Below are 55788 nucleotides of genomic sequence, written 5' to 3' on the forward strand. Positions count from 1 at the left end.
CTCCGATCGCTGCGGAGCGTACTCACCGAGCACGGCATCAACGCACGGATCGGCTTCCTCACCTCGGTGCTGCGTACCGAGGAGGCGTTCGAGGATCACGTCGTCGAGGGACTCCGGTGGCAGTCCGCTGCGGCGCACGGCCTCGCGGACGACGACGGTGGCGAGGTCGAGGGCGCCGGTGTCCCGCAGGGTTCCCTTGCGGGCGGTTCCGATCGCGGTGCGGCATGCGGCGAGCAGGACGGCTTCAGTCATGAATTGATGATACTTAACTTGCCTCAAACCCGGGAGACTGCTCCTCAGATCTCGACCAGACCCATAAAAGAGGATACCTTCTTCGGGTGAACTTCGAGCTCAGTGACGAGCAGGCGATGGTCCGCGCGGCTTCCCGCGATCTCCTGGCGGACCACACCCCCGTCGACCGGCTGCGGGCCGGGTTCGACACCGACACCGACACCGAACTGTGGTCCGCCGCTGCGGAGTTGGGCTGGGCCGGGCTCGCACTGCCCGAGGAGTACGGCGGCACGGGACTGGGCCTGGTCGAGCTGGCGCTCGTCGCCGAGGAGACCGGGCGGGCGCTGGGACGCGTGCCCCTGCTGCCCACGGCGGTCGTGGGGAGGGCGCTCGCGGCCACCGCACCGGCGACGCTCGCGGATGAGGTGCTGCCCGCGCTCGCCGCCGGATCCGCCTGGGCGGCCTGGGCCTTCGCGGAGCCCCGGGCGCCGTGGAGCCTCGACGGGGTGCACGCCACCGCCCGGGACTCGGCCGACGGCACCGGTTATGTGCTGGACGGCGTCAAGACCGCCGTCCAGGATGCCGGCGGCGCCCGGTGGCTCCTGGTCACCGCACGGCACGACGGCGTCCCCGCCTCCTTCCTCGTCGACCGCACCGCCCCCGGCGTGACCGTACGACGGCAACAGGTCCTCGATCTGACCCGCGCCTTCTACGAGGTCCGTCTGGACGGCGTCCAAGTGATCGCCGACCGCCGTCTCCACGCCGGGCCCGCCGAGATCCAGCGGCTGCTCGACGAGGCCGCCGTGCTGCACTGCGCCGACGCGCTCGGCGTGATGGAGCGCATGCTGGAGCTGACCGTCGAACACACCTCGGCCCGCGTGCAGTTCGGGCGTCCGATCGGCACGTTCCAGGCCGTCAAGCACGCCTGCGCCGACATGGCGCTGCTCGTGCACGGCACCCGGGCCGCCACCTCCTACGCGGCGATGGCCGCCGACACGGACAGCCCCGACGCCGACCGCGCGGCCTGCGCCGCCGCCTCCCACGCTTCGGCCTCGGCCGGTGAAGTCGCCGCCCGAGCCCTCCAGTTGCACGGCGGGATCGGCTTCACCTGGGAGCACGATCTGCACCTCTACCTGCGCCGGGCCAGGGCGGACAGCGTGCTGTACGGCGACGCGGGCGTCCACCGCGAACGGCTGTTGACCTTGCTGCGGCGGTCGCCCGCGTCCATATGACCGCACCCGCCCGCCAGTTGAAAGGGGTTCGATGGAGATCAAGGGCAAGAAGGCCGTCGTGTTCGGCGGCGCCTCCGGTATGGGCAGGGCGAGCGCCGAGCTGCTCGCGGCCCGCGGCGCCGACGTCGCCGTACTGGACCGTCCCGGGTCGGCCGGGGCGGAGGTGGCCGCCGCGCTCGGCGGGAGCTTCCACCCCGTGGACGTCACGGACTTCGCGGCGACGGAGGCCGCGCTGGCCGCCGCCGTGGAGGGGCTCGGCGCACTGCACGTCTCGGTCACCACGGCCGGCGGCGGGACCGTCCAGCGCACGCTGGGCCGGAACGGCCCGCACGACCTGGACGCCTTCCGCCGGGTCCTCGATCTCAACGTGGTCGGCACGTTCAACATCAGCCGGCTCGCCGCCGTACACATGAGCCGCAACGAGCCGGAGGATCCCGAGGGGACCGGTGAGCGCGGGGTCATCGTGAACACCTCGTCGATCGCCGCCTTCGAGGGGCAGGTCGGCCAGGTCGCCTACTCCGCCGCGAAGGCCGCCATCGCCGGGATGACCCTGACCATGGCCCGGGACCTCGGCTCGCTCGGCATCCGCGTCCTCGCCATCGCGCCCAGCCTGTTCGCCACCGGGGCGACCGAGAAGATCCCCGAGGAGGCGCGGGCCGCGCTGGTCAAGGACGCCGCCTTCCCCCGCCGCCTCGGCCGGCCCGAGGAGTACGCCAAGCTCGCGCTCGCGATCATCGACAACCCCATGCTGAACGGCCAGTGCCTGCGTCTCGACGCCGGCCAGCGGTTCGCCCCGAGGTGACGGAGTCCCTATGACCGACACAGAACACACAGGCAACGAGCACGCGGGCCGGGTCGCCTTCGTCACCGGCGGCGGCCGTGGCTTCGGCAAGGCCTTCGGGGCCGCGCTGACCCGGCGCGGGGCCCATGTCGTGCTGGCCGACATCGACGGCGACGTCGCCGTGGCGGCGGCCAAGGAGCTGACCGCGCTGGGCGGCAGCGCCACCGGAGTGGCGTGCGACGTGGCCGACGAGGCCGCCGTGGACGCGGCGATCGCCGAAGTCGCCGACCGGCACGGCGGTCTGGACATCCTCGTCAACAACGCGGGGCTGCACGCCGCCTTCAACAAGCCGTTCGCGGAGCTCGGACTCCCCTCCGTACGGCGGGTGTTCGACGTCAACGTCATGGGGGTCGTCATCTGCTCGCTCGCGGCACGCGAGGCCATGCGCGGCCGCCCGGGCGCGAGCATCGTCAACATCTCGTCGTCGGCCGCCTACGCCAACCGGACGGTGTACGGCGTCTCCAAGCTCGCCGTGCGCGGGCTGACCGTGGCGTTCGCGCGGGAGTTCGCCGCCGACGGCATCCGCGTCAACGCGATCGCGCCGGGCCTCATCTTCACGGACGCCGTCCGGGAGCAGCTCCCCCCGGCCGAGGCGGAACGCGTCCTGGGCGAGCAGATCCTGCACCGCGAGGGCACCGAACAGGACATCGTGGACGCCCTGTTGTACCTGGTCTCTCCCCGCTCGGCCTTCGTCACCGGGGAGACCCTGCGGGTGACGGGCGGCTTCGCGCTCTCCGTCTAGTGGTGAAACCGAGGTGCCTGGACGGGCACCGGGCGGGTAGCGTGCAGGCCATGTCGAGTCCTGAGTCGGACAAGGTGGGGGCTTTCGGTCACGCCGTCAGCCCCCTGCGTCACTGACCAAGTAGCCCTGCCGTCGCGTCGCGTTCTGCGCAGGGACGAAGTGTGCCTCCGGGGCTGGCCGCGGTGACGAGACGACCCTCTCGTGCCTCTCCTCACCTCGGAGCCACTCGATGCCTTACCCCTTGTATCTGCTTGCCCTGGCCGTCTTCGCCATGGGCACCTCGGAGTTCATGCTCGCCGGCCTCCTGCCGGACATCGCCTCGGATCTCGGCATCACCGTCGGGACCGCGGGCATGCTCACCCCGGCCTTCGCGATCGGCATGATCGTCGGCGCTCCCCTCGTGGCCGCGCTTGCCCGCGACTGGCCGGGGCGCTCAAGCCTTCTGGGGTTCGTTCTCGCGTTCGCGGCAGCTCACGCCGTGGGCGCCCTCACCCTTAGCTTCCCCGTCCTCTTCGCCTCCCGGGTCGTCGCCGCGCTCGCGAACGCGGGGTTCCTCGCCGTCGCCCTGACGACTGCCGCCACGCTGGTCCCGCCCGACAGGAAGGGACGCGCGCTGGCCGTGCTGCTGTCGGGTACGACGGTGGCCACGATCGCCGGTGTCCCCGGTGGGTCGGTGCTCGGCACGTTGCTCGGCTGGCGGGCCACGTTCTGGGCCGTCGCCGCGCTCTGCCTGCCTGCGGCGCTCGGCATTCTGAAGGGCATCCCGGCGGGACGCGCAAGGGAAGAGGCGGCCGGCGGGCCGACCCTCCGAGCGGAACTCGCCCAGCTCAAGGGCGCCCGGTTGAGGCTGGTCATGCTGCTCGGTGCGCTGGTGAACTCGGCGACCTTCGCGAGCTTCACCTTCCTCGCCCCCGTGGTGACCGACACCGCCGGGCTGAGCGATCTGTGGATCCCGGTCGCTCTGGTGCTCTTCGGTGCCGGTTCCCTCGTCGGCGTCACCGTCGCCGGACGGCTGTCCGACCGGCGCCCTGACCTGGTCCTCGCGGTCGCCGGTCCGCTGCTGCTCGTCGGGTGGCCAGCCCTGGCCCTTCTGGCCGACGATCCGGTCCTGCTGCTCGGCCTCGTGTTCGTCCAGGGCGCGCTGTCGTTCGCGTTGGGCGGCACGCTGATCACACGGGTCCTCTACGAGGCGGCGGGCGCCCCCACCATGGCCGGCTCGTACGCGACGGCGGCACTCAACGTGGGCGCCGCCGTCGGACCCCTCGTCGCCGCGACCACCCTCGGCACCACGGTCGGGCACCTGGGGCCACTGTGGGCGAGCGCGCTCCTGGTCGCCGTCGCGCTGCTCATCGCGTTCCCCGTCCGCGATGTGATCACCACCGGTCGACGCGCCGAGCGGATCCGGTGACGCCTGCGCACGGCGCGCGTCGGTGGCCGGGACACCCTCGGGTCCCGGCCGCCGGCGCTGTTCAACTCCTCCTAGGTGGCGGCCAGTTCGGCCTCCGGGGACTTCTCGGCGAGTTCCGCCTCCTCCTGCTTGACCGCCTTCAGCAGCACGATCGGTGTGGCGATCTTCCAGACGAAGTACACGGCCGTGGGGATGACGTTGGCCAGCAGACCGTCCCAGGCGAGCGGCCCGGTCTTGTTGACGAAGACGAACGCCCCCGGGATCAGGAGCACACCCAGCACCATGCTGAGCCAGCCGTACCAGCGGGGGAAGATCGGCTTGGCCCGGTGGTCGACGAAGGAGGCGTACCCGATCGACCACACCTGGAGGACGAAGATGCACGCGTTGCCGACCAGCATGAGCCAGTAGGTGTCGGACATCGCGGACAGCACGTCGGGCGAGTGGATCTCCGGCCGGTAGGCCGCGGCGGCGAGGATCGCGAGCGGGAAGAAGAAGCCGAGCGGGGCGACGACCCCCGTGGTGAGCTGGATCATGGACAACAGTCCCCAGCCGCCCTCGACGCGGCGCATCTGGAGGCTCGTCACGACGACGTAGGGATACTCGAACGGGACGGTGAGCACCATGATGACGACACAGGTGAGGATGCCCGTCCGGTGGTCGGTCAGGAAGTCGACGATGCCCTCGGGGCTCTCCGTCGGGCTCATCGGGGTGATGAGATGCCCCACGCTGTAGGCCGCGATGAACCCGATCAGCAGGATGAATCCGCACCAGGCCGAGAAGCGCTCCAGTCTGAGGTACAAATCTTGCCGCATGAACGATCTCCTTTGATCGCGTAAGCCCGCATTACCAGCCGACCAGCCTGTCCAGCACGAGATGCGTGGTGGAGAGGTAGTCGCCGTATCCACCGCGGAAGAACAGCAGCGGACTGCGCCGGGATTCGACGCGCAGATGCCGTGCGCGGCCGACGACCAGGAAGTGGTCACCGATCTCGACGACGTTCTCCACCGAGCAGTCGACCCACGCGACGATCCCTTCCAGCACGGGATTTCCGAGCGGGGACGCCTTCCAGGTCACGCCCTTGAAGCGGTCCCCCGCCCCGCCCGCCAGCTGCCGGGACAGCCGTTCCTGGTTGCCCGCCAGGGAGTTGGCGCAGAAACGGCCGGTGGCGCGGATGGTGCGCAGGGTCGTGGAGGAGCTGTCCACCAGGAAGGAGACGAGGGGCGGGTCCAGGGAGACCGACATGAAGGTGCCGACGATCAGTCCGTGGGGCCTCTCCTCGTCGTCCGCGGTGGTGATGGCGACCACGCTCGTCGGGAAGTGGCCGAGGACGCCGCGGAAGTAGCGGCCGTTGACGGTGTCCATGCCCGGCCTCAGAGCATGACGCGCATGGACTCGGGCAGTTCGAGGCCCATCCGCACCAGGGCGTTGGCGTGGTAGGCGCTGCCGGGTACGTGGATCATGTGCTGGAGTCCCACGTGGGCGTCGCGCCAGTACCGCTGGAGCGGGTTGTCGTGCCGGATCGCGTTGCCGCCGGAGCGCGCGAAGATCCCGTCCAGCGCGGAGACCGCGCGCCAGGCGCAGCGCACCTGGTTGCGGCGGACGTCGGCCCGGTCCTCCAGGGTGATGGGGAGGCCGGCCTCGGCCTTGTCGTAGAGGCGGCTGATGCCCTCGATCAGCTGCACCCGCGAGGCGGCGATCTCCGCGGCGGCCTCTCCGGCGGAGTAGAGGACGTAGGGATCGTCGCGCACCTGGACGCCGGTGACGGCGACCCGCTCGCGCTGCTGGGCGAGATGGAGGGCGAGGCCCCCTTCGCAGATGCCGATGACGGCGGCGGTGATGCCGAGCGGGAACATCGAGGCGAAGGGCAGCTTGTAGAGGGTCTCGGTCAGTCCGACCGCCTCGGCGGCGGCGCCCTCGGTGACCAACTCCTGGCGGATGGTGCGGTATTCGGGGACGAACGCCTTGTCGACGACGACGTCCTTGCTGCCCGTGCCGGCCAGCCCGATCACGTTCCAGGTGTCGTCGAGGATCTGGTAGTCGGAGCGCGGCAGCACCACGTGCAGCACGCTGATCGGCCCGGCCGGCTTGCCCTTGCCGTCGCCGACGAGCGCGCCGAGGAAGTCCCAGGAGCAGTGGTCGCTCCCCGAGGAGAACGGCCAGCGCCCGCTGAGGACATAGCCGCCCTCGACCGGCTCGGCGATGCCGTTCGGCATGTAGGGGGAGGCGATCCAGGTGTCCGGGTCGTCGTCCCACACCTCGTGGGCGAGCCGGGGATCCAGCTGCGCCAGCTCCCAGGGGTGCACGCCGACGACCCCGCACACCCAGCCCGCGGCCCCGTCGTGCCGGGCGACCGCCATCACGGCTTCGGCGAAGTCCCGGGGGTGTGCGGCGTGTCCGCCGAATTCCTTGGGCTGGAGAAGCCTGATGACTCCCGCCGAGCGGAGCAACGCGACGGTTTTGTCGCTGAGTTTGCCGAGTTTCTCGTTCTCCTCGGCGAGTGCGGCCAGTTCGGGCCCGATCTCCTCGATACGACCGACGACTTCGTGCGCCACGCCGCACACCTCCTGCGAACCGGTGAAACACGTGCATCACGTGTGCCGCGCCTCGGCGGCGGAATGGCCTCATTGTGATTTCGCGGGAGGGACACCCGCTGAGGCCTTTCCGCTGACCGGGACAGCGCCGGATACCGCGGGATCAGCACCGGGTCAGTCGGTGGGGCGTGCCGGGCTCACCGCCTCGAAGCAGCGCGCCACCGCCCGCAGGGCCTGCGAGAGGGACTCGGCGAGCGGCGCCCCCTCGGGTGACGTCGCCCAGTCCTCCACCGCGATCCGCAGGGCGGCGTTGAGCATGCCCGCCTCCATGCGTACGGCCAGGTCGTGTGCCGTGCGGCCGGTGCCCTCCGCGATGACCTGGGCGAAGACGGCCTCGGCGTCGAAGTGGGTCTCCAGCCACACGGCCCGCAGCCCCGGTTCGTCACGGCTGAGCCGTACCAGGTCCCGCAGGGCGCCCAGGGGTTCCAGGAAGGCCTCGGGGTCGTCGACGCCGGCGAGCGCCCGGGCGAGCGAGCCCTCGCCCTGCCAGTACGCGCGCAGCCGCTCGGTCGCGATCTCCATGCCGGACGCGAGCAGGGGTCGTACGCACTCCTCCTTCGAGCGGAAGTAGCGCCACAGGGTACGGGTGGAGATGCCGGCGGCCGCGGCGATGTCCTCCGCCGTGGTGGCCGCGACGCCCCGGTCGGCGAAGAGCCGCAGCGCCTCCTCGGCGATCTCCCGGCGGGTCGCCTCACGGCGCCGCTCCGTCAGCGGCGGCCGTCCGCCGCGGCCTGCGGCTCGCGCGCTCATACGCCTCCCTCCACGTCTGTGCGGACGACTTTACCGGGGCTTCAACAACGGCCTCACGCAAGGGAATTGGCAGTTTCTGACACGTCGCGACTTTATGGCGCACCGTGACATCCGGTGCTACGGTGACGCGGCATCGCCGAAGCATGGACGCGTCAAGAACGCCAGTCGCTTCGCGCGCGGATGAGATCAGTCCCCCACAGTCCATCCCGAAGTCCCTCTCGACGGGAGTCCCCCATGTCCCGGACCGCTCCTTCCCCTGTCTCCCCCTCAGGTATCAGCCGCCGCCGTCTGCTCGGCGCGGGCGCCGCCGTCGGTGCCGTGCTCGGCGGTGCCGGTACGACGGCCCGGGCGGCGACGCCCACCACGACCGTCTCCTCCGCCGACGTCACCGAGCTGCGGGCCCGCGCCGTCGTCGTCGGCACCGGCTTCGGCGGCGGGGTGACCGCGCTCCGGCTCGCCCAGGCCGGTGTGCGCACCCTGGTCCTGGAGCGCGGCCGGCGCTGGGTCACCGGCCCGAACGCGACGACGTTCTGCCGCTTCGCGAACATGGACAACCGCTCCGCCTGGCTCACCGACCACCCGGTCGTCGGGGGCGTGGACAAGACCTGGACGCCCTACACCGGGGTCATCGAACCCGTGGTGGGGAACGGCATGACCGCCAACGTCGGCGCGGCGGTCGGCGGCGGCTCGATCATGTACCACGGGATGACCCTCCAGCCCACGAAGGAGAACTTCACCCGCTCGATCCCGCTCGCCTCGGACTTCTACGGCGACCTGGACCGGATCTGGTACCCCACGGTCTCCCGCATGCTGGGCATCACCACCATCCCGGACGACCTGCTCGCCGCCGACCCGTACACGTCCTCCCGGCTCTTCCGGGACGTGCTGCCGAAGGCGGGCATGACCCCGTTCAAGGTGCCGCTGCCCATCGACTGGCGTTACGCGCGAGGCGAGTTGACCGGCCAGTACGCGCCGACGTACACCACCAGCGACATCGCGTTCGGCGTCAACAACGGCGGCAAGCACTCGATCGACGTCACCTATCTCGCGCAGGCGGAGACGACCGGGCTGGTCGAGGTGGCACCCCTGCACGTCGTACGGGATCTGTCGATGGACGCGTCGAAGAAGTGGGTGCTGGCCGTCGACCGTATCGACACCTCCGGCGCGGTCCAGGAGAGGATCCGGGTCACCGCGGACGCGGTGTTCCTCAACGCCGGTTCACCCGGCACCACCCGGTTGCTGGTCAAGTCGCGGGCGAAGGGCCTGGTGCCGGAGCTGCCGGACGCGATCGGCACCAAGTGGGGCAACAACGGCGACCGGATCTGGGCGTGGATCAACCCGAACGGCGACGCGGGCACCCAGCAGGGCGGGCCCGCCTGCATCGGCGCGACCGACTCCAACGGCGTCGCCTCCTACACGGTCGTGCACGCGGGCTCGCCCATCCAGCAGGCCGGTGTCACCGCCCTGACCGTGGTCGGGTACGGCATCGTCGACGGCGTCGGCACCTGGGCCTACGACGCCGACCAGGACGACGCGGTGCTGACCTGGCCGAGCACCGGGGACGCGGCGCTCCAGGTGCTGATCACCGCGCGCATGCAGGCGATCGCCGCGGCGGGCGGCGGCCTGATGATCGACACCAACGCCTCGGCGCCGTCCACCTGGCACGCCCTCGGCGGGGTCCCGATGGGCGACGCGGTCGACCTGTACGGCCGGGTCCTCGGCCACAAGGGGCTCTACGTCCTGGACGGCGCCCGCATCCCGGGCTCGACCGGCGCCTGCAACCCGTCGTACACGATCGCGGCGCTCGCCGAACACAGCATGGCGACGATCGTCCGCCAGGACCTCGGCCGCGTGTTCTAGGGAGTGAAGAGGCGGCCTAGGCCGCCGCAGCGTGGTTCGCCGCCACATAGCCGAACACGGCCGAGGCGGCGATGCTGGCTCCGGCTCCCAGGTACTTGCGGCCCATCACGGACGCGGTGCAGTTGCCGGTGGCGTAGAGGCCCTGGATCGGGGTGCCGTCGGTGCCGAGGACCCGGGCGGACTCGTCGCACAGGAGGCCGCCGCTGGTGCCGATGTCCCCCGGGTACAGGGCGACCGCGTAGAAGGGCGGCTTGGCGACCGGGCCCAGGCAGGGGTTGGGTGTGTGGGTGATGTCGCCGTAGTACTTCTCGTGGTCGCCCTCGCCCCGGTGGAAGTCCTCGTCGACGCCCGTCGCGGCGAAGCCGTTGAAGCGCTCGACGGTCTTGAGGAGCCCGCCGGGGTCGATCCCACACTGGTCGGCGAGGTCCTCCAGGGTGTCCGCCCGCTTCATCGCACCGCTGCCGATCCACTCCTTGGGCGTGCGGCCGGGCGGGGACATCCCGAACGGGTAGTGGCCGCGGTGCCGTGAGTCCACGACGAGCCAGGACGGCAGGGCGCCGCCGAACTCCCGCTCGTGCGCGTACATCCGCTGTCCGGCCTCCTGGTAGGCGACCGCCTCGTTGAAGTACCGCCGTCCCTCCGCGTCGACGATGATCGCGCCCGGCTTGCCGCGTTCGGACAGGCACATGCTGGGGCTGCCGTCGGGCAGGAGCCACGAGGGCATCCACCAGGCCTCGTCGAGCAGGTCGGTCGCCGCGCCGAGCGCCATGGCGATCCGGATCGTCTCCCCGGTGTCGCCCGGATTCGCCGAGGTCCAGCGGTCGCTGACGGGCCGTCCGCCCGAGTGCTCGGCGCGCATCTCCTTGTCCCGTGCGAAGCCGCCGGCGGCGAGCAGTACGCCGTCGCGCGCACGGATCCGCAGGTCACGGCCGTCCTTGCGGACGACGGCCCCGACGACCCGGCCGTCCTCGACGACGAGGTCGGTCAGCGCCGACTCCAGCCATACGGCGACGCCTTGGCGCAGCAGGATCTGGAGCAGGCGAGCGGTCAGGGCCGCGCCATTGGAGACGAGCCGCTGCCCGCGGATCCGGCCGAGCGCCGTGCGGCCGATCACGCGCGCGAGGACGGCGAGCCCGATCCTGGTGCGCATCAGCATCATCGGTCCGGCCTCGCCCGTGTAGACGGTGAGCCCGTTGGAGAACCCGAGCCGGATGCGGTCGCGCCAGGGTCCGAGCCGGTTCTTGTCGAAGGCCTTCGCCTCGATCGAGCGGCCGCGCGCGGACCCGCCCTCGCAGCCCCGGACGCCGGAGTAGTAGTCGCTATAGCCCTCGCAGCGCCGGAACTCCAGCCCCTCGGACTCCAGGAAACCCACCATCTCCGCACCGGAGTTGACGTACGCGAGCCTGCGCTCGGGAGACGAGGCGGGACCCGCGTCCCCTACGACGGTCTCGAAGTACCGCAGGGCCGCCTCGACCGAGTCGGGGACGCCCTCCCGCCGCATGAGCGGGTTGTGCGGCAGCCACATCACCCCGCCCGACATACAGGTGGAGCCGCCGAACAGGTCGGACTTCTCCACGACGAGCACGTCCTTGCCGAGCGCGCGGGCCCGGACGGCCCCGACGACCCCGGCACCGCTCCCCACCACGAGGAAGTCGGTCGAGTGATCCCAAGCGGTCATCGGCCCGCCCCTCCGCTCTCGGGTGCCGACAGGTCCGACACACCGTAGGTTCGGCGGACCGGCACCGCGCCGGGTCTCCCGCTCAGTGGAACGCGGCCGGTGCGGTGCTGTCCGGTGCGCAGGGTGGTCCCGCCTTCTCGACGGCGTCCTGTTCCGCGACTTACTCGATGCGGGTCAGCCCGCGGGCGTCACCGGTGCCCGCCACAGCGCGACGATCGCGTCCACGAGGCCGGTGGCGGCGTCGTGCCAGGTCGCCGAGGGGGTTCGGGTGCCGGCGGCCAGGGCGCGCTCCCGGTCGACGGACATCTGCACGATCAAGTGCCGTGTCATGTCGGCGCGTTCGGCGCGCGCCGGGTCCGGCAGCTCCGGGACACAGCGCGTCAGGCCCGCCTCCAGGTCGTACAGCGACGGGGAGGTGGCGTAGAACTCCTCCTCGGCGATCGGGTAGAGCGCGGGGTCGGCGGTGACCTGGGCGATGAAGCGGGCGTACCAGCTGGGGCGGCCCAGGTCGGCCAGGTGTCCGGTGATGGGGCGGACCGCGCAGTCCACCCAGTCGCGCAGGTCGGTGGAGTCGCCGATCCCCTCCAGCATGCGGACGCGCAGCGCCTCGATCGGCTCGGCGTGCCGGCGGATCAGCGCCCTGACCAGGTCGGCCTTGGTCCCGAAGTGGTAGACGACGGCGGTGTTGTTGCCCTGGCCCGCGGCCTCGCTGATCTGCCGGTTGCCGACGGCGTACACGCCGTGCTCGGCGAACAGCCGCTCGGCCGCGGTGAGCAGGGCCTCCCTGGTGGCCCTGACCTGTTCGTCGCGTCTCGTCCCGCCCGCCATCCCCACCCGCTTCCGCCCCGCCCGTCCGCTGCCGCGAACCGCCCCAGAACGTAAATCACCTGATTGTTTTCCGTCCAGAGGGCGGCCGGGAACATCATCACCGGGCGGGACCGTCCCCGCAGGGCGTCCCGGTAATGTGATGAGCATGTCGGGGAGGAAGGTCCGGGCCGAGCAGGTCCGTGCGACCCGGGAGCTGATCCGGAGCACCGCGGAGCGGCTGTTCGCCGAGCGCGGGGTGTTCGCCGTGTCCAACCGCCAGATCAGCGAGGCCGCCGGGCAGGGCAACACGGCGGTGGTCGGCTACCACTTCGGCACCAAGGCGGACCTGGTGCGCGCGATCGCCCACCACCACACCGAGCAACTGACCGACGTGACCGAGCGGTTGCTCGCGGAGACGGCCGACTCGGCCGAACTACGGGACTGGGTGGGCTGTCTGGTGCGGCCGACCCCCGAGTACCTCGACCGCCTCGGCAGCCCCACCTGGTTCGCGCGGTTCTCCGCGCAGGTGATGGCCGACCCCGCGCTGCACGAGATCCTGGTCGAGGAGACCCTGGACGCCCCGGTCTGGCGGCGGATCCTGGACGGCCTGCACCGCTGCCTGCCCGAGCTGCCCGCCGACGTACGGGCGCAACGCACGGCGATGACCCGGCACATCATCCTGCAGATGTGTGCCGAGCGGGAGCGCGCTCTCGCCCTCGACATCCCCACACCGAGGGCGAGTTGGCAGGACGCCGCCACCGGGATGGTCGACGCGATCCTCGGCCTGTGGACGGCACCCGTCTCCTCCTGACGCCCCGCCGACGTCCTCACGGAAGCTCCACGGGACCGCGCGAGAGATTTTGAATCAACCGATTGACTTAGCAACGGCGCAGGAGTTCACTCAGAGGCGCGGTCGACGGAGCCGGACGGGTTCCCGCCGCTCAACTCCCTTTCTTCCCACGGTCGTTCAGAAGGCTCCGCTGTGCCCACGGCGACTAGGAGCAGCCCCGTGAAAGTAACCGTCGAGCAGGACAAGTGTGTTGCGGCCGGCCAGTGCGTGGCCGCCGCGCCGGAGGTGTTCGACCAGCGCGACGAGGACGGTGTCGTCGTCCTGCTGGATACCGCGCCACCGCCCGGGCTCACCGACGACGTCCGGTACGCGGCCGCCGTCTGTCCGGCGCTGGCGATCCACATCACCGAGTGACACCCCGAACGATCTCCCGAGGATGGACATGTCCGACGCCCCCACCGCCACAGCCCAGGCCCCCACATGGCCCATGCCCCGCGCCGACGGCTGCCCCTTCGACCCACCCCCGGCACTTCGCGCACTCACCGCCGAGAAACCCCTGGCCAAGGTACGGATCTGGGACGGCAGCACGCCCTGGATCGTCACCGGGCACGCGGCCCAGCGGCAGCTGCTCGCGGACCCCCGGGTCAGCGTCGACGAGCGGCTGCCCGGGTTCCCGCACTGGCACGAGGGCATGGCGGCCGCCGTGCGGTACCGTCCGCGGTCCGTCTTCAACTCGGACGTGCCCGAGCACACCCACTACCGCCGGGTCATGACACCGCCCTTCACCTACCGGCGGGTCGAGGCCCTGCGCCCGGCCATCCAGAAGATCACCGACGATCTCCTCGACAAGATGCTCGCCGGACCCCAACCGGCCGACCTCGTCGAGGCGTTGGCGCTCCCCCTGCCCACGCTGATGATCAGCGAGCTGCTGGGCGTGCCGTACGAGGACCACGACTTCTTCCAGGAGAACGCGGCCCGCGGGATCGCCCACGACGTCTCCGCGGAGGAGACGATGCAGACGTTCGGCGCGCTCAACGCGTACCTGGTGCGGCTCGTCGAGAAGAAGGCCGCCGACCCGGCCGACGACGCGCTGTCCGACATCGCGGCCCGGGTCACCGCCGGTGACATCACCGTCGCCGAGGCCGCCATGATGGGCCTCGGCCTGCTCATCGCGGGACACGAGACCAGCGCCAACATGATCGGCCTTGCCGTCCCCGCCCTGCTGGAGAACCCCGAGCAGCTGGCCCTCCTGCGCGACACGGACGACCCGAAGGTGGTCGCGGGCGCGGTCGAGGAGCTGCTGCGCTACCTGGGGATCATCCACGGCGGCCAGCGGCGGATCGCCAAGGAGGACATCGAGATCGCCGGTGAGGTGATCCGGGCCGGCGAGGGCATCATCGTCGAGCTGTTCAGCGCCAACCGGGACGCCGACGTCTTCCCCGACCCGGACCGGCTGGACCTGGGCCGTCCCAACGCCCGTCACCACAACGCGTTCGGCTTCGGCATCCACCAGTGCATCGGCCAGCAACTGGCCCGGGTGGAGCTCCAGGTCGTCTACCCGACCCTCTTCCGCCGCGTCCCGACCCTGGCCCTCGCGACCCCGCTCGCCGGCATCGAGTTCAAGCACGACCGGCTCGCCTACGGCGTCTACACACTCCCGGTCACGTGGTGAGCGAGGGCAAGGTCGCCGTGGTGAGCGAGGGCAACGTCGCCGTGGTCACCGGCGGCGCGGGAGGCCTCGGGCGCGCGACCGTCGAGCGGCTCCTGGAGGAAGGGGCGCGGGTCGTCGTCGGTGACCTCGACCAGGACGCCGGAGAGTCGCTCGTCAAGGATCTCGGCGTCCGCTTCCGGCGGACCGACGTGGCCGTCACGGAGCAGGTAGAGGACCTCGTCGCCTACGCGGTGGGGGAGTTCGGCGGACTGCATCTCATGGTGAACAACGCCGGGATCTCCGGAGCCATGCACGCCCGCCTCCTCGACGAGGACTTCGCGGACTTCCAGCGGATCATCGCGGTCAACCTGCTCGGCGTGATGACCGGCACCAGGGCCGCGGCCCGGCACATGGCGGCGCACGGCGGCGGGGCGATCGTCAACGTCAGCTCCATCGGCGGGATCCAGGCCGGGCCGGGCGTGCTGTCGTACCGCGCCTCCAAGGCGGCGGTGATCCACTTCACCAAGTGCGCGGCGACGGACCTCGCCGAGTTCGGCATCCGCGTCAACTGCCTTGCCCCCGGCGGCATTCCGACCGGCCTGCTGGCCTCGGCGACCGAGGACGACGAGACGACCCGGCGCATCCGCGCCCACATGGCGGCCACCCAGCCGCTCCCCCGCCCCGGCACCGCCCGGGACGTCGCCGAGGCGGTCGCCTATCTGGGCGGTGAGCGCTCCGCGCACGTCACCGGGACCGTGCTGACGGTCGACGGCGGCACCACGGCCGGTGTGAAGCCGCTCCGGCCCGCAGCGACCCCGTAACACCCGTATGGATGGAGGACGACGATGTCCAGCCAGACCGACACGCTGTACCCGCCCGAAGGACTCGGCGCGCCGAAGGACCGGCACGGCCGCACGGGCAGCACCTTGAACCTCCCGCAGGGCACGGAGATCTTCTCCGCCGACAACCACATCTCGCTGGCGGAGGACATCTTCGTCGACCGGTTCCCCGAGCGGCTCAAGGACCAGGCGCCGCGCATCTGGTACGAGGACGGCGCCTACGAGTTGGGGATGGGCGGACAGTCGTTCCTGCCCAAGGAGTTCAGCAGCGTCCTCATGCAGTACGACCCGCTCACGGGATCCGGCTCCGACAACCTCGAAGGCCGGCTGGCGGAGCTCTCCTCGGACGGCATCGACAAGGAACTCGCCTTTCCCAACGCCCTGTTGGCGATGTTCTTCTACCCGGACCCGGAGGTGCGCGAGCTGACCTTCCGGATCTACAACGAGTACATCGCGGACCTCCAGGAGCGCTCCGGCGGCCGCTTCTACGGCGTCGGGCTCATCAACTGGTGGGACGGCAAGGGCGCCCGCCGGACCCTGGAGGAGCTGAAGGGCCTCGGGATCAGGACGTTCCTGATGCCGCTGTCGGCGGGCAACGACCTGGAAGGGCAGCCCATCGACTACGCGAGCATCAGGATGGCGCCCGTCTGGGAGGCCATCGAGGAGTCGGGGCTGCCGGTCTCGCACCACATCGGCGAGTCCACCCTGAAGGCGCCCTGCGAGACCAACGCGATCGCCGTCGGGATGATCGTCAACGTCTCGCCGTTCCGCGAGGTGTGGGCGAAGTACGTCTTCAGCGGCATCCTCGACCGCCATCCCGGCCTGCGCGTCGGCTGGTTCGAGGGCGGTGCCAACTGGGTGCCCTCCGCGCTCCAGGACGCCGAGCACATCCTCGCCTCCTACCGGCACATGCTGGACCGGCCGTTGGACCACGACATACGGCACTACTGGAACACCCACATGTACGCGTCCTTCATGGTCGACCCGCTCGGGCTCGAACTCCTCGGCCGCATCGGCGCGGACCGGGTCATGTGGTCCGCCGACTACCCGCACAACGAGAGCACCTTCGGCTACTCCGAGAAGTCGGTCGCGCTGGTCGCGGACGCCGTCGGGCCCGAGCAGGCGGCCCGGATCGTCAGCGGCAACATCAAGGAATACCTCGGCCTCTAGATGACCGACAGGGAGGCGGGTATGCCCGTCATCGACATCCCGGCCGAGCCCGACCTGGCACGGATGAGCCGTGAACGCGGCGCACGGTTGCGGGCGGCTATGACCGAGCAGGGCGTGGACGCCCTGGTCCTCCTCGGCAACAGCGCGGTGAGCTACTCGACCGGGGTGACCTGGCCGCTGGGCGACTCGGGGCTCGCCCATGTGGACCGCCCGGTCGCCGTGGTGATGGCGAACGACCCGAGGCCCCATCTGTTCATGCCGTTCCGCGAGGGCGCGTCCGAGCAGCGGCTCATACCCCCCGATCATCTGCATCCGCCGGTCTATCTCGAATTCGACGAAGGAGTACAGAAGTTCGCGGCCGTACTCGGCGAACTCACCTCCGCAGAAACCCGCGTGGCCGTCGACGAGCTGACCGGTGCCATGCGCCGCGCGGGCAAGTCCCTCTTCCCCGGCGGCACTCCGGCCGACGCCTCGATGGTCCTGGCCGCCGCCAAGCTGACCAAGACCCCGGACGAACTGGCCTGTATCCGCGCCGCGTTGCGGATCACCGAGCGGGCCATGGCCGGCATCGAGGGCTCGCTGGCGCCGGGCATGCGCCAGATCGACCTGTCGGCCGGCTTCGTACGGCAGGCCTACGAGCACGGCGCGGAGGCCAACGTCCTCGACCCGATCTGGCAGGTGATGCCCGCCTCCCGGGAGGCGGGCGTATGGACCACGCACGGCGACCTCGCCCTCCCGCTGCTGACGACCGAGCGGGAGCTGGCCAAGGGCGACGTGCTGTGGACCGACGTGAGCATCAGCTACGCCGGGTACTGCTCGGACTTCGGCCGGACCTGGATCGTCGGACAGGACCCGACCCCGCGCCAGCGGGCGCAGTTCCGCAGATGGCGGGAGATCCACTCCGCGGTGAAGGACGTCCTGCGGGCCGGTGCCACCGCCTCCGATCTCACCAGGGCCGCGATCGCCGCGAACGGCGGCGGCAAGCCCTGGCTCCCCCACTTCTACCTGGGCCACGGCATGGGCGTCGACCCGGCCGAGATGCCCTTCGTCGGCACCGATCTGGGCGAGGAGTTCGACGAGCGGCAGGTCCTTCGGGCCGGCATGGTGCTCGTCCTCGAACCCGTCGTCTGGGAGGACGGCACCGGCGGCTACCGCAGCGAGGAGGTCCTCGTGATCGAGGAAGAGGGCTGGACAGCCCTGACCGACTACCCCTACTCCCCCTATGACGACTGACGTCCTGCCGGACGACCGAGCTCTCCGCGTAGGGCGGCGGGAGCGCGCGCTGGCACACATGGAAGCCCACGACCTCGACGTCCTCGTGCTCGGGCGCGAGGCCAACGTCCGCTATGTCACCGGCACCCGGAGCCTGTGGACGGCGGGCACCCGCCCGTTCGCCCCGGCGGCCGTGGTGGTCCGCGCCACCGGCGCCATCCACGCCCTGATGACCTGGGACGAGGGCCTGCCCGACGACATCCCCCACGAGCACCTCTACGGCCTGACGTGGAACCCGATGAACTGGGTGACCGCGCTCCAGGGCATCGAGGGCACGGCCACGGCCCGCCGTGTGGGCACGGACACCATCTCCCCGCTGTTCGCCCGACTCCTGCCGATGGCCTGCCCGCAGGCGGACCTGGTCGACGGCGAACCGGCCATGCGGGCGGCCCGCCGGGTCAAGACACCCGAGGAGGTGACGGCCCTGCGCACCTCCCTCGCCGTGGCCGAGGCGAGTCTGGCCGCAGCGGTGGCGGAGTTGCGGCCGGGCGTCACCGAACAACACCTGGCGGGCGTCCTGTTGGAGGCCGCGGCGGCGGGTGGCGTGAGCACTCCGGCCACCCAGGAGGTCGCCTGGGTGACCTCCAAGGAGCACCCGTGGCGCAAGGTCGAGCGCGACGGCCGGGTCGAACCGGGCGACCTCGTCGCCCTCACCTCGGGCGTCGTCGCGGGCGGCTACATCGGCGAGGTCGCCCGCACCTGGCCGGCCGGCGGCGACACGGACGCCGCACGTTGGCTCTACGGGCGGTGGGAGCGGCTCTGGTCGCTGCTGTACGACGCCTGCCGCCCGGGTGCGCCGGCAAGTGACCTGCTCGCCGCGTACGCCACGGCCGGTGAACCGCTGCCCCCGATGCCGGTGGCCCGCGGTCTGGGCCTGGGCTTCGACCCGCCCGTGGTCTCCACGGGGCTGCCGGGCACCGCGGCCGAGGAGCGCCTCGAACCCGGGATGGCGCTGGCCGTCACCGGCTACGTCTGGCAGGAGGGCGTGGGAGCCGTCCTGGGCCGGGAGGCCGTACTGATCACCTCCGACGGGGCCGAACTGCTCACGTCGAGCCCTTTCTGGCAACCGTAAGGATCCCTCATGGCCGACAGCGCACGTCCTCCGGCGGAGGAGATCATCCGCTACGAGAAGGACCCGAAGACCCGCATCGCCACCCTCACCCTGGACCGGCCCGACGCCCTCAACGCCCCTACGGCGGCGGCCCGTTCGCGGTTCGCGGCGCTGCTGCACCGCGTCAACGTGGACGACGAGGTGAAGGTCCTGGTCATCCGGGGCGTCGGCGACGACCTCGGCTCGGGCGCGGACATCGCCGAGACGATGGAGATGCACGCGGCGCCGACCGCCGGACCGCTCCTCGCCGAGCAGGGCATCGGCGAGGACGAGGGCGTCCGGTATCCGCCCAGGGGCTCCTACCGGTACGGCGGGGTGCCCTCGCAGTGGTACGCGCGCCCGGAGGGCGGCTGCCGCAGCCTCCAGGACTTCAAGAAGATCTCCATCCTGGAGGTCAAGGGCTACTGCTACGGCTGGCACTTCTACCAGGCGGCCGACGCCGACCTGGTGATCTCCTCCGACGACGCCCTCTTCGGCCACCCCTCCTTCCGCTACATCGGCTGGGCCCCGCGCATGTGGACGTGGGCGCAGACGATGGGCCTCAGGAAGTTCCAGGAGATGGTCTTCACCGGACGGCCGTTCACCGCGCAGGAGATGTTCGCCTGCAACTTCCTCAACAGCGTCGTCCCCCGGGGCGAGTTGGAGGCGGAGGTCGAGAAGTACGCGCTGGCCTGCGCGCGCACCCGCCCCACCGACACGGTGTTCCTGCAGAAGGTCTTCTTCGAGATCTTCAAGCAGCACCAGGGCGAGTACATGGGCTCCCTGCTCACCGGTCTCTTCGAGTCGATCGGCGGTATCGCGCGCCCCGACGGCGACGACCTGATGCTCGACGAGGAGACGGTCGACGGCGGTATCGCCAACGCGGTCCGGGGCAACGACGACCGGTTCCCGCCGGAGTTCCGGCTGAGCAAGAAGGGACGGGAGTCATGACCCGGGCCCCGCTGGACGGCTGGGTCGTCGTGGACCTGTCCACGGGAATTCCGGGCGCGTACTGCACGAAGCTGCTGGCCGACGGTGGTGCCGAGGTCGTCAAAGTCGAGGCACCGGAGGGCGATCCGCTACGGCGGTGGTCGGCGTCCGGCGCCACACCACAGGCCAACCGCGACGGCGCCCTGTTCAGTTTTCTGGCCTGCTCCAAGAAGAGTGTCGTCGGTGGCCCCGAGGTGGTCGACACCCTCCTCACCTCGGCGGACGTGGCGGTGTGGTCGCCGGGCGCCCCCCTGTCCCCGCAGGAGATCCACCGCGCGCATCCGCACCTGGTCGTCACGTCGATCACGCCGTTCGGCCTGGAGGGCCCTTGGCGGGACCGTCCGGCCACCGAGTTCACGCTCCAGGCCTGGTCCGGCGGGATCGTCGGGCTGGGCCGCGGGGCTCCGGACCGGGCGCCGGTCCACGTCGGCGGGCAGCCCGGCGACTGGGTGTCCGGCGCCTACGCGGCCGCCGCGACCACGGCCGCCCGCCTCCGCGCACCCGGCACGGGAGACCTCGTCGACCTCTCCATGCTCGAAGTCCACGCACTGTCCCTCACCTATCACCCGGTCACCTTCTGGGAGATGCTGAACCGGCCGTGGCAGCGCACCCGTCGGCTGAACATGCCGGGAGTCTCCGCCGCCAAGGACGGGCTGGTCGCCCTCGGTTGTGCCACGGCCCAGCAGTTCTTCGACCTGTGCGCGATGGTCGGCCACCCGGAGTGGATCGACGAGGAGAACCCGTTCTCGATCATCGCGCGGGCCACCGAGGTGGCCCCGGTGATCCGGGAGTGGATCGCGGCCCGGACGGTCGCGGAGATCCGCGAACTCGCCACCGCGTTCCGCATCCCTAACTCCCCAGTCGCCAACGGCGCCAACGCCCCGGCCATGGACCACTTCGAGGCCCGCGGCACCTTCGTGCGCAACCCGCGCGACGGCTTCCTCCAGCCCGGACCGCCGTACCGCCTCTCCCCCGGCGCCCGACTCCGTCCACCGGAACCGGCTCCGCGCCTCGGCGAGCACGGCGGCAAAGGCCGTACCGAACGCCAACCGGCAGGCGAGGCAGTCGACTTCAGCGAGCTGCGGGTCCTGGACCTGACCGCCTTCTGGGCCGGCCCCTCCTGCACCCACGCCCTCGCGATGCTCGGCGCCGAGGTGATCCACCTGGAGTCCCCCGCACGCCCGGACGGGACCCGGCTGATCGCGGGCGTACCGCCGAGCGTGGACCAGTGGTGGGAGCGGTCGCCGATCTTCGCGGGGCTCAACACCGGCAAGAAGAGCCTGACGCTGGACATCCGGACCGAGCGCGGCCGCGAGGTGCTGCGCGAGCTGATCGCGACCTGTGACGTGGTCGTCGAGAACTTCACCCCGCGCGTACTGGACCAACTCGGCCTGGACTACGAGGCGGTACGGGCGATCCGCCCCGATGTCGTCATGGTCCGCATGCCCGGCTTCGGCCTCGACGGGCCCTGGCGGGACAACGCGGCCTTCGCCTTCGTCATCGAGGACGCCGCCGGACTGACCTGGCTCACCGGCCACCCCGACCAGCACCCGGTGGAGCCGTACTCGATCGGCGACCCCAACGCGGGCGTCCACGCCCTGGTCGGCCTGCTGCTGGCCCTGGAGCACCGGCGCCGGACCGGCGAGGGAACGCTCGTGGAGGCGGCGATGGTCGACGCGGCACTGAATGTCGCCGCCGAGCAGGTCATCGAGTACTCGGCCCACGGCACGCTGCTGGAGCGGGCCGGGAACCGGGGGCCGGGCGCGGCCCCGCAGAACCTCTATCGCACCGCCGACATCGACGAGTTCGGCGAGCGGGACTCCTGGATCGCGCTCGCCGTGGCGACGGACGCCCAGTGGAACGCGCTGCGCGATGCACTGGGGCAACCCGACTGGGCGGCCGACCCGGAACTCGCCACCGCCGAGGGACGGCACCGGCACCACGACACCCTCGACGAACACCTCGCCACCTGGTGCGGTGAGCGCGGCGCTGACGAGATCATCGAGCTGCTGTGGCCCGTCGGCGTCCCGGTGGGCAAGGTGCTCCAGCCGCACCGGCAAAGGGAGTTGGAGCAGCTGCGCTTCCGCGGCTTCTTCGAGGAGGTCGACCATCCGGTCAACGGCCCTGCCCACTACAGCACGTTGCCCGTACGACTGTCCCGGGGCCCGGAACGGCGTCATGTGCGCCCGGCTCCCTTGCTCGGCGAGCACAACCACGAGCTGCTCACCCAACTGGGGCTGACGGAACGGGAGATCACCCAGCTGGAGGCAGACGGCGTCATCGGCCGCGAACCGACCAGGTGAACACGAGAGAAGGGAACCGACCGTGATGACACCCCGGATCGGGATGATGCTCGCGAGCACCGTCGACAGCACCAGTGTGGTCGTCGTCCGCTGGTCGGCCGGCGACCAGGACGTCACGTGCGGCGGCTCGCCGATGGTCGATTCCGCCCAGGCCGATCCCGTGCCCCAGGGGCCGCTCGATCCGCGTCACGCGGAGGGGACGCTGCTCGGCAAGCGCTACGCCTCCGAGGACGGCACCGTCGAGTTGCTGTGCACCAGGCCCGGCAAGGGGACCTTGGCGGTGGGCGGCGTACCGCTGGTCGTGAGGACCGCGAAGCCGCTGCCGGCGTCGGACTGACCCACGACGCCCGTTCGAACGCCCGGGGATCCCGCACCCACTTGCGGGATCCTCGGGTTCACGCCTTCGTGGCCACGGCCGCCGACGGCGCCGCGGCTCCGGAGCGCGCTCCCGAGCGGATGAGCAGTGCCAGGACGAATCCGGCGGCGGAGCAGGCCCCGACCAGGGTGAATCCCTGGGAGAACGCGTCAGCGGTGCTGAACGGCGTCCGGGGCACGAGGTGGTGGCTGAGGAACACGGTGGCCAGCGAGGTGCCAACGGTGGCGAAGACGGTCCGCACGACGACGTTCAGGCCGGTGGCCGTACTGGTGTGCTCCTCGGGGGTGTCCTCGACGATCAGGACTGGGATCGCCGCGAGCACGAACGAGGTCGCCACGGCGAGGAACGCCACCGAGACGAGCAGTCCCCCGACACCGTCGTGGAACAGCGCCAGCGCGACCGCGCTGACCAGCCCGAGGACACCGCCGACGCACAGCGGCACCCGGCCGCCCGCCCGCGCGGCCAGCAGGCCGGCGACCGGGGACAGCAGCAGTCCGAGGCCCGCCATGCCGAACAGCACCCACTGCGCGTCGGCCGCGCTCAGCCCGAGTCCGACGGGTGCGATCTCGGGGGTCCGCATGAGCGTCGGCAGCAGCAGGCCGGTGGCGCCGACGACGCCGGTCGCGAGCACGGCGGTCGCCAGGGTCGCGAGGAGCGTCCTGCGTCCGGTGAGCAGCCGTACGTCGGTCAGGGGCTGCTCGGCCCGCCGTTCCCACGCGGCCCACACCGCCAGTAGCACGGTCCCGCCGACGAGCGCGCCGACGGTCCGGCCGTCCGACCAGGACCGGGTGATGCTGCCCTGCACGCCGAACAGCAGCAGGGAGATCGCCGCGACGAGCACCACGGCCCCGGGCCAGTTGACGCGCCGGGCGCCGACGTTCGCGGGCGAGCGGGGCAGCAGCAGCGCGCCGAGGGCGGCGAGCAGGACGGCGGCGCCGGAGACGGCCGGAATGGCGCGCCAGTCGCCGGAGTCGACCAGCGCCTGGCCGACGACACCGCCGGTCGCCCCGCCGAGCGTGGTGGCGCCCGCGATCACCGCGAGGGCGACGGGCACCTGGCGTTCTGGGAGGTTCTCCCGGGCCAGGCCGAAGCAGAGCGGCAGGACACCGCCCGCCACGCCCGCGATCGCCTGCCCGGCGATGATGCCGTCCAGCGTGCCGGTGGCGAAGCCGACGGCCGAGCCTGCCGTGGCGACCAGCAGCAGGGCGACGAGGGTTCCGCGCCGGCCGTGGCGGTCGCCCAGCCTGCCGCCGATCACCGCGCTGGAGGCGGCGACCAGGATGAAGGCGTTGACCGCCCATCCGGCGTGGTCGAGCGTCGTACGGAAGTGGACGATGAAGAACGGGAGCGCCCCGACCAGGGCCGTGGCCGCGAGGCCGGCGGCGGCGCTCGCGAGGGCCAGGAGGCCTGTGAGGAAGGGGAGTTGGCGGGTGTCACGGGTGTCCGGAGGTGCCGGCATCTCTGTCTCTCCGATCGACGAAGGGGAATCGTCTCGGAGCGTGACAGCCCGTCAGATCGCCCTACAAAGCCGTGTCCCGCTCAGTGGCGGCACCGTCCGGCGCGCCGTGCGCCAGCCACAGGACGAGGTGCCAGTCCTGGTCGTTGGCGAGCGGGTCGGCGGTGTGGGCGGCCCGGCCGTCGACCGTCGACGGCATGACGAAGGCGCAGGTCGCGGAGCCGTCCTCGCGGAAGTTGGCGAGGTTGGCGCGCAGGACTGTCTCGGCGAGACGGTCGGTGGCGGCCGTGCGCAGGGCGGCCGGCAGCCGCCTGAGGGTGACCGCGGTCAGGGCGCTCCAGTAGTGCGGGAACACGTCGCCCCACAGCCGGTCGGCGCCGAACCAGAAGCCGTCCCAGTGCCGGATCGCGATGCCGTGCAGCCGGGCGTGCGGCTGCGGTCCGCCGAACGCCAGCAGCCAGGGCAGCCGTTCGGCGACGGCGTCGAGGAAGACGGCGTCGCCCGTGAGGCGGTGGGCATCGGCGAGGAGGTCGATCAGCGGCGCCACGATGGACTGCTCGTAGTTGACCTCGTGGGCGGGCAGCCGTCGCCCCATCCTGACGAACTGCTCGGCACTGTCGACGAGTTGACCGCGCAGGGCGTCGGCACGCCCGCTCTGTCCGGTGGCGTCCAGGCTGCCGCACACGGCGAGGGTAGTCGGGGAGAGACCGATGGACAGGTGCCCCGAGCCCCCGAGTTCGAAGCTGCGCTCGAGGACGCGGGCGGCGAGGTCGAGGTCGTCCCCGGTGCCGTGGGCGCGGTGCCGGTCGTGGAAGAAGCGGGCGAGCCAGGGGGTGTCGTAGAGCCGCGTCTGCCCGTCCTGGGAGCCGCGGCGCGGGGCGCACGTCTCGTCGAGGAGGTGGTGGCGGGCGAACCGCGACCAGCCGTCGAGGAGCGGCTCGGTCAGCTCGGGGTCGGCGAGGCCGTGGGCCGTGGCGGCCTGGAGCAGCAGCGGCATGGCGATCCGCTCGGCGCCGTCCGTCCAGTCGGGCCAGCCGTTGGTCGACTGGGTGAGCCCGGTCCGGGTGTCCACCGGCACGAAGGCGTGGGCGAGCAGACCGGGCCGTTCGACGGCCCGCTGATGGCGTGCGACGTAGGCGGCCCGGCGCCGTACGACCTCCTCCAGCGGCAGATGGAACAGGACCTCGGTGCGGGCCCCGGCGCCGATGTCCAAATGACGGCCGCCGTGCCGGGAGCCGTGCACCCGGAACCGCCCGTCCGCCACGCGCTCCACCTTGACGTCCGGGTCGGGGCTGCTCACCTCGGCCGCCGCCACGACGAGGGGCTCGCCGATCTCGGCCGCGTAGCCGGAGAACACCGCCGGTGGCCTGGTCGCGGTGAGGAAGTCGTCGACCGAGGCGTACCAGCCCAGCTCCCACTCCACGCTCGTCGACTCGCCGGGCGCGAGACGCAACACCGGCTGGCCGCCGAAGGCCTCCGGGTTGCGGGCATGGTCGGTCACCGACAGGACGAGGTGGCCGCGGACATGGGAGTTGGAGCGCAGGTTCCGCGACTCCACGGAGTACGCCCGTACGGCGCCCTCCCGGACGATCAGTCCGAGGCTGCGGCCCTCCCCCGACATGGGCTGCGCGAGCACCCACGCCCAGGTGCCGCCGGTGAACAGATGCGCGTGGACCGCGTGGTCCAGGGAGTGCTCGGCGCTGTCGTACAGGTCGGCGAAGGGGATCTGGATGCCGAGCCCGGTGACGGCGAGCGGCTCCTCGCCGTGGTTGGTGACGGTGTACCGCTCGCTCAGCACGTCGTCGCGCACGGCGCGGCGGACGGTCAGCCGCACGCCGTCGAGCAGCGGGTGCAGGGTCTCGACCGCGCCCTCCGTCACCGACAGCCGGGCGGGGGTGTGCCAGCGGGCCCCGCCGCGGTCGGTGACGAGATGCCCGGACCCCCACTGGTGCTCCACCGAGTGCCACGGGGTGACGTCGGTGTCCAGCAGCCAACGGCGGGCCGGGGAACGGTCGTCGGTGAACCGGACGGGGGCGCCGGTCACCGGGTCGAGAGCGGCACGCCCGTCACCGAAGACGAGGACACCGGGTACAGGAAGATCCACAGGCAGCACGCTAGGCACCCCGACCGCGCCCCGGGAAGCCTTTCCCGACCATGGAAACTTTCGTACGCCACTGACCCGGCCCCGAAGCCAAACGGCTGCTGCCCGGGACTTCGGCCACCGCAAGGCGGAGTCGATCGTCGACGGGCTCACCGAGGTCATGCCGGGCAGGCCCACCAAGTTCCACCACCGCCACCCGGCCGACAACGTGCGCGACCCCTACGACCGCACGACGGTCGACCCGGGGCGGCTGTCCTCCCTGGCGACAGCCGTGCGGGCCGCCGAGGCGATGGACCGCACGCGGGACGCCGTACGCGAGGCCAGGGCAAGGACGGCTGACGGGACCGTGCCGCAGGGTTGTCCGGCGGGAATCCGGCTACCCGTCCGCACACCGGCCGGCCGGAGCCCGCCTCCCGCAGCGGACGTACCGCAGGCCCCGGCCTTCGTCCTCGCGGCTTCTTCGAGCCGGGGCGAACTCCCGCGCGCCCCGGGCCACGAGGACGGTCCCGCGCGAGGCCTTGCGTCGCCACAGGACGCGAGCCCTCGCGCACGGCGGCCGTCGCCCGACGCCGACTCCGGGGCGGCGGCCGCCTCTCCACTCTCCCAGCCGGGGGCGGGCCCCGCCCGTCCGCGCACAACGGCTCCGGCAGGCCCTCACCGCGCCTCCACGCTCAGCCGTCGGCCAGCGCCAGGCGCGCGGTGACGCGCTTGCCGACGGGTTCCCGCCGCGCCTCGAAGTCCTGGACGACCGCCAGGACGATCTCCAGGCCGTGCTGCCCCACCCGTCCGGCGTCGGCGGCGTGCGCCAGCGGAAGCGTCGGATCGCTGTCCCACACCGCTATCTCCAGCACACCGCCGGTGACGCGCAGGTTCAGCAGGACCGGGCCGGGCGCGTACTTCAGCGCGTTGGTGACCAGCTCGCTCACCACCAGCTGTCCCAGGTCCATGGCGCGGGCCGACACCGGCAGCCCGTGCTCGCCGCGCACCCGGGTCAGGAACCGCGACACCCGGCTGCGGGCGTCGGCGATACAGCCGTCGGCCCCGTCCAGGGCCACGGTCATCTCGACAGGTGCGGCTTCCGGCATCCGGGAACACTCCTCGGGCAGAACCGGCATCCTGCCGACCATCTCCAGTACCCCGTTCATGGGCGCGCGGCTACCCCGTGTTCCGCGTCTTACTCCTGTGCCGCGTCTTACGCGTGCCACCGGCGAAGGATCGCGTCACTCGTGTATTGCTCTCGCCCTTCCGGGGCAACGGTGGCAACAGAGACGTGGCGGGCCCCTTCGAGTGCGCAAAGGACGCGAGTGACAGAGAACAGGGAAGCAGCGGGGCACGGCCGGCTGTCCGTCGTCCGCGCCGGCACCCACCCCGACGGTCTCACCGTCCTGGACGTGGAAGGAGAGGTCGACCACCAGAGCGTGAGGACGCTGGCCCGGGCCATGCCGCCGGCCGACGCCACTGCCACGGACCGGGTGGTGGTCGATCTGAGCCGGGTCACCTTCATGGACTCCAGCGGAGTCAACGCCCTGATCGCCGCCTTCCACGCCACGCAGGCCGCCGGGGGCTGGCTGCGGCTGGTGGGGGTGCGGGGCGCGGTGCTGCGCACCCTGCAGCTCGTGGGCCTGGACACGTTCGTGCCCTGTCACGCGACCCTCCAGGACGCCCTCGCCGCGGGAGAGCGGGGCGCGTGACAATCCGACGCCCGGCGGGGCATACGAAAGGCGCACGCTGGAAGAGAGGCGTGCACGGGAGCGCGATCGACCGGGACGCGCGAGGAGGCGAGAACATGGTGGAACCGGAGGGCGCCGAGACGCTCCGCGAGCGACCCCTGATCGTGGTCCCCGCCGGCCTCACCGACGTGCTGGAGGCCCTGGGCACCGGCGCCTACGTCGTGGACGACGAGGGCCGCATCATGGCCGCGAACACGCACGCCGAGCGGCTACTGGCGAGGTCGGCCGAGGACCTCGTAGGACAGGACGCGCACGATCTGCTGCACCGGGGGCCGCACGGCCGGCCGCTGCCGCGTACCCAGTGCGCCATGCGGCAGGCGTTCCACGCCCGGCGCACGGCCCAGGCCGACGAGGCGTTCTTCGCCCGCCCGGACGGCTCCCTGGTGCGGGTCTCGTGGCTGATCACGCCGTACGCCGTCGGCGGCGGCGAGAGCCGCACCCTGGTCGTCTTCCACCCCGCCGAGGAACCGGAGGAGGGCCGTCCGTCGGCGGAACCGGAGTCCGAGTCCCTGACCGAGCTCGAACGGCTGGCCCTGCTGGCCGAGACCACGACCCAGCTGACCTCCACCCTCGACGTCGAGGAGGCGCTGCGCCGGCTGGTCGGCCTGGTCGTGCCACGGCTGGCCGACTGGGTGATCGTCGACCTGATCACCGAACGGGACGAGGTGTGGCGCACCCTCGTCGTCCATGTCGACGCCGACGGTGGTGGCGTGGTGCGCCGCGAGGACCTCCAGGGCCCGATGCCCCCGGTGTCCGAGGAGTCGCCGATGCCGCTGTCCAGAGCGCTGCGGGGCGTCGCCTCCACGCTGGCCGGCCCCCAGACCTACCGGCGCGCCCCGGACTCCGGCATCGCGGTCGAGCAGCGCCATCTGTTCGAGTCCACCGGCATGCACTCGGCGGCCATCGCGCCCGTCCGCGGCACCCGGGCGGTGCTCGGCGCCCTGACCGTGGGCCGCTCGGAGAACCCGAAGCCCTTCGCCCCGGGCGACCTCCCGCTGATCGAGGACATCGCGCGCCGTGCCGGGCTCGCCCTGGACAACGCCCGCCTCTACCAGCGCCAGCGCAAGGTCGCCGAGACCATGCAGAACCATCTGCTGCCCCAGCTGCCCCGGGTCCCGGACCTCCAGATGGCGGCCCGCTACCTGCCCGCGCCGGACGCCTCGCAGGTGGGCGGCGACTGGTACGACGCGTTCCAGCTCTCGGACGGGGCGACCGCGCTGGCCGTCGGGGACGTCGTCGGCCACGACCTGGAGGCCGCGGCCGGCATGGCGCAGGTGCGCAACATGCTGCGCGCCTACGCCTGGGCCCAGCAGGAGTCGCCGAGCCGGATCGTCACGCGGCTCGACCAGGCGGTCCAGCACATCACCGACGTCACCATGGCCACGCTCGTGTTCGCCCGCATCGAGGCGGCGGAGGCCGGCCAGTGGCGGCTGACCTGGACGAACGCGGGTCATCCGCCGCCGCTGCTGATCAGCCGGGACGGCCTGGCCGACTACCTCACCGACGGCCACGGCATCCTGATGGGCACCGGGGCCGGCGCCCCGCGTCCCGACGCCACGGTCCTGCTGCCGCCCGGGTCCACGCTGGTGCTGTACACCGACGGGCTGGTCGAGGACCCCGGCCACACCCTCGACGAGGGCCTGAACCGGCTGCGGCGGCACGCGGCCGCCCTCGCCCACCGCCCGCTGTCCGCCTTCACCGACCAGCTCCTGCACCGGGTCCGCCCCACCGACAACGACGACGACGTGGCCCTTCTGGCACTGCGCACCCCCGACACGCTCCGGTGACGACCCCGCGTGCCCCGGCCGTCGGCGGGTACCCGCCCGACAAGGTCCGGAAGGAGGCCCGCGATGCCTACGACCCGTGCCGCGGCGGCGAGGGGGGCGTGCCGTGGCTGAGACGACGGCCGCCGTGCTGACCCGGCTGATGCAGGCCAGCCACACCGCCACCCTGGAGGAACTCCCGGGTCTGATCGCCCGGTACGCCGCCCTGGCCGGGATGCACGAGACCGCCGTCCTGGTCGTGGACATCCGCGAGACGGTGCTGCGCGAACTCACCGGTGTGGGTCCGGCCGCCGCGGACGGCGGGCAGGAGTTCACCGTACGGGGCACCCTGCCCGGCCAGGTCTACCAACGGGTGGGCCTGCTCGCCGAGTCCGAGCGCGCGGGCGTCCCGGCGCACCGGCTGCGGTGGTGGGTGGCGATCACCGACGGTGTGGAGCGCCTGGGCGTCCTGCGGGCGGACACCGCCGGCGACGACGGGCCCGTCCGGCAGGCGCTGCGCGACCTCGCGTCGCTGGTCGCGCTGCTGCTGCTCAGCAAGCGGTCCTTCAGCGACTCCTACGCCCGGCTGACCCGTACCGAGCGGATGAACGTGGCCGCCGAGATGCAGTGGCACCTGACCCCGCCGACCGCCTACGCGGGCCATGACGTGACCGTGGGTGCCGCGATGGAGCCCGCGTACCAGGTCGGCGGGGACGCCTTCGACTACGCCGTGGCCGACCGCACCCTCCATCTCGGGGTCTTCGACGCCATGGGTCACGACACCACCGCCGGGATCACCGCCAACGTCGCCGTCGCCGCGTGCCGCAACGCCCGCCGCCAGGGCGCCTCGCTGATCCAGACCAGTCGGCAGGTGGAGGAGACGCTGGTCGGGCAGTTCGGCACCAGCCGCTATGTCACGGCCGTCCTGGCCGACCTGGACCTGATGACCGGCCGTCTGACCTGGATCAACCGCGGCCACCCGCTGCCGATCCTGCTGCGCGGCAACCGCTGGACCACCGAACTGCTCTGTCCCCCGGCCGGGCCCATGGGAGCGGAGCTCGGCCTGCCGGTGACCGAGTCCACCGAGCAGCTGGAGCCCGGCGACCGTCTGCTGCTGTACACCGACGGCGTGGTGGAGGCGCGGGACACGCGGGGCAGGCAGTTCGGCCGGGACCGGTTCACCGACCACATCCGCCGTCAGCACTCCGGCCGGCACACCCTGCACGAGACCCTGCGCCGCCTCATGGCGGCCGTAATGCACCACCACGATGGCATGCTCAAAGACGACGCCACCGTCCTGCTCACCGAGTGGCGCGACGAGCACCAGGAGCGGCTCACGCCGTGACCCGGCCGGCCGTCGAGAGCCGACCGTCGAGAGCCGGCCGTCGAGACTGGAGGAAGCCATGAACGCCCCGGTACGAGGTTCCGGCGAGGACCGTGCACGGCTCAGGATGCTCGGCGTCTACCTCAACGACCACCTGGCCGGTGCGACGGTCGGCACCGAGCTGGCGCACCGCATGGTCGAGGAGCACGGCGACTCGGCGTACGGCGAGGAGCTGCGGGCCCTGGCGACGGAGATCGCGCAGGACCGGCAGGCGCTGCTGCGGCTGATGGCGGAGCTGGGCGTCCCGGCACGGCGCTACAAGGTCCACGGTGCCCGGCTGGGCGAGCGGGTCGGGCGGCTGAAGCCCAACGGCCGTCTCGTGCGCCGCTCCGGTCTCTCGGTGCTGATCGAGTTGGAAGCCCTGCGGGTGGGCGTGACCGGCAAGGCACTCCTCTGGCGCTCCCTGCTCGTCGCGGCGGCGGGGGTCCCGCACGCCGATCCCGCCCGGCTGGAGGAACTCCTGCGCCGGGCGGAGCGGCAGATCGAGACGCTGGACTCGCTGCACGGCAGGGCGGCCGGGGAGCGGTTCGCCGTCGGCACGCGGCAGGGCACCACTTCGTGACCCGTCAGCCCGTCAGCACCCGCACCGGCGCCCCCGCGAGGAAAGCGGTGATGTCCTCCACGGCCTGCGTGTAGAAGGTGCGGTAGTTGCGCTCGGTGACGTATCCGAGGTGCGGGGTGGCCAGGACGTTCGGCAGGGTGCGCAGGGGGTCGTCGGCCGGGAGCGGTTCGGTGTCGAAGACGTCGAGGCCCGCGCCGGCGATCCAGCCCTCGCGCAGGGCGCGCAGCAGGGCCTCCCGGTCGACGAGGCCCGCGCGGGAGGTGTTGACCAGGTGGGCGTGCGGGCGCATGGCGCGCAGTTCGGGCTCGCCCAGCAGGCCCCGGGTCCGGTCAGACAGGACGAGGTGCAGGGAGACGAAGTCGCTGCGCCGCAACACGTCCTCTTTGCTCTCGGCGAGTTGGGCCCCGGCCTCGGTGGCGCGCTCGGCGGTGAGGTGCTGGCTCCAGGCGAGGACCTCCATCCCGAAGGCGCCGGCGACGCGGGCGACCCGGGTGCCGATCTTGCCGAGTCCGAGCAGGCCGAGGGTGCGGCCGTCGAGGTCCTGGCCGACGGTGGACTGCCAGGGTCCACCCTCGCGCAGGGCGCGGCTCTCGGCGGTGAGGTGGCGGGCGAGGCCGAGCAGGAGGGCCCAGGTCAGCTCGACGGGCGGGGTGGAGCTGCTCTGCGTGCCGCAGACGGTCACGCCCTGGGCGGCCGCGGCGGCGAGGTCGATGGAGGCGTTGCGCATCCCGGTGGTCACCAGGAGCCGCAACCGGGGCAGCCTGCGCAGGAGTTCGGCGTCGAAGGGGGTGCGCTCGCGCATCGCCACGACGATCTCGCGGTCGGCGAGTTCGGCCACGAGCCGGTCCCGGTCGGTGAGGTGGTCGCGGAGCACCCGCACCTCGACCCGCTCGGCGAGGGGGCTCCAGTCCGCCAGGGCGAGGGCGGCACCCTGGTAGTCGTCCAGTACGGCACAGCGGAGGGTCATACCGGCATTGTGCCGTTGACCAGGATCCCGCCGCTCCTGGGGCTCACGTGCGCACCCGCACCTCGCGCAACGCCTCCCCGACGAGCGTGACCCCCTCGTCGATCTCGTGGGCGGCGCCCGCCGCGTAGCCGAGGACCAGCCCGGGCGGGCCCGGCGCGATGCGGTGCCAGGACAGGGGGTGGACCTTGACGCCCCGGGCGAGGGCGGCCGCGGCGAGGTCGGTGTCGGCGAAGCCGCCGTCGAAGGTGACCATGAGGTGCAGGCCGGCCGCCGCGCCGTGGACCCGGGCGCCGGGCAGGTGTTCCGCGACGGCCCGCAGCATCACGTCCCGGCGCCGCCGGTGCCGCAGCCGGACGTGGCGCAGGTGCCGTTCCAGCTCGCCGGAGTCCATCAGCCGGGCGAGGACCAGCTGGGTGAGGACGCCGTTGCCGAGGTCGGCGTACCGCTTGGCGGCCACCACCGCGTCCAGCCGGTCCGGGGGAACGAGCAGCCAGCCCACCCGGAGCGCGGGCGCGAGGAGCTTGGAGACGCTTCCGGTGTGGCAGACGCCCTCGGGCAACAGGGAGCGCAGGGCCGGTACCGGCGGCCGGTCGTAGCGGTGCTCGGCGTCGTAGTCGTCCTCGACGACCACCCCGCCGGCGGCCGCCCAGTCCAGCAGGTCGCGGCGGCGCTCCCCGTCCAGGACGACACCGGTGGGGAACTGGTGGGCCGGGGTCAGCAGCACCGCGCGGGCGCCGCTCGCCCGGAGCGCGCCGACGTCGAGCCCGCCCTCGTCCACCGGGACGGGGACGACCGTGTGACCGCCGTACTCCAGCTGCTGGCGCGCCCCGAGCGACCCGGGGTCCTCCACGGCGATCCGGTCGATCCCGTGCGCCCGCAGGAGCCGCCCGAGCAGGGCGAGGGCCTGGGCCACCCCGGCGACGACCACGACCTCGTCCGGGTCGGCGAGGATGCCCCGGTTGCGGGCCAGCCAGCCGACGACGGCCCGGCGCAGGGCGAGGGCGCCGCGGGGGTCGCCGTAGCCGAAGTCGGCCGGGGTGACACTCCCGAGGACGGCGCGTTCGGCCCGCAGCCAGGCGGTGCGGGGAAAGGCGGCGAGGTCGGGGACGCCCGGGGAGAGGTCGATCCGGCTGGGAAGGGCGCGGAGGGCGTCGACGACGCCTTCGCGGTCGGCGGCGGCGAAGACGGCGGCGCCGGGGAGGGCCGGGACACGGTCTGCCGCGGGGCCCTTGGGCGGCGCGGGAGCCGCCACGACCACCGTGCCGAGCCGTCCGCGCCCCGCGACCTGCCCGGACTCGGCGAGCCGCCGGTACGCCTCGGTCACCACGCCCCGGGTGACCCGCAGTTCATCGGCGAGCACCCGGCTGGCGGGCAGCCGGGCCCCCACGAGCAGGGAACCGTCGGCGATGGCGGAGCGCAGCCGCTCGGCGAGCCAGGCGGTGCGCCCGCCGGGCGGCGCCTGCCCGATGTCGAGCTGGAGGAAGTCGGAGCCGACGGCGGTTTTGGACCCCTCGGACGACGACTCTGTGGACCTGCCCATGGCGTCCATTGTGCGGGCAGGCTGGACGCCATGGACACCCCTTCACCCCCTTCCGCCTCCTTGCGTCAGCTGCTGCCCGGCATGGTGGGCATGGTGCTGGTCGGCAGCAGCGTGACCGTCTCGCACGCGCTGGTCGACGCCCCGCTGTTCACCTCCCAGGCCGTCCGGTACCTGTTCGCGACCGCCCTCCTCGTGGTCATGGCCCGGCTCGCGGGCGCCCGCCTGGTGTGGCCCCGGGGCCGGGAGTGGCTGTGGCTGACCGGGCTCGCGGTCAGCGGTCTGGTGGTCTTCAACGTGGCGGTGGTCCGGGGTGTGGCGCACGCGGAGCCCGCGGTGATCGCCGTCGCGGTGGCCTGCGTCCCGCTGGTCCTGGGCGTGCTGGGACCGCTGCTGGAGGGGCGCGGGCCCAGCCGGCAGGTGCTCCTGGCGGCGCCGGTGGTGATGGCGGGCGCCGTGCTGGTGGAGGGCACGGGCCGGACCGACGCGGTCGGTGTGGCCTGGGCGGCGCTCGCCCTGGCCTGCGAGGCCGCGTTCACGCTGCTCGCGGTGCCGGTGCTGCGGCGGCACGGCCCCTGGGGGGTGTCCGTGCACGCGATCTGGCTGGGCGGCGCGCTGCTCTGCGTCCTCGGCGTGACCGTCGAAGGCCCCTCGGCCGTAAGGGAGGTGACCGGCACCCAGTGGGCGGCGGCCGGCTACCTGGCGGTGATGGTGACGGCCGTCGCGTTCGTGCTCTGGTATTCGACGGTACGTTCCGTCGGGGCAGGCCGGGCCGGACTGCTCACCGGCATCGCGCCCCTCGCCGCGGCGGCCGTCGGCGCCGTGTCGGGCACCGGGATGCCGGGGCCGTACGTCTGGCTGGGCATCGCCGTCGTGATCGCCGGGCTGGTCGTGGGCCTGCGGCCGCGGGAGGCCGGAGCCGTCACCGCCCCGGACGGGCGGCCGGCGCGCCCGGCCCCCTCACTGCGCGCGGAGTAGCCGGTGCCGTCGCCGGGCGGTTCAGGCGCCGTGGACGCCGTGGGCACCGAAGAGGTACTGGTTGGCGATGTCGATCAGGAACGGGCCGCCGTACGACGGGTGCCGCTCCAGGATCGCCTTCTTGTACGCCTCCCCGTCGTCGCCGAGCAGTTCGCGGGCGTCGGCCAGGTACCGGCGCAGCTCCGCGTACACCTCCGGCCCGGCGGGCAGACCGTGTCCGGCGAGGACGGTGTCGTAGACCGGGTCTGCGGCCAGGTGGTCCACGGCCCGCTGCCAGCCGGCGATGTCGTTGTTGCCGAGGAACAGGTGGATGCCGTGGTAGACGAGGTCCTGGGCGACCAGCACGCCCTGCTCGGGCAGCCTGATCACCAGTTCGTCGGCGGCCTCGCCGCCCGCGACCGCCTCGAAGACGAACGGCACACCGTCGACGACCTCCGTACCGGGGACGATCTCCACGGTCGGCGTGACGTCCGCGACCGGGACGACCTGCCCGGTGGGGTCCTGGGCGTCGCCCTGCGCGGCGATCTGCTCGCGCACCGCGGCCAGCGAGTGCACCGGGACGCCGAAGCGGCCGGCGCCGTGGAAGTGGTCCGGGTGGGCGTGGGTGACGATCAGCCGGTCCAGCGGCTTGCCGAGACCCCGCGCGTAGGCGACGACCTCGTCGGCGTACGCCAGCGCGTACTGCGCGTCGACCGCGATCAGCCGCCCCGGGGTCTCGATCAGCTGGGTGGTGACATTCAGACTGTCGTCGGGGGCCATGTAGCTGTGGACGCGGACCGCGCCCTTGTCGATGACCGTGATCGTGCCGTGCATGTTCGTCGCCTTCGCACCGGTGGGGAGGGCCTCTGTGCGGCCTCCCCGCTCTCTACGACTGTCCCCGGAACCGGCCGCGGGGACGAGATCCGACGGGGACCCCTCATGGTCGGAATCGGACATGCGGGTGCGCGGTCGTGTCAGCGGGCCGGTTCGTAGGTGAGGTACTTGATCTGGCGCAGGGTGAGGGACGTCTCGACGCTCTGGATGCCGTCGAGCGCGCCGATCCGCTCGCTCAGGTACCGGTAGAGCCCTTCGGTGTCGGGCACCAGGACGGAGGCGACCATGTTCGCCTGTCCGGTGACGGCCGCGGCGAAGCGGACCTCGGGGTGGTCCGCGAGGGCCTGTCCCACGGCGGCGAGGGCGGCGGGCGCCACGGTGAGCCAGAGCATCGCGACGACGCCGGGGCCGAGCAGGTCCTTGTCGTACTGGACGTCGAAGTAGAGCACGCCACAGGCGCGCAGCCGTTCGACGCGTCGCTTGACGGCCGTCTCCGACTGGCCGGTGGCGGACTGCAGTTCGCTGAACGTCGTCCGCCCGTCTCGGCGGAGCAGCGCCAGCAGGGCCTCGTCGTCCCGGTCGAGCGCGACCGGCCGCGCGGCGGCCTCGACCGGCGGCGGCCGCAGCGCCGCCTCCTGCCCCGCGTCGAGCGCCCGGATCTTGGCGAGCCAGCCGAGCGGACCGCCGTAGAACTTGTGGAGCAGGCATTGGGCGGTCACGGAGACGACCCGAGGGGTGCGCGGCAGCCGGCCGAAGAGCAGGTCGTCGCGTTCCTTCTCGCTGTGCGGTTTCATCGAGCACAGCACCTCGGTGCCGCCGGCGATCAGTTCGATGTGGGAGGTGTCGTGGCGGCGGGCCAGCGCCTCCGCGAGCCGGTCGGCCGCGTCGGGCGTGCAGCGCAGGCGCACCATCCAGGAGGCCCGGCCGAGCCGGGTCTCGTCGATCCCGCCCACCACCCGCAGTCCGGCGCCGGCACGCAGCCGCCGGAACCGCCGCGCGACGGTCTGGTCGGACACGCCGAGGACCTCGCCGATACGGCTGAACGGAGCCCGCCCGTCGATCTGGAGCGCCTGCAACAGCTTCAGGTCGAGGGGGTCGAGGGGCGAGGAGTCCAAGGAGTCGTCCTTTTGTGGGATGTACGGCGGTGTCGGGCCCGGCGATACGGGTCACCGGGGGCGTTGCGCGGACCGGGGCCCGGGACCGTTGTACCCGGTCCCGGACCCCCGCACCGCGCTCACGCCTCCGTACGGTCACCCGCGAGCGACGGCACTGCCTGGTCCCCGGCGCTCCGGGCCACGCCGCCTCCCGTGACCTGGGTGGTGGACTGCGGCCGGCGCAGCAGGACCGCTCCCAGGACCGCGGCGGCCAGGGTGAGCACCGCCGAGACGAGCAGGCAGAGGTGGAAGCCGTCCAGGAAGGCCTCGGACAGCGCGCCCAGGACACGGGGCGTGTCCTGGCCTGCGTCGAAACCGCCTACCGCGCCGAGTCCGCCCCGGTCGGCGACCGCCGTGACCTGCTGGACGGTCGCGCCGGTCAGACCGGCGTCGGCGAGGTGACCGGGCAGCGCGTCGACCGTCCTGGTCGTCAGCAGGGCGCCGAGGACGGCCGGGCCGAGGGCGCCGCCGACCTGACGGAAGGCGTTGTTGCCCGCGGCGGCCATGCCCGCCTGGTGGAAGGGGACCGAGCTCACCGCCGTGGCGGTCATCGGGGTGATGACGAAGGCCATGCCAAGGCCGAGCAGGGCCAGCCGCCAGGCCAGCGATCCGAACGAGGTGTCCGCGTCGACGGTGGTGAGCGAGAGCAGGGCGGCCGTGACGGCGAACAGGCCGCCGGGGATGAGGACGCGCGGTGAGACGCGGTGGACGAGCCGGCCGACGGGGGCGCCGAGCACGAGCGGCCCGGCGGTGACCATCAGCATGCGCCAGCCGGCCTCCAGCGTGGACAGGTGCTGGACCATGCCGAAGTACAGGCTCAGGACGAAGAAGAACCCGATCAGGCCCAGGAAGCTGATCATGGCGATCAGGGTGCTGACGGTGAAGGCCGGGCTGCGGAACAGGCTGAGGTCCAGCATCGGGCTCGCGCTGCCGCGTTCCGCGAGGACGAACGCGACCGCCGAAGCCGCCGCGACGAACAGCGCCACCATGACCTTGACGTCGGTGAAGGAGGCGGCTCCGCCTTCGATGATCCCGTAGACGAGCGCGGTGATCGCGACCGCCGCACTGATCTGTCCGGGCCAGTCGAGGCGGCGCGATCCCGGTGCGCGGGAGTCGGTCAGGAGCCTCGCGGCGCACGCCATCGCGAGCAGCGAGACGGGGAGGGGGAAGAGGTAGATCCAGCGCCAGGCGAAGTGTTCCAGGACGGTGCCGGCGATGACCGGGCCGAGGGCGAGGGCGGCGGACAGGGACATGGCCCACAGGCCGATGAACCGGCCGCGCTCGCGCGGGTCGGGGACGGCGTGGCTGATCAGGGCGAGGGTGGTGGGCAGGAGCGCGGCGGCGCCCAGCCCGGCCAGGGCCTGGCCGGCCCACAGCACCTCGACGGAGTGCGCGCACAGGGCCACGAGGCCGCCGAGGAAACTGAGGGCGAGGCCCGCCTGGTAGACCTGCTTGCGGCCGTGGACGTCACCGAAGACCCCGGCCGTCAGGATCAGCGCCGCCATGGGGAGCACGAACGCGTCGGAGACCCAGGACAGCTGGGAGGTCGACGCGTTCAGCGCCCGCTGGACGGCCGGGAGGCTGGCGGAGACGGTGGTCACCGGCAGATAGGCGACGAACATGCCGATGCAGGCCATGACGAGCGTGGCGGCCCGTCTCTCCCGCGGCGTGTTCGTGGTCGTGGCATTCACGGAGACTCTTCCTTGCGGTGCCGGGGCACCGCGCACTGGAGCTTGACTGACGGGCCACACCTTCGGCGCGGTCGGCCCTCGGAGGCCAGTCACGGCCCGCGAAACCCGGAAATCCGACGTGCGGGGCCGGTTCACAGAGGTTTTCCGACCCGTCGCTGACCGCGGGCGCATACCGGAGACTTCGTGACAGCCGGGGATCTTGGCCGCGCAATTACCCTTTCGCGACTGATTGATTGCATACCCGCAGGTCATGATGGGCCCGTCTTGGTTAGGCATGCCTACGCTAATGAGGGTCGCATGTGGGATGACGCGTTTCCGAGCTTCCTGATCGGACTGCGGGAAGGGCTCGAAGCGGGGCTCGTCGTCTCCATCCTCGTCGCGACCCTCGTCCGCGCGGAGGCCCGCAACCGGCTGCCGCAGGTGTGGACCGGCGTCCTCGCGGCGATCGCGCTCGCCCTGAGCTTCGGCGCGGTACTCACCTTCACCGCCGCGTCCCTGTCCGCGACCGCGCAGGAGGCCTTCGGCGGCACGCTCAGCGTGATCGCGGTCGCGTTCGTCACCGCGATGGTGTTCTGGATGCGCCGCTCGGCCCGCACCCTGTCCGGCGAGCTCAGGGAGAAGGTGACCGGGGCGCTCGGCATGGGCGCGGGGGTCCTGGTCCTCACGGCGTTCCTCGCGGTGGGCCGCGAGGGCCTGGAGACCGCGCTGTTCCTGTGGACCACGGCCCAGGCGGCCGGTGAGTCCGCCGGACCGCTGACCGGTGCCGCGATCGGGCTGGTCCTGTCGGCCGCCCTGTGCTGGGGGCTGTACCGGCGCGTCCTGAGGATCAACCTCACCAAGTTCTTCACCGTCACCGGCGCCGTCTTGATCGTCATCGCGGCCGGCGTCCTCGGCTACGGCCTGCGCGACCTCCAGGAGGGCGGGGTGCTGCCCGGGCAGACGGCGTACGCCTTCGACCTGAGCGGCAGCATCGACGCCGGCGCCTGGTACAGCACCCTGGTCCAGGGTGTGCTGAACCTGACGCCGACGATGACGTGGCTCCAGGTCATCGGCTACGTCGGCTATCTCGTCGTCGTGATGGCGCTGTTCGTCCTTGGCGTGCGCGCCGGTGCGACCGGCTCTGAGAAGGAGCCCCCGGCCCAGCGGACCGAAAGCCCTCGGCCCACCCGGCACCGCCCCGCCTGGGTCGTCCCCGTGGCCGTCGTGACCGTCCCCGCCGTGATCGCGGGTCTGGCCGTCGTCCTCGGCCGCCCGAAGCCCGCCGCCGCCCAGACCGTCGCCGTCTCGGAGAAGGAGTGCGGCGAGGGCTTCACCGCGCCCAAGGCCGGGCGGCAGACCTTCCAGATGCACAACACCGGCGACAAGACCTCCGAGGTGTATCTGATCGACCCGGACACGAACGCCGTGTACGGCGAGGTCGAGGGCCTGGCCCCCGGCACCACCCGGGCCCTGGTCTCCACCGTCACGGGCGGCACGTACGCGTGGCGGTGCGTCCCCAGCAGCGGTACGGCGGTCACCTCCAAGGCGGTCCGCGTCACCGGCGGCGGCACCTCGCAGGCCGTCGTCCCGGTCTCCGAACAGGACCTGACCGGACCGCTCGCGCAGTACAGGTCGTACGTCGGCCAGGGCCTGACCACACTCGTCGGCCAGACCCGCACCCTCGCCGCCGACATCGAGGGCGGCCATCTCGGCAAGGCACGCGCCGACTGGCTCACCGCCCACCTCACCTACGCCTCCCTGGGCGCCGCCTACGGCACCTTCGAGGACTTCGACCAGAAGATCGACGGCAGGGCGGACGGACTGCCGGACGGTGTGCACGACAAGGGCTTCACCGGGTTCCACCGCATCGAGTACGGCCTGTGGCACGGGGAGAGCGCGGCGTCGCTGACCGCTCCGGCCCAGCGGCTCGCCGCCGCTGCCGCCGGACTCCAACAGGCGTTCCCGCACCAGGACTTCGACCCGTCCGACCTGCCGCTGCGCGCCCACGAGATCCTGGAGAACACCCTCCAGTTCGAGCTGACCGGCGACACGGACGAGGGCAGCGGAACGAACCTCGCCACCGCCGACGCCAACCTCGCCGGCACCCGCGAGCTGCTCACCGTACTGAAGCCGCTGCTCACCACCCGCTCCCCGCACCTGCTGCCGACGGTCGACGCGGACGTGGCCCGTCTGCAGGGCCTCCTCGACGCGGCCCACCACGGCACGACCTGGACCCCCGTCGCCGCGCTCGACGCCACCGCCCGGGCCCGGGTGAACGGAGCCACCGGGCAGCTCCTGGAGGACCTCTCCCCGGTCCCCGACCTGCTGGAGATCCGGAAGTCCGCCTGATGACCACCCGACACGACCCCGCACGCCCCGAAGGGACCACCCCGATGCCGTCCGCCGAATCCAACGCCCCGCAGGCCGACCGCCGTTCCTTCGTCAGGACGGCACTCGGCGCCGGAGCGGCCGGGGCGGTTCTGGCCGGCGGCGGACTCGCGCTCGCCGAGAGCGGCGGCACCGCGCGGGCCGCCACACAGACGGCGCAGGTGCCCTTCCACGGAGTCCACCAGGCCGGCATCGTCACTCCCGCGCCGGCGGCGGCCGCGTTCGTCTCCTTCACCGTCATCGCCGACCACCGCGCCGAACTGGCCGACCTGCTGCGGACGATCACCGCCCGGGCCCGCTTCCTCACCTCCGGTGGCACCCCGGCGGACCTCGGCGTCGGCGCCCCGCCGTCCGACAACGGCATCCTCGGCCCGACCGTCCCGGCCGACGGCCTCACCGTCACGGTCGGCGTGGGAGCGTCCCTCTTCGACGACCGCTACGGACTCGCGAAGGCCAGGCCCCGCCGCCTGACCGCGATGCGGACCTTCCCCAACGACAACCTCAAGCCCGCCGAGTGCCACGGCGACCTCTCGCTCCAGATCTGCGCGAACCGCCAGGACACCGTCCTGCACGCCCTGCGCGACATCGCCAAGCACACCCGCGGCGCCCTGCAGATCAAATGGCGCATCGACGGCTTCCAGAACGCGCCCCGCCCCACCGGGGCGCAGCGCAACCTGCTCGGCTTCAAGGACGGCATCGCCAACCCCGACGTCCACTCGGCCCGCGAGACCAGGCGGCTGATCTGGGCCGGGGACGACGAGCCCGCCTGGGCAGCGGGCGGCAGCTATCAGGTGATCCGGATCATCCGCATGCTCGTCGAGTTCTGGGACCGTGTCTCGCTCAGCGAGCAGGAGCTGATGTTCGGCCGCCGCAAGGACACCGGCGCCCCGCTCGACGGCGCCAGGGAGACCGACGCCCCCGACTACGCCAAGGACCCGCACGGCACGGCGATCCCCCTCGACGCCCACATCCGCCTCGCCAACCCGCGCACCACCGCGACCGACAACTCCCGCATCCTGCGCCGCGGTTACAACTACGACCGCGGCGTGGACACCGTCGGCAACCTCGACATGGGCCTGGTCTTCTGCTGCTACCAGCAGGACGTCAAGCGCCAGTTCGAGGCCACCCAGACCCGCCTGATCGACGAGCCCCTCGTCGACTACATCTCCCCCACGGGCGGCGGCTACTTCTTCGCCCTCCCGGGAGTCCGCGACGACAAGGACTGGCTGGGACGGGGCCTGCTCGCCACCTGACGGTGGCACACCGGACGTCAGGTCTGAGCCGTTCCCCCGTTCGATTTGGACAAGTGCGGGCGGCCCCGGTCACACGCTGCTGATACTGGGCTCGGCAGACTCCTCCGTTCGCTTCCAAGACGGCTTCAAGTCGCTTCCAAGCGGCGTGTGAAGAGTCCGTGCCGGGGGCGAGTGTCAGCGGGGAGAGATCTGAGGTGCTGGAGCAAGTGCGGTTCACGGTGCTCGGACCGGTCGGCGCGTGGCGCGGCACGGTCGAGGTGGACCTCGGACCGCCACGGCAACGGGCGGTACTGGCCACGCTGCTGCTCGCCGAGGGCGGCCAGGTGCCGGTGGCCCGGCTGGTCGACGCGCTGTGGGGCGAGGCCCCGCCCGCCTCCGCGGTGGGCTCGGTCCGGACGTATGTGCACCGGCTGCGGCGGGCCCTCGGGGAGGCCGCGCCGCTGATCCGGTCGGTGGGGGACGCCTATGTCGTCCGCGCCCTCCCGGAGGACCTCGATCTCGCCGCGTTCCGGGAGTTGACCGCGCGCGCCGAACGGGCGCGTCGGGACGGGGACGTCAAGGAGGCCGCCGCACAGCTGCGCGACGCGCTCGCCCTGTGGCGCGGTCCCGCGTTGTCCGGCGTCCGGGGCGAGTTCGCGCGGGCCCAGCGCGAACGGCTGGAGACGCTCAGGCTGGCCGCCCTGGAGACCCGGCTGGCCATCGAGCTCGACCTCGGTGGCCATGCCCAGGCCGCGCCCGAACTGGCCACGCTGGTCGCGGGGCATCCGCTGGACGAGCGGTTCCGCGAGATGCTGATGCTGGCGTACTACCGCTCCGGCCGGCAGTCCGCGGCGCTGGACACGTACGCCGAGGCACGGGCGCTGCTCACGGAGGAACTGGGGGTCGATCCGGGGCCCGGTCTGCAACGCCTGTACGAACGGATCCTGCACGCCGACCCCGGGTTGCTCACGGTGCCGGGCGACGGGAGACCGGGGGCCCGGAGTCCGGTTGCCGAGAGCGTGGTTGCCGCAAGTCCGGTCGTGGGAAGCGCGGTTGCGGGAAGCGCGGTTGTGGGAAGCGCGGTTGTGGGAAGCGCGGTTGTGGGAAGCGTGGTTGCGGGGAGTCCCGTTGCGCCACGTCCCGTTGCCGGAGGTCCGGGCTCCGTGACATCCGCGCCGCGGACTCCCACCGACGCGGCGGCGGTCACGCAGACCCCGTCCACCGCACCACCCCCGGTGCCTCCTCTTCCCGCTCCTTCCGGACCCGCCCAACTCCCCTCCGGCCTCCCCGGTTTCATCGGCCGCCAGACCCAACTCGCCCAGGCCAACGCCCTGATCGCCGACAACGAATCCCCGCCCGCCACCGTCGTGATCGGCGGCACCGCCGGGGTCGGCAAGACCGCGTTCGCCGTGCACTGGGCCCGGCAGATCGCCTCCCGCTTCCCGGACGGCCAACTCCACCTCAACCTGCGCGGCTTCGACCCCGTGAGCGCCCCGGTCACCCCGGCTCAGGCGCTCCGCACCCTGCTGGAGGCGCTCGGGGTCACACCACGCGAACTGCCGCAGGACCAGGACGCGTTGGCGGCCCGCCTGCGGACCGTGCTCACCGGGCGCCGCGTCCTGATCCTGCTGGACAACGCCCGGGACGCGGGTCAGGTACGGCCGCTGCTGCCGGGCGCCCCGGGCTGCCTGGTGATCGTCACCAGCCGGAACCGGCTCGGCGGTCTGGTCGCCGTGGACGGCGCGCATCCGTTGTACCTGGACGTCCTCACCGCGCAGGAGGGCCACGACCTGCTGGTGCGCCGACTGGGCGCCATCCGGGTGGCGGCCGAGCCGGCGGCGGTCCGGGAGATCGTCGAGTTGTGCGCGCGGCTGCCGCTGGCCCTCGCGGTGGCCGCGGCCCGCGCAGCCGGCCGTACCGCCTTCCCGCTCGCCGCGGTGAAAGCCGAACTCGCCGACGGACACGGCAGCCTGGACGCGTTCACGGACGCCGACCAGGCCGCCGACGTACGGGCCGTCCTGTCCTGGTCGTACCACGCGCTGTCGCCCGCCGCCGCCCGGCTGTTCCGGCTGCTCGGCCTGCACCCCGGCCCGGACGTGTCGCTGCCCGCCGCCGCGAGCCTCGCCGGACTCACCACGCCCGCCACCCGGAGCCTGCTGGCCGAGCTGGTGCACGCCCACCTCGTGGACGAGCCCGTGCCCGGCCGCTACGCCTCGCACGACCTGCTGCGCGCCTACGCCACCGAGCTCGGCGCCGAGGCGGACACGCCCGGCGAGGTCACGGCCGCCCGCCACCGCATGCTCGACCACTACCTCCACAGCGCGCACGCCGCCGCGCGGTCGATGGACCTCACCCGGGACCGGATCGCCCTCAAGGAGCCGTCCCCGGGGGTGCGGGGCGAGGTCTTCACCGGACCGAAGCCCGCCATGGCCTGGTTCGACACCGAACGGGCCGTCGTGGTCGCGATGTTGCGGGAGGCCTCGGCGCAGACGCTCGACGTCCACGCCTGGCAGCTGGCCTGGTGCGTGGAGCACTACTTCGGCCGCCAGGGCCTGTGGCACGAACTCGGCGTCACCCTGCGCACCGCGCTGGAGTCCGCCGACCGGCTCGGCGACCCCGCCGCCCTCGCCCACGTCCACCGGGGGCTGGCCCAGGCCGAGTCCTACGCGAAGCGCATCAGCGACGCCCGGATGCACATCGAGCGCGCCATCGAACTGTTCGCCGAGGTCGGCGATGTCCACGCGCTCACCGAATGCCACCGCCAGCTGAGCGTCGTACTGGAGGTGCAGGGGGACCTGGAGGGCGCCCTCGACCACCACCGGCAGGCCCTGGAGCTGCTCGGCCCCGAGAGACCGGAGAGAACCGAGAGACCCGAGGGCTCCGAAGGGACGGGAGAGCCCGAAGGCCCCGCCGACGACAGCAGGCTGCGGTCCTGGATTCTCAACGGCCTCGGCTGGTACCACTCGTTGCTCGGCCGGCACCGCGAGGCGCTGGTGTTCTGCGCCGCCGCCATGGCACGGGCGCGCGCCAACGACGACGACTACACGCTGGGCCACGTCCTCAACAGCGCCGGCCACGCCCACCACCATCTCGGCGCCCACGACGAGGCCGTCGCCGCCTTCGAGGAGGCACTGGTCCGCTTCCACCAGGTCGGCGGTGTCCCCTGGGCCGAGGCGCACACCCTGGCCTCGCTCGCCGACTCCCGGCTGGGCCTCGGGCACCCGGAACGCGCGCACGCCCTGCTCGCGGAGGCGGTGCGGATCCTCGACCGGCTCGGGCATCCGGACGCCGCGGCGCTGCGCGCGAAACTGGCCGCGCTGCCCCCGGAAGGGGACCGGGCGGCCCGGGCCGGGTGACGGTCGCCGCATCGGTGCACCTCCCCGTGCCGGTGTGCGGGACGCTCACCCGCACTACGGGGCCGTACGCTCCGGAGTTCTGCCCCCACCGCGACCGTTGCCTTACCGTTACCTTCTCGCGCGGCGGGCCGGGTTCCCTTCCGTGGTGGAGAACCCCATGGGCACCGGCTCCGTAGTGAGGGGTGGGGCCGTGGTCGCACCCGCGCCATCGGACAACTATCGAACGACTATCCGACGGCAATCGGGAGGCGATCGACCGCCCCGACGATCGGCGGGTGACCGCGAACAAGTACCAGGAGAACGAGCAATGCCCGGACGGGGGCCAGGCCTTCGCGCGCGTGATCTACCAGGCGCACGGCACCGCCCTGCTCCAGTTCGCCCAAGGGCTCACGCTGGGCGATGTGCACGGCGCCGAGGACATCGTCCAGGAGGCGGTGCTCAGGGCCTGGCGCCATGCCGACCGGCTCAGCTCGACCCCGGGACTGACCCGCCCCTGGCTCTTCACCGTCGTACGGCGGCTCGCGATCGACGCACACCGCACCCGCAAGGCCCGGCCGGTGGACCTCATACCCGCCGCCCTGGACCGCGAGGTCGTGTCCGACAGCAGCGAACGCACCCTCACCGCCCAGGTGTTGAACAGGGCACTGGCCGAACTGGACCGCCCGCACCGGGAGGTGCTGGTGCACCGCTACTGCCTCGACCGCAGCATCGAGGAGACCGCGGCCGAACTCGACCTCCCCCAGGGCACGGTCAAGTCCCGCAGCAGCCACGCCCTCAGAGCCCTGCGCCGCGCCCTGACCACGCTCGGCGCACCCACCCCGGCCGCCCTGCGCTGACCGGCTCCCCTCGCCCCACCCACACCTCACTGGAGGCCCCGGCGTGTCACGCCAGCTACTGACGGTCTGTCAGGATCCCGCCCCGGACTCCCCCGCGGACTCCTTCCGGACCATCGGCGAAGCGCTGGAGCGGGCGCGCGGGGGTGCCGTGATCAGCGTCCGGCCGGGCCGCTACCAGGAGTGCCTGGTGATCGGCACCCGGGTGACGATCGTGGCCGAACAGGCCCGGGGCAGCGTGGAGGTCGCGCCCCGGCGCGGCAGTGCGGTGGTTCTCAAGGCGGACGCGGTGATGCTCACCGACCTCGTGCTGACCGGCCGGGACGCGGAGTTGCCGGTGGTGGACGTGGCGCGCGGTCAACTCGCCCTGGAGGGCTGCGACGTGACCGGCGCGGGCTGGACGGCCCTGCTGGCCCGGGGTACCGGTTCGCTGGCCATGCGGGACTGCCGGGTGACCAACCCGCAGGGCGCGGGCCTGGTCGTCACCTCCCCCGTGGACAGCTCGGTCGAGTCCTGCACGGTGGAGCACCTGGGCACCTCGGGCGCGGTGATCGGCGAGAACGGCCGGGTCACCCTGCGCGGCTGCACGCTCCGGGACGCACGGGGCAACGGCGTGCTCGCAGGCGGCGAGGCGCGCGGCTCGGTCGAGGACTGCGACATCTCCTCCACCGACAAGCCCGCGATCGCGCTTGAGGACCGCTGCACCACCCGGGTCGTCCGCACCGCCGTCCACGACACCAGCACCGGGGTCCACCTGAGCAGTGCGGCCCGCACCACCCTGGAGGACGTGACCGTCTCGGGCACCACCGGCCCCGGGATCGTCCTGTCCGGCGGCACGGATCCGTGGCTGCGCCGCTGCCGTACGACGCGGACCGAGGGCCACGGCATGGTCGTACTGGAAAGGTCGCGCGGCACGATCGAGGACTGTCGCCTGGAGTCGGCGCAGGCACCGGCGCTGCGGGTCGGCGGGTCGTCGTCCCCCGTGCTCGTCGGCCTTTCCGTGCAGGGCGGTGCGGCGGACGGTCTGCTCCTGGAGGAGGAGTCGGTGGCCGAGCTGGACCGCCTGGAGGTGGCGGACGTGGCCGGGGTCGGCATCTCCGTCCGCTCCGGGGCCAACCCGCTCCTGCGCCGGGCGCTGATCACGGCGCCCGGCGGCCACGGCGTGGAGGTCTCGGCCGACGGCCGCGGCCGCCTGGAGGACTGCACGATCGAACGTCCCGGCGGCGCGGGCATCCGGGTCGAGGACGACGGCAACCTCTATGTCGGCGGCGGCACCGTGGACGTCGCGGGCGGACCGGGTCTGTCGGTCGGACCGGACGGCAGTGTCACGCTCCGGGACTGCGAGATCCGCGGCGAGCAAGGCACCCCGCATCCCGGCGTCCTGGTGGAGAAGGGCGGCGAACTCACCGCGAGCCGCCTGCGGGTGACCGGCGCGGGCGGCCACGGCGTGACCGTCGAGGACGGCGGGCGCGGCGCCTTCAACTCCTGCGAGTCCCTGCGCAGCGAGGGCGACGGCTTCCGCGTCGACACCGACGCGCCCGTCTCACTGGTCAACTGCACGGCGCGGGAGAACACCGGCGGCGGCCTGGTCCAGGTCCGCCCCGGCGACCGGCTCGCGGTGGAGGGCCTGACCAGCGCGGGCAACGGGCGTCGGGACGCCTGGGGGTCGGGGGACACCGAGGGCACGGACCCGGCGGGGGCTCCGGCCGTCCCTGATCAAGTCGGCGGCCCGCTGGGCGAGTTGGACGCGCTCATCGGGCTGGAGGACGTCAAGCAGCAGGTCCGTACCCTCGTCAACCTCACCCGGCTCGCCCAGCGCCGGGCGAGCATGGGGATGCCCGTCCCACCGATGAGCCGCCATCTGGTCTTCGCGGGCCCGCCCGGCACCGGCAAGACGACGGTCGCCCGTCTCTACGGCGCGATCCTCACGGAGTTGGGCGTCCTGCGCTCCGGTCATCTGGTCGAGGTCTCGCGCGCGGATCTCGTCGCGCAGATCGTCGGCGGTACGGCCATCAAGACCACGGAGACGTTCAACAGGGCGTTGGGCGGAGTCCTGTTCATCGACGAGGCCTACACCCTGGTCTCGGACAGCCGGGGCGGCGGGGCGGACTTCGGCCGGGAGGCCGTGGACACCCTGCTGAAGCTGATGGAGGACCACCGCGAGGACATGGTCGTGGTGGTGGCCGGCTACACGGACGAGATGACGGGCTTCCTCGCCTCCAACCCCGGTCTGGCGTCCCGGTTCTCGCGCACGGTGGAGTTCGCGAACTACTCGGTGCCGGATCTGGTCGCCATCATGGAGTCGATGTGCGCCCGCCACCAGTACGAGCTGGAGGACGCCACCCGCAAGGCCCTGACCGTCCGCTTCGAACGGATGCCGCGGGACGCCACGTTCGGCAACGGCCGTGCCGCCCGTCAGCTCTTCGAGGAGATGGTGGACCGGCAGGCGACCCGGCTGGCGGTCCAACCGGACATCAGCCAGCGGGACTTGACACTCTTCCTCCCGCCGGACGTCGGTGCGGAAGCGGCGGCGGCCGTGAGCGACGACGGCCCCGAGGGCGGCGACCCGCTCACCCGGCTGGGCGAGATGACCGGTCTGGCGGGCGTCAAGCGGGACGTCACCGACCTGGTCAACCTCCTTGCCACGGCCCGCCGTCGCGAGGCGGCGGGCCTCCCGGCACCCCGCATCAGCCACCACCTGGTCTTCACCGGACCACCGGGCACCGGGAAGACCACCGTCGCGCGTCTCTACGGCGAACTCCTGGCGTCTTTGGGCGTGTTGCCCAGGGGGCAGCTGGTGGAGGTGGCCCGTGCGGACCTGGTGGGCCGCTATGTCGGCCACACCGCCCAGCTCACCAGGGAGGTCTTCGAACGGGCCCTGGGAGGAGTCCTGTTCATCGACGAGGCCTACACCCTCACCCCCTCGGGCCCGTCCGGTTCCTCGGACTTCGGGAGGGAGGCGGTGGACACCCTCCTGAAGCTGATGGAGGACCACCGCGACGAGGTGGTGGTCATAGTCGCCGGCTACACCGACGAGATGACCGGCTTCCTCGCCTCCAACCCCGGCCTGACGTCCCGCTTCTCCCGCCGTGTCGAGTTCACCGACTACTCCGCCGACGAGCTGGTCACCATCGTCCGCCGACACGCGGAGACGAGCGGCTACGAGTGCGGCCCGGGCACGGGCTCGGCCCTGCGTACCCACTTCGACGCCCTCCCCCGCGACCGCTCCTTCGGCAACGCCCGCGCGGCCCGCCAGGTCCTGGAGGCGATGATGACCCGCCAGGCGGGCCGCATCAGCGCGATGGCCTCCCCCGGCTTCGACGATCTACGGCTGCTGCTGCCCGCCGACGTACCCGGCGGGGAGGCCCGGTGACCCGGCGGGCACACGCGCTGACGCTCACGATGGCGCTGGTGTGGCTGGGCGGCCCGGCGGCCGCCGCACCCTCGGCCGACGACGGGGTGAGCCTCCCCGTGATCCCCTCCGCGCTGACGGCCGACGCCTCCTGCACGGCCGGATCGTCCGCCGTGGCGAAGGCCGTGCCCTGGGAGCAGCGGTCGTTGGGCCTGACCCGCGTCTGGCGGACGGCGGCCGGAAGCAAGGGCGGTGCCGGGGTGACCGTCGCGGTCGTGGACACCGGGGTCTCCCCCCAGGCGCCCGCACTCGCGGAGCGGGTCACGACGGTGGGGGCCGCGGGGAGCGACTGCGTCGGCCACGGCACCTTCGTGGCCGGGCTCATCGCCGCCGCGCCCGCGAAGAACGTGCGATTCGCCGGGGTCGCGAGCAAGGCCCGCGTGCTCGGCGTCCGCGGCACGGACACCCGCGGCACGGCCACGGCCGCCTCGGTGGCGTCCGGCATCCGCGCCGCGGCCCGGGCCGGCGCCGACGTCGTCCTGGTCGCCCCCGCGCTGACCGGCGGTTCCACCGAACTGACGGCGGCCGTGACGTACGCGACGGACCGGGACGCCCTGGTCGTCGCGGCGGCGGCACCGGACCCGGCCCCGGGCTCGGGCACGGCCTCCGCGCCGCCGCCCCGGGACTACTGGCCCGCCGCCGACCCCGGGGTCCTCTCCGTCCTGGACCTCGACGCGAAGGGCTCCCGCCCGTCGAACGCCCCCGCCCCGCTCCAGGCCGACCTCACGGCCCCCGGCGACGGTGTCGTCGGCACCGGTCCCTCCGGAAAGGGCCACTACCTCGGATCCGGCGCGTCCCTCGCGGCGGCGTACGTCGCCGGTACGGCAGCGCTGGTACGCGCCGCGCACCCCGGCCTCTCGGCCGGGCAGACCGCGACACGGCTCGTGGAGACGGCGTACCCGTCCGGCATACCCCGGCTGGACCCGTACGCGGCGGTGACGTCCGTACGGGACGAGGAGGCGGCGCCCGCGACCGACAGCACGGCGGAAGCCGCCGTTCGCCTCGACGCCGATCCGTCGGCGACGGCGGCGGGGCGCCGGGCGCTGGCCGTGGCATCGGCGGGGGTTGCTGTGGGGTTGGGGGTCGCTTGGGCAGGGGCGGTTCTTCGGCTGCGGAGGCGGAGAACGGCGACCCTGGAATCGGAGGGCTGAGTGCGTGGTCGGCTGCGGGCCGGTGGGGGCTGGTCGCGCAGTTCCCCGCGCCCCTCAAAGCCCTCACCTGGCCCCGCCCTACATCACGCCTCCGCTCCTGCCAGTGCCGTCTGAACCAGCGTCGCCTTCCGTCGTACGATCCTCAGCGCCCGTCCCGCCGGCAGGTTCCGCGGCTTGATGTTGCCGAAGACGTAGCCCTCCGACGGCGGGCAGGAGAGCAGCAGCCCGGGTGTGTTGACCTCGTCCAGGCGCCTCAGGAGCTGGTCGTTCAGGCCCCGGCCCGCGCCCGTCGCCGAGCGCACCGCGACCACGTGCACGCCCACCTCGTGGCCGAGAGCCAGGTGGTCGAAGAGCGGGGCGAAGGGGTGGTCGAAGGCGTTGCCGCCGCCGATCATGTCGTAGTCGTCGATGAGGACGAACAGCCGGGGGCCGTTCCACCAGTCGGCGAGCCGCATCCGGGCCGGGGTGATGTCGGGGCCGGGTGCGCGGGTCTTCAGGGCCCGTGCCGAACCCGCCACCAGCTCCTTCAGGGAGTCGACCGAGACCGCGTGCCCGAGCTGGTACTCCGGCGGTACGGCGTCCACGAGTTCACGCCGGTAGTCGACGACCAGGACGCGCGCCTCGGCGGGCGAGTACCGCGAGGTGATCGACTTGGCGACCAGCCGCAGCAGGTTGGTCTTGCCGCTCTCCGTGTCACCGACCGCGACCAGGTGCGGCGTACGCGAGAAGTCGTGCCAGACCGGGGCGAGCTTCTCCTCGTCGAGGCCCAGTGGGATCCGCAGCCCGTCACCGAGTTCGGGCTCCGGCAGGGAGGACGCCGGCAACCGGTGCGGCAGCATCCGGACGGCCGGTGCCGCCGGCCCCGACCAGGCCCCGGCGATCCGGCCCACCAGGTCGGCGACCCCCTCCGCCAGGTCGTCCGTGTCCGACCGCCCGTCGACGCGCGGCAGCGCGGCGAGGAAGTGCAGCTTGCCGTCCAGGGTCAGGCCCCGCCCGCCCGTCCGCGGCACGGACGCCGCCTTGCGGATGTCCACGACGGAGTCCATCGTGTCGCCGAGCCGCAGTTCGAGCCGGGTGGCGGCCTGGTCGCGGATCTGTGCGCTCAGCTCCACCCACCGTGCCGTGGTCACCACCAGGTGGACGCCGTAGTTGAGGCCGCGCTGGGCGATCTGGTTGAAGGTGGCGACATGGGTGTCGTAGTCCTGCCGGACCGTCGACCAGCCGTCCACCACCAGGAACACGTCCCCGTGCGGCTGGTCCGCGAACTCCCCCTCCGCGCGCCGCCGTCGATAGGCGGCCATGGAGTCGAGCCCGTGGTCCAGGAAGAACCGCTCGCGGTCCGCGAGCAGTGTGGTCACCTCGGCGACCGTCCGGCTGATCCGCTCGCCGTCCAACCGGCTGGCGACTCCGGCGACATGCGGCAGCCCGGCGAGGCCGGCGAGCGAGCCGCCTCCGAAGTCCAGGCAGTAGAACTGGACTTCGCGCGGGGTGTGGGTGAGTGCGAGCGCGGCGATCAGTGTCCGTACCACCGTGGACTTGCCGCTCTGGGAGCCGCCCGCGACCGCCACATGGCCGCCCGCGCCGGACAGGTCCACCACGAGCGGGTCCCGCCGCTGGTCGAACGGCCTGTCCACCAGCCCGACGGGCACCCGCAGCCGCCCGACCCCGGACCAGCCGGCCGCGCTCAGCCCGCGCACCGGATCCTCCGCGATGCCCGGCAGCAACTCGTCGAGACCGGACGGGAGTCCGAGCGGCGGCAGCCACACCTCGTGGGCGGGCGGTCCGGAGTCGTGCAGCCGGGCCAGGGCGACGGAGAGCAGGGTCTGCGAGGACTCCTCGTCCGGAACGGGCACCGGAGCGACCGGCGCGACCGCCCGCGGCACCACCCACCCCGACGACCACGGCACGATCTGACTCGCCACCCTGGCCTGGGCGACCCCGCCCCTGCGCTGTCGGTAGGCCCCGGAGACATAGGCTGCCCGGAACCGGGTCAGCGCCTCCACCCCGCTCTTGAGGAACCCGGCGCCCGGCTGCGAGGGCAACTGGTAGGCGTCCGGCACCCCGAGCACGCCCCGGCTCTCCATCGCGGAGAAGGTCCGCAGACCGATCCGGTACGACAGATGGCTCTCCAGGGCGTGCATGCGCCCCTCGTCGAGCCGCTGCGAAGCCAGCAGCAGATGCACCCCGAGCGACCGGCCGAGCCGCCCGATCATCACGAACAGATCCATGAACTCCCGGTGCGCGGCCAGCAGTTCGCTGAACTCGTCGACGACCACGAACAGACTGGGCAGCGGTTCGAGGGGAGTCCCGGCGGCCCGCGCCTTCTCGTACTCCAGGGCCGAGCTGTAGTTCCCGGCGGCCCTCAACAGCTCCTGGCGCCGGATCAGTTCACCGTGCAGGGCGTCCTGCATGCGCTCCACCAGGGCGACTTCGTCGGCGAGGTTGGTGATGACGGCCGAGGTGTGCGGCAGCCCGTCGAGGCCGAGGAAGGTCGCCCCGCCCTTGAAGTCGACCAGCACGAAGTTCAGCGTCTCCGACGAGTTCGTCAGCGCCAGCCCCAGCACCAGCGTCCGCAGCAGTTCGCTCTTGCCGGACCCGGTGGCCCCGATGAGCATCCCGTGCGGGCCCATCCCGCCCTGCGCGGACTCCTTGATGTCCAGTTCGACGGGGCGTCCGTCGGCTCCGACGGCGACCGGCACCCGCAGCCGGGCGGCCCCGGTGGACCGCCGCCACAGGGCGGCCGGATCGTGCCGGTACAGGTCCGGGATGCCGAGCAGGGTGGTCAACTGCACGTCGCTCGCCAGGGGTTCGGCCGTGTCCGCGCTCAGACTCATCCGGTACGGCGCCAGCAGCCGCGCCAGCGCCTCGGCACCCGCGACTCCCACCGCGTCCGGCCGGCCGAGCACCGTGGACTGCTCCTTGCGGCTGCGGTCGGTGCGCACCAGCCGCACCGCGCCGGGCCGCACGTCCAGCCGCAGCGTGGTCCGCCCCGGCCGCCAGCCGAGCGCCCCGGACAGATCGAGGACCACGGTGTTCCGGGCGCCCGGCCCGTCCAGCCGGTGTCCGCCCGGCACCGTCACCCCGTCCACCACGATCACGGTGAACGGCTCGTCGCGGCCGGGGAGTTCGTCCGGGTCGAAGGACGCCCGCTCCGCGAACTCCGCACCCAGCAGGTCCTCCAGGTCCGTGAAGGCCGAGGCCACCATCCGCGCGGGCCCGGCCCCGTCCCGCTCCTGCGGATGCAGGGTGTGCGGCAGCCACTTGGCCCACTCCCACTCGCCGCGCCGCTCGTCGGAGACACAGAGCGCGATCCACAGGTCCTCGGGCGCGTGGAACACCGCGAGCTGGCAGAGCGCGGCCCGCACCAGGGACCGTACGGCGGCCTCGTCGCCCCGCAGCAACACCCGTGACCAGGAACGGAGATACAGACCGATCGGCTGGTCCGGGACCGTGCTGTACGCGCGCACGAACCGCCGCAGAGCGTGCGCGGACAGCGGTTCCAGGTCGTCGACGGGCTTGGTGGACAGGGGGTTCAGCCGCATCGACAGCTGCTGCTCGCCCACCGCGATACGGATCTCGCCGAAGTCGTCGTCCTTGGGCCGTCGTTCCCACAGCCGGGTGGTGCGCACCATGGAGCGCAGGGCGACGGGGGCGGGGTGCCGCCAGGCCAGAGCCTGCTGCTGTTCGATGACGATCCGCTGGACCTTGCCCCGGGTCTGGGTCAAGTACCGCAGGTAGTCCCGCCGTTCGCCGTGCAGCCGCTGTTTGCGCTCGCCGCTCTTGCGCATGACCTGGCCGACCATCATGGCGCCGGAGGCCAGCACCATCATGCCGAGCGCGAGGTAGCTGAAGACGCTGCTGGTGCCGCCCGGCCGGATGAACACCAGCATCATCGAGACGGACATCATCGCCATGGGCAGGTAGGTCCACACGGCGGAGGTGTCCGGCACGGTCTCCGGGAGCGTGGGCGGCTCCTGGAGGGTCAGCTCCCCTTCGGGCATCTCGGGACCGCGGCGGCGGGCGGGTCGGCGGAACAGGACGACGCTCAACGGAAGGGCTCCTCGTACGGGAGAACGCGGAAGGGGTGTCACTCCGTAATACGGATGGGGAGCCCCGCAGGATCTGTGCCAGGAGAATTCGATGACCGACCATCAGGTGGCCGAGCTGTGCCACCTCACCGTCCGAGGCCCCGCCCGGACGATCGACCTCGCCGTACCGGCGGACGTGCCGGTCGCCGATCTGCTGCCGACCCTGCTGCGGTACGCGGGCGAGGGCAGTGAGACCGAGGAGGGCGGCCTCGATCACGGCGGCTGGGTCCTGCAACGCCTCGGCGAGCGCCCGCTGGACGAGGAGGGCACTCTGAAGTCCCTCGACCTCAAGGACGGCGAGGTGCTCCATCTGCGGCCGCACGACGCCGCGTTGCCCGAGGTCCGGCTGGACGACCTGGTCGACGGCATCGCCAACGTCACCCGGGACCGGCTGCACGGCTGGACGCCGGAAGCGGGCAGGAGACTCCTCCTAGCCCTCGCGGTGGCCGCGCTCGCCCTGGGGCTGGGGGTGCTGGCCTGGCCCGGAGGAGACGCGGCCGTCCGGGCGGTCGCGGCCGGCGCGACCGGACTTCTGCTGCTCGCGGGTGCCGCGTCGGCAGCCCGCGCGGTGGGCGACCGGCCGGCCGGGGCG

At 72.6% G+C, this 55788-nt stretch carries 42 protein-coding genes and 1 pseudogene; 27 read left to right on the forward strand and 16 right to left on the reverse strand.

Going from position 1 to position 55788, the window contains the following annotated elements:
• A pseudogene (locus ABZ896_RS24605) lies at nucleotides 1–252 on the reverse strand (hypothetical protein); the annotation flags it as partial.
• Between the two features lie 86 nt (nucleotides 253–338).
• On the opposite strand from ABZ896_RS24605, the gene ABZ896_RS24610 reads away from it, so the two are divergent.
• The 4 genes from ABZ896_RS24610 (at nucleotide 339) to ABZ896_RS24625 (ending at nucleotide 4454) form a co-directional block, all read left to right on the forward strand.
• Nucleotides 339–1463 carry an acyl-CoA dehydrogenase family protein gene (locus tag ABZ896_RS24610; protein ID WP_360932924.1) on the forward strand — a complete coding sequence of 375 codons (1125 nt, stop codon included), beginning with the start codon at nucleotides 339–341 and terminating at the stop codon, nucleotides 1461–1463.
• Between the two features lie 31 nt (nucleotides 1464–1494).
• Nucleotides 1495–2265 (forward strand): SDR family NAD(P)-dependent oxidoreductase, encoded by a 771-nt coding sequence (locus tag ABZ896_RS24615; RefSeq protein WP_360932927.1) that lies wholly within the window; start codon nucleotides 1495–1497, stop codon nucleotides 2263–2265.
• Nucleotides 2266–2275: 10 nt separating this feature from the next.
• Entirely contained in the window at nucleotides 2276–3046 is a 771-nt protein-coding gene (locus ABZ896_RS24620) for an SDR family oxidoreductase (protein WP_360932930.1), read from the forward strand.
• A gap of 229 nt (nucleotides 3047–3275) precedes the next feature.
• Complete coding sequence (locus tag ABZ896_RS24625) at nucleotides 3276–4454, forward strand: Cmx/CmrA family chloramphenicol efflux MFS transporter (RefSeq protein ID WP_360932933.1); 1179 nt, start codon at nucleotides 3276–3278, stop codon at nucleotides 4452–4454.
• 71 nt (nucleotides 4455–4525) lie between these two features.
• Here the strand turns inward: ABZ896_RS24625 and ABZ896_RS24630 are convergent, their stop codons facing one another.
• The 4 genes from ABZ896_RS24630 to ABZ896_RS24645 form a co-directional block, all read right to left on the reverse strand.
• Complete coding sequence (locus ABZ896_RS24630) at nucleotides 4526–5266, reverse strand: hypothetical protein (RefSeq protein WP_360932936.1); 741 nt, start codon at nucleotides 5264–5266, stop codon at nucleotides 4526–4528.
• Nucleotides 5267–5297: 31 nt separating this feature from the next.
• Nucleotides 5298–5816 carry a flavin reductase family protein gene (locus ABZ896_RS24635; RefSeq protein WP_360932939.1) on the reverse strand — a complete coding sequence of 173 codons (519 nt, stop codon included), beginning with the start codon at nucleotides 5814–5816 and terminating at the stop codon, nucleotides 5298–5300.
• 8 nt (nucleotides 5817–5824) lie between these two features.
• Nucleotides 5825–7006 carry a hydroxylase gene (locus ABZ896_RS24640; protein ID WP_360932942.1) on the reverse strand — a complete coding sequence of 394 codons (1182 nt, stop codon included), beginning with the start codon at nucleotides 7004–7006 and terminating at the stop codon, nucleotides 5825–5827.
• Nucleotides 7007–7159: 153 nt separating this feature from the next.
• Nucleotides 7160–7795, reverse strand: a complete 636-nt coding sequence (locus tag ABZ896_RS24645; RefSeq protein ID WP_360932945.1) for a TetR family transcriptional regulator — start codon at nucleotides 7793–7795, stop codon at nucleotides 7160–7162.
• A gap of 234 nt (nucleotides 7796–8029) precedes the next feature.
• Between ABZ896_RS24645 and ABZ896_RS24650 the strand changes: the two genes are divergently transcribed.
• Entirely contained in the window at nucleotides 8030–9655 is a 1626-nt protein-coding gene (locus ABZ896_RS24650; RefSeq protein WP_360932947.1) for a GMC oxidoreductase, read from the forward strand.
• Nucleotides 9656–9671: 16 nt separating this feature from the next.
• Here the strand turns inward: ABZ896_RS24650 and ABZ896_RS24655 are convergent, their stop codons facing one another.
• Entirely contained in the window at nucleotides 9672–11333 is a 1662-nt protein-coding gene (locus ABZ896_RS24655) for an FAD-binding protein (RefSeq protein WP_360932950.1), read from the reverse strand.
• Between the two features lie 174 nt (nucleotides 11334–11507).
• Nucleotides 11508–12161: a TetR family transcriptional regulator gene (locus ABZ896_RS24660; RefSeq protein ID WP_360932953.1), complete on the reverse strand. Its 654-nt coding sequence runs from the start codon at nucleotides 12159–12161 to the stop codon at nucleotides 11508–11510.
• A gap of 145 nt (nucleotides 12162–12306) precedes the next feature.
• On the opposite strand from ABZ896_RS24660, the gene ABZ896_RS24665 reads away from it, so the two are divergent.
• The 10 genes from ABZ896_RS24665 (at nucleotide 12307) to ABZ896_RS24710 (ending at nucleotide 22582) form a co-directional block, all read left to right on the forward strand.
• Nucleotides 12307–12951: a TetR/AcrR family transcriptional regulator gene (locus ABZ896_RS24665; protein WP_360932956.1), complete on the forward strand. Its 645-nt coding sequence runs from the start codon at nucleotides 12307–12309 to the stop codon at nucleotides 12949–12951.
• Nucleotides 12952–13149: 198 nt separating this feature from the next.
• A complete protein-coding gene (locus ABZ896_RS24670; RefSeq protein ID WP_360932958.1) occupies nucleotides 13150–13344 on the forward strand; it encodes a ferredoxin in 195 nt (64 codons plus the stop codon).
• Between the two features lie 28 nt (nucleotides 13345–13372).
• Entirely contained in the window at nucleotides 13373–14602 is a 1230-nt protein-coding gene (locus ABZ896_RS24675) for a cytochrome P450 (RefSeq protein ID WP_360932961.1), read from the forward strand.
• Complete coding sequence (locus ABZ896_RS24680) at nucleotides 14599–15402, forward strand: glucose 1-dehydrogenase (protein WP_360932964.1); 804 nt, start codon at nucleotides 14599–14601, stop codon at nucleotides 15400–15402. Before ABZ896_RS24675 ends, ABZ896_RS24680 begins: the two co-directional genes overlap by 4 nt.
• Before the next feature lie 24 nt (nucleotides 15403–15426).
• A complete protein-coding gene (locus ABZ896_RS24685; protein WP_360932967.1) occupies nucleotides 15427–16590 on the forward strand; it encodes an amidohydrolase family protein in 1164 nt (387 codons plus the stop codon).
• A gap of 21 nt (nucleotides 16591–16611) precedes the next feature.
• Nucleotides 16612–17823, forward strand: coding sequence for a Xaa-Pro peptidase family protein (locus ABZ896_RS24690; protein WP_360932970.1), 1212 nt, complete (start codon nucleotides 16612–16614; stop codon nucleotides 17821–17823).
• Nucleotides 17813–18934: a M24 family metallopeptidase gene (locus tag ABZ896_RS24695; protein WP_360932973.1), complete on the forward strand. Its 1122-nt coding sequence runs from the start codon at nucleotides 17813–17815 to the stop codon at nucleotides 18932–18934. The genes ABZ896_RS24690 and ABZ896_RS24695 overlap by 11 nt, the downstream gene beginning before the upstream one ends.
• A 9-nt stretch (nucleotides 18935–18943) precedes the next feature.
• Nucleotides 18944–19903 carry an enoyl-CoA hydratase/isomerase family protein gene (locus tag ABZ896_RS24700; RefSeq protein ID WP_360932976.1) on the forward strand — a complete coding sequence of 320 codons (960 nt, stop codon included), beginning with the start codon at nucleotides 18944–18946 and terminating at the stop codon, nucleotides 19901–19903.
• Nucleotides 19900–22245: a CoA transferase gene (locus ABZ896_RS24705; protein ID WP_360932979.1), complete on the forward strand. Its 2346-nt coding sequence runs from the start codon at nucleotides 19900–19902 to the stop codon at nucleotides 22243–22245. The genes ABZ896_RS24700 and ABZ896_RS24705 overlap by 4 nt, the downstream gene beginning before the upstream one ends.
• A 25-nt stretch (nucleotides 22246–22270) precedes the next feature.
• Complete coding sequence (locus ABZ896_RS24710) at nucleotides 22271–22582, forward strand: hypothetical protein (RefSeq protein WP_360932982.1); 312 nt, start codon at nucleotides 22271–22273, stop codon at nucleotides 22580–22582.
• A gap of 58 nt (nucleotides 22583–22640) precedes the next feature.
• Here ABZ896_RS24710 and ABZ896_RS24715 read toward each other — a convergent pair whose 3' ends face one another.
• The 3 genes from ABZ896_RS24715 to ABZ896_RS24725 all read right to left on the reverse strand — a co-directional run bounded on the left by ABZ896_RS24715 (nucleotide 22641) and on the right by ABZ896_RS24725 (nucleotide 27323).
• Nucleotides 22641–24080: an MFS transporter gene (locus ABZ896_RS24715; protein ID WP_360932985.1), complete on the reverse strand. Its 1440-nt coding sequence runs from the start codon at nucleotides 24078–24080 to the stop codon at nucleotides 22641–22643.
• A 61-nt stretch (nucleotides 24081–24141) separates the two neighbouring features.
• Entirely contained in the window at nucleotides 24142–26181 is a 2040-nt protein-coding gene (locus tag ABZ896_RS24720; protein WP_360933046.1) for a hypothetical protein, read from the reverse strand.
• Between the two features lie 668 nt (nucleotides 26182–26849).
• Complete coding sequence (locus ABZ896_RS24725) at nucleotides 26850–27323, reverse strand: ATP-binding protein (RefSeq protein ID WP_360932988.1); 474 nt, start codon at nucleotides 27321–27323, stop codon at nucleotides 26850–26852.
• A gap of 159 nt (nucleotides 27324–27482) precedes the next feature.
• Here ABZ896_RS24725 and ABZ896_RS24730 point away from each other — a divergent pair, with 159 nt between their 5' ends.
• The 4 genes from ABZ896_RS24730 to ABZ896_RS24745 all read left to right on the forward strand — a co-directional run bounded on the left by ABZ896_RS24730 (nucleotide 27483) and on the right by ABZ896_RS24745 (nucleotide 31617).
• A complete protein-coding gene (locus ABZ896_RS24730; RefSeq protein ID WP_360932991.1) occupies nucleotides 27483–27869 on the forward strand; it encodes an STAS domain-containing protein in 387 nt (128 codons plus the stop codon).
• A 95-nt stretch (nucleotides 27870–27964) separates the two neighbouring features.
• Nucleotides 27965–29695, forward strand: a complete 1731-nt coding sequence (locus tag ABZ896_RS24735; protein ID WP_360932994.1) for a SpoIIE family protein phosphatase — start codon at nucleotides 27965–27967, stop codon at nucleotides 29693–29695.
• 103 nt (nucleotides 29696–29798) lie between these two features.
• Nucleotides 29799–31016 carry a PP2C family protein-serine/threonine phosphatase gene (locus ABZ896_RS24740; RefSeq protein ID WP_360932997.1) on the forward strand — a complete coding sequence of 406 codons (1218 nt, stop codon included), beginning with the start codon at nucleotides 29799–29801 and terminating at the stop codon, nucleotides 31014–31016.
• 58 nt (nucleotides 31017–31074) lie between these two features.
• A complete protein-coding gene (locus ABZ896_RS24745) occupies nucleotides 31075–31617 on the forward strand; it encodes a hypothetical protein (protein ID WP_360933000.1) in 543 nt (180 codons plus the stop codon).
• A 4-nt stretch (nucleotides 31618–31621) separates the two neighbouring features.
• Here ABZ896_RS24745 and ABZ896_RS24750 read toward each other — a convergent pair whose 3' ends face one another.
• A complete protein-coding gene (locus ABZ896_RS24750; protein WP_360933003.1) occupies nucleotides 31622–32584 on the reverse strand; it encodes a D-2-hydroxyacid dehydrogenase family protein in 963 nt (320 codons plus the stop codon).
• Nucleotides 32585–32627: 43 nt separating this feature from the next.
• Nucleotides 32628–34133 (reverse strand): PLP-dependent aminotransferase family protein, encoded by a 1506-nt coding sequence (locus ABZ896_RS24755; RefSeq protein WP_360933006.1) that lies wholly within the window; start codon nucleotides 34131–34133, stop codon nucleotides 32628–32630.
• 21 nt (nucleotides 34134–34154) lie between these two features.
• On the opposite strand from ABZ896_RS24755, the gene ABZ896_RS24760 reads away from it, so the two are divergent.
• Nucleotides 34155–35099 carry an EamA family transporter gene (locus ABZ896_RS24760; protein WP_360933009.1) on the forward strand — a complete coding sequence of 315 codons (945 nt, stop codon included), beginning with the start codon at nucleotides 34155–34157 and terminating at the stop codon, nucleotides 35097–35099.
• Between the two features lie 21 nt (nucleotides 35100–35120).
• Here ABZ896_RS24760 and ABZ896_RS24765 read toward each other — a convergent pair whose 3' ends face one another.
• The 3 genes from ABZ896_RS24765 to ABZ896_RS24775 form a co-directional block, all read right to left on the reverse strand.
• Nucleotides 35121–35912 carry an MBL fold metallo-hydrolase gene (locus ABZ896_RS24765; protein WP_360933012.1) on the reverse strand — a complete coding sequence of 264 codons (792 nt, stop codon included), beginning with the start codon at nucleotides 35910–35912 and terminating at the stop codon, nucleotides 35121–35123.
• A gap of 140 nt (nucleotides 35913–36052) precedes the next feature.
• Complete coding sequence (locus ABZ896_RS24770) at nucleotides 36053–37027, reverse strand: Lrp/AsnC family transcriptional regulator (protein WP_360933015.1); 975 nt, start codon at nucleotides 37025–37027, stop codon at nucleotides 36053–36055.
• A 119-nt stretch (nucleotides 37028–37146) separates the two neighbouring features.
• The gene (locus ABZ896_RS24775; RefSeq protein ID WP_360933037.1) at nucleotides 37147–38703 is read right to left on the reverse strand and encodes an MFS transporter; all 1557 of its coding nucleotides are present in this window, start codon (nucleotides 38701–38703) and stop codon (nucleotides 37147–37149) included.
• A gap of 351 nt (nucleotides 38704–39054) precedes the next feature.
• On the opposite strand from ABZ896_RS24775, the gene efeU reads away from it, so the two are divergent.
• The 6 genes from efeU to ABZ896_RS24805 all read left to right on the forward strand — a co-directional run bounded on the left by efeU (nucleotide 39055) and on the right by ABZ896_RS24805 (nucleotide 51108).
• A complete protein-coding gene (gene efeU / locus ABZ896_RS24780; RefSeq protein WP_360933018.1) occupies nucleotides 39055–41085 on the forward strand; it encodes an iron uptake transporter permease EfeU in 2031 nt (676 codons plus the stop codon).
• A gap of 44 nt (nucleotides 41086–41129) precedes the next feature.
• Nucleotides 41130–42377 (forward strand): iron uptake transporter deferrochelatase/peroxidase subunit, encoded by a 1248-nt coding sequence (gene efeB, locus ABZ896_RS24785; RefSeq protein ID WP_360933040.1) that lies wholly within the window; start codon nucleotides 41130–41132, stop codon nucleotides 42375–42377.
• Between the two features lie 194 nt (nucleotides 42378–42571).
• Complete coding sequence (locus tag ABZ896_RS24790; RefSeq protein ID WP_360933021.1) at nucleotides 42572–45712, forward strand: BTAD domain-containing putative transcriptional regulator; 3141 nt, start codon at nucleotides 42572–42574, stop codon at nucleotides 45710–45712.
• Nucleotides 45713–45987: 275 nt separating this feature from the next.
• On the forward strand, nucleotides 45988–46548 hold the full coding sequence (locus ABZ896_RS24795; protein WP_360933024.1) for a sigma-70 family RNA polymerase sigma factor: 561 nt from the start codon (nucleotides 45988–45990) through the stop codon (nucleotides 46546–46548).
• A gap of 43 nt (nucleotides 46549–46591) precedes the next feature.
• A complete protein-coding gene (locus ABZ896_RS24800) occupies nucleotides 46592–49918 on the forward strand; it encodes a right-handed parallel beta-helix repeat-containing protein (RefSeq protein ID WP_360933028.1) in 3327 nt (1108 codons plus the stop codon).
• Entirely contained in the window at nucleotides 49915–51108 is a 1194-nt protein-coding gene (locus tag ABZ896_RS24805) for a S8 family serine peptidase (RefSeq protein ID WP_360933031.1), read from the forward strand. The genes ABZ896_RS24800 and ABZ896_RS24805 overlap by 4 nt, the downstream gene beginning before the upstream one ends.
• 83 nt (nucleotides 51109–51191) lie before the next feature.
• On the opposite strand, the gene eccCa is transcribed toward ABZ896_RS24805, so the two are convergent.
• The gene (gene eccCa, locus ABZ896_RS24810; RefSeq protein ID WP_360933043.1) at nucleotides 51192–55109 is read right to left on the reverse strand and encodes a type VII secretion protein EccCa; all 3918 of its coding nucleotides are present in this window, start codon (nucleotides 55107–55109) and stop codon (nucleotides 51192–51194) included.
• A gap of 139 nt (nucleotides 55110–55248) precedes the next feature.
• Here eccCa and eccD point away from each other — a divergent pair.
• Nucleotides 55249–55788: type VII secretion integral membrane protein EccD (eccD, locus tag ABZ896_RS24815; protein ID WP_360933034.1), on the forward strand; the 540-nt coding region annotated here is incomplete at its 3' end.

This window comes from Streptomyces sp. NPDC047072, from assembly GCF_040643855.1.
Classification (GTDB): Bacteria; Actinomycetota; Actinomycetes; order Streptomycetales; family Streptomycetaceae; genus Streptomyces.

Excerpts from the sequence above, each read along its gene's own strand:
- ABZ896_RS24615 (WP_360932927.1), top strand. The coding sequence starts at position 1,495 with ATGGAGATCAAGGGCAAGAAGGCCGTCGTGTTCGGCGGCGCCTCCGGT.
- ABZ896_RS24620 (WP_360932930.1), top strand. The coding sequence starts at position 2,276 with ATGACCGACACAGAACACACAGGCAACGAGCACGCGGGCCGGGTCGCC.
- ABZ896_RS24625 (WP_360932933.1), top strand. The coding sequence starts at position 3,276 with ATGCCTTACCCCTTGTATCTGCTTGCCCTGGCCGTCTTCGCCATGGGC.
- ABZ896_RS24630 (WP_360932936.1), bottom strand. The coding sequence starts at position 5,266 with ATGCGGCAAGATTTGTACCTCAGACTGGAGCGCTTCTCGGCCTGGTGC.
- ABZ896_RS24635 (WP_360932939.1), bottom strand. The coding sequence starts at position 5,816 with ATGGACACCGTCAACGGCCGCTACTTCCGCGGCGTCCTCGGCCACTTC.
- ABZ896_RS24645 (WP_360932945.1), bottom strand. The coding sequence starts at position 7,795 with ATGAGCGCGCGAGCCGCAGGCCGCGGCGGACGGCCGCCGCTGACGGAG.
- ABZ896_RS24650 (WP_360932947.1), top strand. The coding sequence starts at position 8,030 with ATGTCCCGGACCGCTCCTTCCCCTGTCTCCCCCTCAGGTATCAGCCGC.
- ABZ896_RS24655 (WP_360932950.1), bottom strand. The coding sequence starts at position 11,333 with ATGACCGCTTGGGATCACTCGACCGACTTCCTCGTGGTGGGGAGCGGT.
- ABZ896_RS24660 (WP_360932953.1), bottom strand. The coding sequence starts at position 12,161 with ATGGCGGGCGGGACGAGACGCGACGAACAGGTCAGGGCCACCAGGGAG.
- ABZ896_RS24665 (WP_360932956.1), top strand. The coding sequence starts at position 12,307 with ATGTCGGGGAGGAAGGTCCGGGCCGAGCAGGTCCGTGCGACCCGGGAG.
- ABZ896_RS24675 (WP_360932961.1), top strand. The coding sequence starts at position 13,373 with ATGTCCGACGCCCCCACCGCCACAGCCCAGGCCCCCACATGGCCCATG.
- ABZ896_RS24685 (WP_360932967.1), top strand. The coding sequence starts at position 15,427 with ATGTCCAGCCAGACCGACACGCTGTACCCGCCCGAAGGACTCGGCGCG.
- ABZ896_RS24690 (WP_360932970.1), top strand. The coding sequence starts at position 16,612 with ATGCCCGTCATCGACATCCCGGCCGAGCCCGACCTGGCACGGATGAGC.
- ABZ896_RS24695 (WP_360932973.1), top strand. The coding sequence starts at position 17,813 with ATGACGACTGACGTCCTGCCGGACGACCGAGCTCTCCGCGTAGGGCGG.
- ABZ896_RS24700 (WP_360932976.1), top strand. The coding sequence starts at position 18,944 with ATGGCCGACAGCGCACGTCCTCCGGCGGAGGAGATCATCCGCTACGAG.
- ABZ896_RS24705 (WP_360932979.1), top strand. The coding sequence starts at position 19,900 with ATGACCCGGGCCCCGCTGGACGGCTGGGTCGTCGTGGACCTGTCCACG.
- ABZ896_RS24710 (WP_360932982.1), top strand. The coding sequence starts at position 22,271 with ATGACACCCCGGATCGGGATGATGCTCGCGAGCACCGTCGACAGCACC.
- ABZ896_RS24715 (WP_360932985.1), bottom strand. The coding sequence starts at position 24,080 with ATGCCGGCACCTCCGGACACCCGTGACACCCGCCAACTCCCCTTCCTC.
- ABZ896_RS24725 (WP_360932988.1), bottom strand. The coding sequence starts at position 27,323 with ATGAACGGGGTACTGGAGATGGTCGGCAGGATGCCGGTTCTGCCCGAG.
- ABZ896_RS24735 (WP_360932994.1), top strand. The coding sequence starts at position 27,965 with ATGGTGGAACCGGAGGGCGCCGAGACGCTCCGCGAGCGACCCCTGATC.
- ABZ896_RS24745 (WP_360933000.1), top strand. The coding sequence starts at position 31,075 with ATGAACGCCCCGGTACGAGGTTCCGGCGAGGACCGTGCACGGCTCAGG.
- ABZ896_RS24750 (WP_360933003.1), bottom strand. The coding sequence starts at position 32,584 with ATGACCCTCCGCTGTGCCGTACTGGACGACTACCAGGGTGCCGCCCTC.
- ABZ896_RS24755 (WP_360933006.1), bottom strand. The coding sequence starts at position 34,133 with ATGGACGCCATGGGCAGGTCCACAGAGTCGTCGTCCGAGGGGTCCAAA.
- ABZ896_RS24760 (WP_360933009.1), top strand. The coding sequence starts at position 34,155 with ATGGACACCCCTTCACCCCCTTCCGCCTCCTTGCGTCAGCTGCTGCCC.
- ABZ896_RS24765 (WP_360933012.1), bottom strand. The coding sequence starts at position 35,912 with ATGCACGGCACGATCACGGTCATCGACAAGGGCGCGGTCCGCGTCCAC.
- ABZ896_RS24775 (WP_360933037.1), bottom strand. The coding sequence starts at position 38,703 with ATGGCCTGCATCGGCATGTTCGTCGCCTATCTGCCGGTGACCACCGTC.
- efeU (WP_360933018.1), top strand. The coding sequence starts at position 39,055 with ATGTGGGATGACGCGTTTCCGAGCTTCCTGATCGGACTGCGGGAAGGG.
- efeB (WP_360933040.1), top strand. The coding sequence starts at position 41,130 with ATGCCGTCCGCCGAATCCAACGCCCCGCAGGCCGACCGCCGTTCCTTC.
- eccCa (WP_360933043.1), bottom strand. The coding sequence starts at position 55,109 with ATGCCCGAAGGGGAGCTGACCCTCCAGGAGCCGCCCACGCTCCCGGAG.